The sequence below is a fragment of the Massilia sp. CFBP 13721 genome (assembly GCF_014842025.1).
Taxonomy (GTDB): Bacteria; Pseudomonadota; Gammaproteobacteria; order Burkholderiales; family Burkholderiaceae_D; genus Telluria.
Genome location: NZ_JACYUY010000020.1, coordinates 1 through 57,671 on the forward strand (window position 1 = coordinate 1; position 57,671 = coordinate 57,671).

At 65.9% G+C, this 57,671-nt stretch carries 47 protein-coding genes and 3 tRNA genes (1 of these 50 running past the window's edge); 30 read left to right on the forward strand and 20 right to left on the reverse strand.

The features are described from left to right. Positions 1-179: 179 nt before the first annotated feature. From cphA to IFT60_RS18085, 4 genes are all read right to left on the reverse strand, one after another. Complete coding sequence (gene cphA, locus IFT60_RS18070; RefSeq protein ID WP_192054111.1) at positions 180-2,771, reverse strand: cyanophycin synthetase; 2,592 nt, start codon at positions 2,769-2,771, stop codon at positions 180-182. Then, the gene (locus IFT60_RS18075) at positions 2,768-3,649 is read right to left on the reverse strand and encodes a cyanophycinase (RefSeq protein WP_192054113.1); all 882 of its coding nucleotides are present in this window, start codon (positions 3,647-3,649) and stop codon (positions 2,768-2,770) included. Before IFT60_RS18075 ends, cphA begins: the two co-directional genes overlap by 4 nt. A gap of 2 nt (positions 3,650-3,651) precedes the next feature. Next, complete coding sequence (locus IFT60_RS18080) at positions 3,652-4,560, reverse strand: isoaspartyl peptidase/L-asparaginase (protein WP_192054115.1); 909 nt, start codon at positions 4,558-4,560, stop codon at positions 3,652-3,654. Positions 4,561-4,898: 338 nt separating this feature from the next. Continuing rightward, positions 4,899-5,354: a DUF2244 domain-containing protein gene (locus tag IFT60_RS18085; protein WP_192054117.1), complete on the reverse strand. Its 456-nt coding sequence runs from the start codon at positions 5,352-5,354 to the stop codon at positions 4,899-4,901. Positions 5,355-5,546: 192 nt separating this feature from the next. On the opposite strand from IFT60_RS18085, the gene IFT60_RS18090 reads away from it, so the two are divergent. The 10 genes from IFT60_RS18090 to IFT60_RS18135 all read left to right on the forward strand — a co-directional run bounded on the left by IFT60_RS18090 (position 5,547) and on the right by IFT60_RS18135 (position 16,454). After that, a complete protein-coding gene (locus tag IFT60_RS18090; RefSeq protein ID WP_192054119.1) occupies positions 5,547-6,824 on the forward strand; it encodes an Hsp70 family protein in 1,278 nt (425 codons plus the stop codon). A 10-nt stretch (positions 6,825-6,834) separates the two neighbouring features. Beyond that, positions 6,835-7,473 (forward strand): 3'-5' exonuclease, encoded by a 639-nt coding sequence (locus IFT60_RS18095; protein WP_192054121.1) that lies wholly within the window; start codon positions 6,835-6,837, stop codon positions 7,471-7,473. A 30-nt stretch (positions 7,474-7,503) separates the two neighbouring features. Then, on the forward strand, positions 7,504-7,869 hold the full coding sequence (locus IFT60_RS18100; RefSeq protein ID WP_192054123.1) for a hypothetical protein: 366 nt from the start codon (positions 7,504-7,506) through the stop codon (positions 7,867-7,869). Positions 7,870-7,944: 75 nt separating this feature from the next. Then, on the forward strand, positions 7,945-9,357 hold the full coding sequence (locus IFT60_RS18105; protein WP_192054125.1) for a putative porin: 1,413 nt from the start codon (positions 7,945-7,947) through the stop codon (positions 9,355-9,357). 10 nt (positions 9,358-9,367) lie between these two features. Then, the gene (locus tag IFT60_RS18110) at positions 9,368-10,282 is read left to right on the forward strand and encodes a metal ABC transporter substrate-binding protein (protein WP_192054127.1); all 915 of its coding nucleotides are present in this window, start codon (positions 9,368-9,370) and stop codon (positions 10,280-10,282) included. After that, a complete protein-coding gene (locus IFT60_RS18115) occupies positions 10,279-11,046 on the forward strand; it encodes a metal ABC transporter permease (protein ID WP_192054129.1) in 768 nt (255 codons plus the stop codon). The genes IFT60_RS18110 and IFT60_RS18115 overlap by 4 nt, the downstream gene beginning before the upstream one ends. Positions 11,047-11,268: 222 nt before the next feature. Next, positions 11,269-12,660: a tetratricopeptide repeat protein gene (locus tag IFT60_RS26960; RefSeq protein ID WP_192054131.1), complete on the forward strand. Its 1,392-nt coding sequence runs from the start codon at positions 11,269-11,271 to the stop codon at positions 12,658-12,660. Positions 12,661-12,939: 279 nt separating this feature from the next. Further along, the gene (locus tag IFT60_RS18125; RefSeq protein WP_192054133.1) at positions 12,940-15,078 is read left to right on the forward strand and encodes a prolyl oligopeptidase family serine peptidase; all 2,139 of its coding nucleotides are present in this window, start codon (positions 12,940-12,942) and stop codon (positions 15,076-15,078) included. Between the two features lie 105 nt (positions 15,079-15,183). Continuing rightward, entirely contained in the window at positions 15,184-15,735 is a 552-nt protein-coding gene (locus IFT60_RS18130; protein WP_192054303.1) for a sigma-70 family RNA polymerase sigma factor, read from the forward strand. Then, positions 15,732-16,454, forward strand: a complete 723-nt coding sequence (locus IFT60_RS18135) for an anti-sigma factor (protein ID WP_192054135.1) — start codon at positions 15,732-15,734, stop codon at positions 16,452-16,454. Before IFT60_RS18130 ends, IFT60_RS18135 begins: the two co-directional genes overlap by 4 nt. A 329-nt stretch (positions 16,455-16,783) precedes the next feature. On the opposite strand, the gene IFT60_RS18140 is transcribed toward IFT60_RS18135, so the two are convergent. Further along, positions 16,784-18,430, reverse strand: a complete 1,647-nt coding sequence (locus IFT60_RS18140) for a DUF4394 domain-containing protein (RefSeq protein WP_192054136.1) — start codon at positions 18,428-18,430, stop codon at positions 16,784-16,786. A 246-nt stretch (positions 18,431-18,676) separates the two neighbouring features. Beyond that, positions 18,677-19,255 carry a helix-turn-helix domain-containing protein gene (locus IFT60_RS18145; protein ID WP_192054138.1) on the reverse strand — a complete coding sequence of 193 codons (579 nt, stop codon included), beginning with the start codon at positions 19,253-19,255 and terminating at the stop codon, positions 18,677-18,679. Positions 19,256-19,448: 193 nt separating this feature from the next. On the opposite strand from IFT60_RS18145, the gene kbl reads away from it, so the two are divergent. The 6 genes from kbl to moaD all read left to right on the forward strand — a co-directional run bounded on the left by kbl (position 19,449) and on the right by moaD (position 26,553). Continuing rightward, positions 19,449-20,657, forward strand: a complete 1,209-nt coding sequence (kbl, locus tag IFT60_RS18150) for a glycine C-acetyltransferase (RefSeq protein ID WP_192054140.1) — start codon at positions 19,449-19,451, stop codon at positions 20,655-20,657. A gap of 46 nt (positions 20,658-20,703) precedes the next feature. After that, positions 20,704-21,660 (forward strand): L-threonine 3-dehydrogenase, SDR-type, encoded by a 957-nt coding sequence (locus IFT60_RS18155; protein ID WP_192054142.1) that lies wholly within the window; start codon positions 20,704-20,706, stop codon positions 21,658-21,660. 38 nt (positions 21,661-21,698) lie between these two features. Then, positions 21,699-23,084, forward strand: coding sequence for an L-serine ammonia-lyase (locus IFT60_RS18160; RefSeq protein ID WP_192054144.1), 1,386 nt, complete (start codon positions 21,699-21,701; stop codon positions 23,082-23,084). A gap of 457 nt (positions 23,085-23,541) precedes the next feature. Next, on the forward strand, positions 23,542-25,017 hold the full coding sequence (gene thrC, locus IFT60_RS18165; RefSeq protein ID WP_192054146.1) for a threonine synthase: 1,476 nt from the start codon (positions 23,542-23,544) through the stop codon (positions 25,015-25,017). 2 nt (positions 25,018-25,019) lie between these two features. Further along, positions 25,020-26,291 (forward strand): molybdopterin molybdotransferase MoeA, encoded by a 1,272-nt coding sequence (locus IFT60_RS18170; RefSeq protein ID WP_192054148.1) that lies wholly within the window; start codon positions 25,020-25,022, stop codon positions 26,289-26,291. A 4-nt stretch (positions 26,292-26,295) separates the two neighbouring features. Next, positions 26,296-26,553, forward strand: a complete 258-nt coding sequence (gene moaD / locus IFT60_RS18175) for a molybdopterin converting factor subunit 1 (protein ID WP_192054150.1) — start codon at positions 26,296-26,298, stop codon at positions 26,551-26,553. A gap of 344 nt (positions 26,554-26,897) precedes the next feature. On the opposite strand, the gene dctP is transcribed toward moaD, so the two are convergent. The 5 genes from dctP to IFT60_RS18200 form a co-directional block, all read right to left on the reverse strand. Further along, a complete protein-coding gene (gene dctP, locus IFT60_RS18180) occupies positions 26,898-27,938 on the reverse strand; it encodes a TRAP transporter substrate-binding protein DctP (protein WP_192054152.1) in 1,041 nt (346 codons plus the stop codon). 237 nt (positions 27,939-28,175) lie between these two features. Next, positions 28,176-28,400, reverse strand: a complete 225-nt coding sequence (locus IFT60_RS18185; RefSeq protein ID WP_192054154.1) for a hypothetical protein — start codon at positions 28,398-28,400, stop codon at positions 28,176-28,178. A gap of 10 nt (positions 28,401-28,410) precedes the next feature. Continuing rightward, positions 28,411-29,352, reverse strand: a complete 942-nt coding sequence (locus IFT60_RS18190) for an alpha/beta fold hydrolase (RefSeq protein ID WP_192054156.1) — start codon at positions 29,350-29,352, stop codon at positions 28,411-28,413. Beyond that, the gene (locus IFT60_RS18195; protein ID WP_192054158.1) at positions 29,349-29,552 is read right to left on the reverse strand and encodes a helix-turn-helix transcriptional regulator; all 204 of its coding nucleotides are present in this window, start codon (positions 29,550-29,552) and stop codon (positions 29,349-29,351) included. The genes IFT60_RS18190 and IFT60_RS18195 overlap by 4 nt, the downstream gene beginning before the upstream one ends. After that, positions 29,549-29,935 carry a hypothetical protein gene (locus IFT60_RS18200; protein WP_192054160.1) on the reverse strand — a complete coding sequence of 129 codons (387 nt, stop codon included), beginning with the start codon at positions 29,933-29,935 and terminating at the stop codon, positions 29,549-29,551. The genes IFT60_RS18195 and IFT60_RS18200 overlap by 4 nt, the downstream gene beginning before the upstream one ends. Before the next feature lie 158 nt (positions 29,936-30,093). Here IFT60_RS18200 and IFT60_RS18205 point away from each other — a divergent pair, with 158 nt between their 5' ends. Then, positions 30,094-31,320, forward strand: coding sequence for a TIGR03862 family flavoprotein (locus IFT60_RS18205; protein WP_229510971.1), 1,227 nt, complete (start codon positions 30,094-30,096; stop codon positions 31,318-31,320). Positions 31,321-31,622: 302 nt separating this feature from the next. On the opposite strand, the gene IFT60_RS18210 is transcribed toward IFT60_RS18205, so the two are convergent. The 6 genes from IFT60_RS18210 to hpnC all read right to left on the reverse strand — a co-directional run bounded on the left by IFT60_RS18210 (position 31,623) and on the right by hpnC (position 36,556). Beyond that, positions 31,623-32,426, reverse strand: a complete 804-nt coding sequence (locus IFT60_RS18210) for a GIN domain-containing protein (protein WP_192054164.1) — start codon at positions 32,424-32,426, stop codon at positions 31,623-31,625. 12 nt (positions 32,427-32,438) lie between these two features. Next, positions 32,439-33,185, reverse strand: coding sequence for a DUF1700 domain-containing protein (locus IFT60_RS18215; protein WP_192054166.1), 747 nt, complete (start codon positions 33,183-33,185; stop codon positions 32,439-32,441). A 15-nt stretch (positions 33,186-33,200) separates the two neighbouring features. Beyond that, positions 33,201-33,350, reverse strand: a complete 150-nt coding sequence (locus IFT60_RS18220; RefSeq protein WP_192054168.1) for a hypothetical protein — start codon at positions 33,348-33,350, stop codon at positions 33,201-33,203. A 27-nt stretch (positions 33,351-33,377) separates the two neighbouring features. Then, the gene (gene hpnE / locus IFT60_RS18225) at positions 33,378-34,829 is read right to left on the reverse strand and encodes a hydroxysqualene dehydroxylase HpnE (RefSeq protein WP_192054170.1); all 1,452 of its coding nucleotides are present in this window, start codon (positions 34,827-34,829) and stop codon (positions 33,378-33,380) included. Next, positions 34,816-35,649, reverse strand: a complete 834-nt coding sequence (gene hpnD / locus IFT60_RS18230) for a presqualene diphosphate synthase HpnD (RefSeq protein WP_192054172.1) — start codon at positions 35,647-35,649, stop codon at positions 34,816-34,818. The genes hpnE and hpnD overlap by 14 nt, the downstream gene beginning before the upstream one ends. 97 nt (positions 35,650-35,746) lie before the next feature. After that, complete coding sequence (gene hpnC / locus IFT60_RS18235; RefSeq protein ID WP_192054174.1) at positions 35,747-36,556, reverse strand: squalene synthase HpnC; 810 nt, start codon at positions 36,554-36,556, stop codon at positions 35,747-35,749. A gap of 209 nt (positions 36,557-36,765) precedes the next feature. Between hpnC and IFT60_RS18240 the strand changes: the two genes are divergently transcribed. From IFT60_RS18240 to IFT60_RS18290, 11 genes are all read left to right on the forward strand, one after another. After that, entirely contained in the window at positions 36,766-37,860 is a 1,095-nt protein-coding gene (locus IFT60_RS18240; RefSeq protein WP_229510972.1) for an efflux RND transporter periplasmic adaptor subunit, read from the forward strand. Next, the gene (locus IFT60_RS18245; RefSeq protein WP_192054178.1) at positions 37,857-40,943 is read left to right on the forward strand and encodes an efflux RND transporter permease subunit; all 3,087 of its coding nucleotides are present in this window, start codon (positions 37,857-37,859) and stop codon (positions 40,941-40,943) included. The genes IFT60_RS18240 and IFT60_RS18245 overlap by 4 nt, the downstream gene beginning before the upstream one ends. A 353-nt stretch (positions 40,944-41,296) precedes the next feature. Next, positions 41,297-41,383 (forward strand) — tRNA-Leu (locus IFT60_RS18250). A gap of 31 nt (positions 41,384-41,414) precedes the next feature. Then, positions 41,415-42,755 carry a trigger factor gene (gene tig, locus IFT60_RS18255; protein WP_192054180.1) on the forward strand — a complete coding sequence of 447 codons (1,341 nt, stop codon included), beginning with the start codon at positions 41,415-41,417 and terminating at the stop codon, positions 42,753-42,755. Between the two features lie 76 nt (positions 42,756-42,831). Beyond that, positions 42,832-43,449, forward strand: coding sequence for an ATP-dependent Clp endopeptidase proteolytic subunit ClpP (clpP, locus tag IFT60_RS18260; RefSeq protein ID WP_192054182.1), 618 nt, complete (start codon positions 42,832-42,834; stop codon positions 43,447-43,449). 212 nt (positions 43,450-43,661) lie between these two features. After that, entirely contained in the window at positions 43,662-44,930 is a 1,269-nt protein-coding gene (gene clpX / locus IFT60_RS18265; RefSeq protein WP_056335789.1) for an ATP-dependent Clp protease ATP-binding subunit ClpX, read from the forward strand. 269 nt (positions 44,931-45,199) lie between these two features. Beyond that, complete coding sequence (lon, locus tag IFT60_RS18270; protein ID WP_192054184.1) at positions 45,200-47,608, forward strand: endopeptidase La; 2,409 nt, start codon at positions 45,200-45,202, stop codon at positions 47,606-47,608. 141 nt (positions 47,609-47,749) lie between these two features. Beyond that, a complete protein-coding gene (locus IFT60_RS18275; protein WP_267874634.1) occupies positions 47,750-48,115 on the forward strand; it encodes an HU family DNA-binding protein in 366 nt (121 codons plus the stop codon). Positions 48,116-48,219: 104 nt separating this feature from the next. Next, positions 48,220-48,296 (forward strand) — tRNA-Asp (locus IFT60_RS18280). Between the two features lie 14 nt (positions 48,297-48,310). Beyond that, positions 48,311-48,387 (forward strand) — tRNA-Asp (locus IFT60_RS18285). 245 nt (positions 48,388-48,632) lie between these two features. Next, positions 48,633-50,549, forward strand: a complete 1,917-nt coding sequence (locus tag IFT60_RS18290; protein WP_192054186.1) for a SurA N-terminal domain-containing protein — start codon at positions 48,633-48,635, stop codon at positions 50,547-50,549. 294 nt (positions 50,550-50,843) lie between these two features. Here the strand turns inward: IFT60_RS18290 and mnmH are convergent, their stop codons facing one another. After that, the gene (gene mnmH / locus IFT60_RS18295) at positions 50,844-51,899 is read right to left on the reverse strand and encodes a tRNA 2-selenouridine(34) synthase MnmH (protein WP_192054188.1); all 1,056 of its coding nucleotides are present in this window, start codon (positions 51,897-51,899) and stop codon (positions 50,844-50,846) included. After that, positions 51,896-52,534 (reverse strand): arylesterase, encoded by a 639-nt coding sequence (locus IFT60_RS18300; RefSeq protein WP_192054190.1) that lies wholly within the window; start codon positions 52,532-52,534, stop codon positions 51,896-51,898. The genes mnmH and IFT60_RS18300 overlap by 4 nt, the downstream gene beginning before the upstream one ends. Here IFT60_RS18300 and IFT60_RS18305 point away from each other — a divergent pair. After that, positions 52,533-53,243, forward strand: a complete 711-nt coding sequence (locus IFT60_RS18305; protein WP_192054192.1) for an ABC transporter ATP-binding protein — start codon at positions 52,533-52,535, stop codon at positions 53,241-53,243. The genes IFT60_RS18300 and IFT60_RS18305 overlap by 2 nt on opposite strands. A gap of 140 nt (positions 53,244-53,383) precedes the next feature. Here the strand turns inward: IFT60_RS18305 and IFT60_RS18310 are convergent, their stop codons facing one another. Beyond that, on the reverse strand, positions 53,384-54,889 hold the full coding sequence (locus IFT60_RS18310; protein WP_192054194.1) for an NAD(P)H-hydrate dehydratase: 1,506 nt from the start codon (positions 54,887-54,889) through the stop codon (positions 53,384-53,386). Between the two features lie 97 nt (positions 54,890-54,986). Between IFT60_RS18310 and IFT60_RS18315 the strand changes: the two genes are divergently transcribed. Next, on the forward strand, positions 54,987-57,671 hold the 5' portion of the coding sequence (locus IFT60_RS18315; protein ID WP_192054196.1) for a hydantoinase B/oxoprolinase family protein. The gene runs 912 nt beyond the window's last position; 2,685 of the gene's 3,597 nt are visible here — the first part of the coding sequence; its start codon is at positions 54,987-54,989; its stop codon lies off the right edge, out of view.

The following is a 57,671-nucleotide window of genomic DNA, read 5'->3' on the forward strand; positions in this document are numbered from 1 at the left end:
CGTTGCCTTCCACCTCTATTCTCTTTCATGCTCCGGGGTGGCGCCGCTCGCAATGACCGTTAGGGTGGACACTCGTGCCCACGCGGGATCACGGTCGATTGGCCGGCGACGTATCAGATGCCATCGACAAACGAAAAAACGGCCCCGAAGGGCCGTCTGTCACGGATGAATCACAGGTTTTAAACCGCCTCCGCCTCGATCCGCTGCGCGATCTCCGGCCTGGTCGGCCGCAGCGCTTCCGTCAATTCCGAAATCGACGACCCGCAGCCGAACACCAGCACGTCGCCGCTCTGGCACAGGGCCAGGCCGCGGCGGATCGCCTTGTGCACGTTCAGCTCGCACGCCAGCTTGTCGGCGGCGATGCGGCCCAGGCGCGCGCCTTGCACCAGCAGGGCGGCGACCTCGCCCTCGGCGCGGCCGCGGTTCTCGGTTTCGTAGACGATCAGTTCGTCGAAGCCGGCGGCGCACACGCGGCCGATGTCGACCAGGTCGGCGTCGCGGCGGTCGCCCGGTGCGGCTACCACGCCGACCACGCGCCCCGGCGTCATCGCGCGCGCCGTTTCCGACAGCGCGGCGTAGGCGGCGCAGTTGTGGGCGTAGTCGACGATCACGGTCACGCCGTCGACGTCGAACACGTTCGAGCGCAGCGGATTGTGCTTGCTGTCCGAGACGAAGCTGCACAGGCCCGTCTGGATTTCCAGGTTGCCGAAGCCGGTCGCGACCAGCGCGGCGGTGGCAGCCAGGGCGTTGGCGATGTTGTAGCGCGCGCAGCCGCCGAGCGACACCGGCATGTCGCGCACGTCGAGCAGCGCTTCGTGGCGGCTGCCCGTAGCCAGCACCACCGTGTTGTTTTCCAGGTAGACGCCGCGCCCGCCGCGTTCCAGGTGGCGCAGCAGGACCGGGTTGTCGGCGTCGAGCGCGAAATACAGCACTTCGACCGCTTCCTGCAGGTCTTTCGCCATCGCCACGCAGTAGTCGTCTTCGGCATTCAGCACGACCGCGCGCGAGGCGCGTCCGGCCACCACCGCTTTCACTTTCGCCAGTTCCTCGACGGTTTCGATGCCGTCCAGGCCGAGGTGGTCGCTCGAGACGTTCAGCACCACCGACACGTCGCAGCGGTCGTAGGCCAGGCCGCGTTTCAGGATGCCGCCGCGCGCCGTTTCCAGCACGGCGAAGTCGACGTCGGGCGAGGTGAGCAGGCTGCGCGCCGAATGGTAGCCGGTGCAGTCGCCTGCGCGCACGCGCTGGCCGTCGACGTAGACGCCTTCGGTAGTGGTGACGCCGGTGCGCAGCCCGGCCAGGCGCGCGGCGTGGGCGATCAGCAGCGAAGTCGTGGTCTTGCCGTTGGTGCCGGTGACGGCGATCAGCGGTATGCGGCCGTCGTCCTGGCCGAACAGCGCCTCGGCGATGGCGGCGCCGGCGTCGCGCGGGGTGCCGCGGCTGGGGTACTGGTGCATGCGGATGCCGGGCGCCGCATTGACTTCGATGATGCCGCCGCCCTGTTCGCGCAGGGGCTGGGCGATGTCCTGGCAGATGACGTCGATGCCGGCGACGTCCAGGCCGATGGTGCGCGCGGCGCGGATGCAGATGTCGCGGGTTTCTTCGGGCAGCAGGTCGGTCACGTCTTCGGCGGTGCCGCCGGTGGAGAGATTGGCGTTGCCGCGCAGGTCGACCGTCACGCCCGCCGGCAGGATCGAATCGAAGCCATAACCCTGTTTCGCCAGCGTGCTTTCCGCCAGCGCGTCCATCGGGATTTTGGTGAGGATGTTGGTATGGCCTTCACCGCGCGCCGGATTGCGGTTTTCGACCTCGACCAGTTCGCGCACGGTCGATTGTCCGTCGCCGGTGACGCAGGGTGGACGGCGCCACGAGGCGGCGGCGATCCTGGTGCCGGTGACCAGTACGCGGTAGTCGCGCCCGGCCAGGAATTCCTCGACGATCACGTGGCGGCCATACTTGCGCGCGTGCGCGAATGCCGCTTCGACTTCTTCCGGCGTGGTGCAGGTGGTGGTCACGCCCTTGCCCTGGTTGGCGTCGAGCGGCTTGATGGTGGCGGGGCCGTTCAGGCGCCGCGCCATGCGCTGCGCTTCGGCCAGCGTGGTGACGGTGGCGCCGCCCGGGACCGGTACGCCGGCCTGGTCGAGCAGGGTCTTGGTCAGCTGCTTGTCGCTGGCGATGCCGACCGCGATCGAATTGGTGGCGCCGGTGATGGTGGCCTGCAGGCGCTTCTGCTTCGAACCCCAGCCGAGCTGGAACAGGTTGGCTTCGTCGGTGATGCGCAGGGCCGGGATGCCGCGCCGCAGGGCGGCGTTCACCACCGCGCCGGTGCTGGTGCCGATGGCGTAGTCTTCGGCGGTTTCGCGGAGATCCACCAATGCGGCGTCGAGGCCATACGTTTCGCCGGCCGCGAGGGCGCGAAGCAGGTCCCGTGCCACGTCGAAGGCCCGGCGCGCGACCTGTTCGGTGCGGTAGCCGCAGACGGCGCGGCGTGCATTCGGCCTGCGCGCGACGGCGAGCGTCTGGCTGAACTCGGCCGCTGCGCCGGCCAGGCGCTGCAATTCCATGACGACCGGTTCGACGGCGTCGGCCACGCAGGCGAGGCCACCCACGCGCGCCGCCGCTTCAGGCGGCAAACCTGGCAGCAAGTCGAGCAGGCGCGCGCCGAAGCCGGGTGCGGGTGTGACGCCGGCGGCGTCGACGACGGCCATCAGGCAGGGCGTGGCGGCGAACAGGTTGGGGCCGCGCAGGAAGCGTTGTTCGATGATTCTCATGAGAGCGGATTCCGTTTGGTGACATTTTCCAGGAAGTCGCGCAGCGAAGGCGACATCGGCCGGGCTGGTTCGCCCTCGGCCGGCAGGTAATAGCGGCTGCCCGCCGGCAGCAGGTGCAGGCGCACGTCGATCAGTTCCGGCGTGTCGCGCTCGGCGATGTCGGCCATGTTGGTGTCCATCGTGCGGCCGTCCACCACCGTCACCGAGCCTTCGCCGACGACTTCGATGCCGCGCCCGCGTTCGATGATGAGCGCCGTGTTTTCGTCGATGCCGATGCCCTGCAAATACGGGTTCTGCGCCACCACCGACAGCAGGCGCGACAAGCGCTGCCGCTCCGAGAAATGCTGGTCGATGACGACGCGGTGCACAAAGCCCAGGCCCGCGCCCAGGCTGACCGCGCCTTTTGCCGGCAGCAGGTCGGTCTTGCCCTGGGCCAGCATGTGGCCCGACATGGCCGAGGCGCCGGCGCTGGTGCCGCCAATGCAGGCGCCGCGCACTTTCAGGGCGGTGTGCATTTCGGCGTCGAGCGCGGTGCCGCCGATGATCGCCAGCAGGCGTTTCTGGTCGCCGCCGGTCATGAAGATGCCGTCGGCCTCGGCCACCATGCGCAGCTTCGCTTCGTCGTTCGCGTCCTGGCGGTTTTCCAGGGTCAGGTGGGCGCGCTGGCGCACGCCGAGGTCGCCGAAGGCCTGGTCGTACATGTCCCACATTTCGTCGGCGATCTTGCTGGCGGCGGTGATGACGACGATGCGCGCATTTTCGCCGCCGGCCAGTTCGACGAAGCGGGCGAGGATTTCCTTGGCGTGCTGGCGGTCTTCATGGCCGCCGATGATGACGAGGTGGCCGTGCCTGGCGGTTTGGTGTGGTTGGGTTTTCATAATTATTTTTCGATGAGTCCAGTTGGCATATGGGTATTGCTGCAGGAGGCGGCTTCGGTCCTGGTGACCGCGATCAGCCCGGTGTCGACGTCCCTGTCGATCAGGTCGATGCCACGCCGCAGCGCCTGCTGCAGCGGCATGCCCTGTTCGACATAGCCGTAGACGGTGCGCGCCAGCATGTGGCGCACGATGTGTTCGCCGACACCGGTGGCGGCGATTGCACCGAGCGGGCCGGCATAGAAGCCGCAACCCATGATCGCGGTGTCGCCCACGCGCCCCAGCAGCGACGGCGCCGAGCCGCCGGTCGAGCCGGCGACGGCGAAGTGGCCATCGGGGCCGCGTACCACGGCGCCGACGGTGTCGTGGGCGGCGCTCGGGGGCAGCTGCAGCGGGGTCTTGTAGTTCCAGAAGCGCTCGAACAGGCGGTTGTCGATGCCGGGCATGACCGGAACCGAGCCGGCCAGCTGCTTCAATAGTTTTTCGTGCTTTTCGCGCTGGGCGGCGCTGATCGGTTTCGCCGGTTCCATTCCCAGCGCACGGGCCAGGCGGTCGGCGCCTTCGCCGGCCAGCAGCACGTGCGGGGTGTCGGCGACGGCGCGCGCCAGCAGGATCGGGTTGCGTACGTCGCGCACGCCGGCGATCGCGCCCAGGCGCCCGCGCGTGTCCATGATCGAGGCATCCATTTCGATGGTGGCGCCATCGAGGCACAGCACCGCGCCGGTGCCGGCATTGAAACGTTCGTCTTCCTCGAAGACCATCACCGCGGCGATCGCCGCTTCCAGCGCGTCGCCGGTGTCGATGATGATCTCGTATCCGCGTTGCGCCGCGCGCGCGCAGCCGTCGCTGTATTCCAGTGGTTCGCCCGCGCCGCCATGGGTGACGATGGCAAATCCGCGTTCCGTGTTGCTCACTCCGTCATCCTCTCTCTTGTTGCCTTCGCACTTTTGGCACTTGGCATATCTGGTAGAGGATTATGCAAAATGGGATAGCAAAAACCTATCGGTTGCACAGCCGCCTGGCTGTAAGAAGAAACTTACATGGAAGACAACATTCTGGCTGATCTGGCTACACTGGCTGAGTTTAGCTAATCGTAGGGTGGACTCCGTCCACGGCCGTTTCGTCGCACACCTCGACGCTGAGGAAAGCCTGTACGTGCGCGTTCCCAGGCTACATGGCGCATCTCGATATGCATGAAAAAGGCCGTGGACTCAGGAGTCCACCCTACCTATTGCGCCACTCGGCGTGTCTTTTACAGGAGCCTTGCCGGGTGGCTGCGCATGGCGCGCGCCAGTTCCTGTGCCACTTGCTGGCGGATCGGTTCCGAGACATAGCTGCCGACCTCGATGCACGTGCCGGGCGCTTCCAGCAGGATCAGTTTGCGCTTGCGCGGCAGCGGCGGAGCCACGCGCGTGCGGCCCGGGTCGAGGCGGAACTGGCTGCGCCGTCCGGCGTCGACCCGTTCGACCACCAGGCTGCGCTCGGTGAGGGCGATGCGTTCGACGTCGAGCGCATGGCGTGCGTAATGCAGCAGCGCCCAGCCCACTGCCGCCATCTCGAGCACGGAGAAGGCGAGCACGATCCAGAAGCCCTGCAGCAGGAAGAACAGGGCGCTGCCGAAAGAGCCCGTGCACAGCAGCAGGTAGGCGGCGGCCGACTGGCGCGGGGTCAGCGAGCAGTTGCGCTTCAGGATCCAGGTGTGGGCCATGGGGTCTCGCGCCGGCGGGCAGGGAGGGAAGTTCATTATAGGAGAGGGCGTCGGGACATGCCGCGCGCATCGTCCTTGTAGTTGGGAAAGTAGCGCGTGACCGCGGCACAACGGCCACAGAACGGTTGCAAAAGCGCTTCGCCAAGGAAGCTGATTTCTGTTAAGATCTCGCCCCTTCACAGAAAGGCAGACATGACGAACGCTTGCGGCGTCGACTTCGGTACGTCGAATTCCACGGTTGGCTGGATCAAGCCAGGCACCACGCCAGGACAGGCACTCGGGGGCGCACACGCCTTGCTGAGCCTCGAGGACGGCAAGGCTACCTTGCCATCGGTGGTGTTCTTCAACGCCGACGACGAAGAGGTGCGCTATGGCCGCGCCGCGCTGGCCGATTACCTGGCTGGTTACGAAGGGCGCCTGATGCGCTCGATGAAAAGCCTGCTCGGCACCAGCCTGATGGACGGCCAGACCGAGGTGGCCGGCCGCGCGCTGCCGTTCCGGGTGCTGCTGGCCCAGTTCATCGGCGAGGTCAAGCGCCGCGCCGAAGGCCAGGCCGGGCGCGGCTTCGAGCACGCCGTGTTCGGCCGCCCGGTATTCTTCATCGACGACAATCCAGCCGCCGACAAGCTGGCCGAGGACACGCTCCTGGCGGTCGCGCGCGGCGCCGGTTTCCGCGAAGTCGCCTTCCAGTACGAGCCGATCGCCGCCGCCTTCGACTACGAGTCGCAGATCGATCGCGAAGAACTGGTGCTGATCGCCGACATCGGCGGCGGTACCTCCGACTTTTCGCTGGTGCGCCTGGGTCCCGGCCGCGCCGGCAAGCCGGAGCGGCGCGACGACATCCTCGCCACCGGCGGCGTCCATATCGGCGGCACCGACTTCGACAAGTACCTGAGCCTGGCCTCGGTGATGCCGCTGCTCGGCTACAGGAGCGCGCTGCGCTCGGGCGCCGAGATCCCGTCGAGCTATTACTTCAATCTCGCCACCTGGCACACGATCAACCAGGCCTACACGCGCAAGAGCATCGTCCAGCTCGACGACCTGGTGCGCGATGCGCGCGAGCCGGCCAAGCTGGCGCGCCTGCAGCACCTGATCGAGGAGCGCGCCGGCCACTGGCTGGCGATGCAGGTCGAAGGCGCCAAGATCGGGCTGTCGGATGCGGCGTCGGTCCGGCTCGAACTCGATCGCCTGGCGCCGCCGGAAAGCTTGAGCGTCGAACGCGCGACCTTCGAGGCCGCCATCGGCCAGCTGCTCGACGCCATCGATACCACCGTGCTGCGCCTGCTGGCCGATGCCGGTGTGAAGCCTGGCGACGTCGACACGGTGTTCTTCACCGGCGGCTCGAGCGGCGTTGGCCTGCTGCGCCAGCGCATCGGCGCCCTGGTGCCGGATGCGCGCAAGGTCGAGGGCGACTTGTTCGGCAGCATCGGCGCGGGACTGGCGCTGGACGCGCAGCGCAAATTCGGCTAAAAGGTTTTCCATGTCTATATTTGATCGCCCCATCGTGATGCTCGACTTCGAGACCACGGGACTCTCGCCCGCGATGGGCGACCGCATCACCGAAGTAGCCGCCCTGCGCATCGTCGGCGGCCAGGTGACCGAGCGCTACGTGTCGCTGGTGAACTGCGGCGCGCGCATTCCGAGCTTCATCACCCAGCTGACCGGCATCACCCAGCAGATGGTCGACGGCGCGCCGCCCGCGCGTACCGTCGTGCCGGAGCTGCTCGACTTCATCGGCGGCGATACCCTGTCGGCCCACAACGCCAGCTTCGACGAGAAGTTCCTGGTGGCCGAGAGCGAACGCCTGGGACGCCTGTGCGGCCACGCCGGCCTGGTGTGCTCGCTCAAGCTGTCGCGACGCATGTTCCCGGGCATGCCGAGCTATAAACTCGGCACGCTGTCGCGCCAGCTCGGCATCGCCTTTCGCAGCGCCGCCCACCGCGCCGAGGCCGACGCCGAAGTGGCGGCCGAAGTGCTGATCCACATCGGGCGCCACATCGGCACCTCGTATGGCTTGCAGGGCGTGGCGCCGGACTTGCTGGTGTCGATCAACAAGCTGTCGGCGGCCAAGGTGCCGACCTGGCTTGGTAAATACGCGGCGGAAAAAAACGCCACCTGATTGTCGTGGCGGCATTACAATGCCGCCATCATGATGCGTCGTTCCATTGCTCACGTCCTGCTGTCGCTGCTTCTGCTGGTGTCCCAGCAGATGGCGTTCGCGCATGCGATGTCGCACTGGACCGGCAAGATCGCGCCGGCGCATGCGCTTGCAGCAAGTACCTCGGCCAGCATCGGGTTCGACGCCGAGCGCGACCTGTCCAGTTCGGTCGCGCAGGACGGCAGCTGCAGCCAGTGCCTCGCCTTTGCCCAGATGGCGTCCGCCATCGGCAGCACCCCGCGCCAGTTCGTGCCGCTCGACTTCCAGGCCGAGCGCGCCGGCGCTTTTGCCGCCATCGCGGCGCCACCGCGCACCGTCTGCGCCTTCCACTCGCGCGCACCGCCTTCCTTCGTCTAGAGACCTGTCTCACCAGTCGGCCTTCCTGCGCCTTGCCGGAAAGCCGTCCGTCCTCTATTCGATCGAAAGCACACGATGTTGAAACCCACGTTGGTGTCGGTGGCGCTTGCCGCCGCCTTTGCATTGCCCCTGTCCGCAGCAGCGGCCGAGAACCCGGAACTGGCCGCGATCCGCGCCCAGATCGCCGAGATGAAACAGTCCTACGAAGCGCGCCTGCAGGCGCTCGAACAGCGTTTACAAGAGGCGCAGGCGGCCGTGGCCGAAGCGCAGAACGCGGCGGTTAGTGCGCAGCAGACGGCGGCGCCGGCCGTGGCTGCGGCGGCACCCGTGGTCGCAGCGCCGGAAGTTCCGGCAGCGCGCCCGGCCCAGGGCGACAACAGCTTCAACCCGAGCATCTCACTGATCCTGGGCGGCACCTTCAGCAACCTGCAGCGCGATCCCGCCAGCTACCGCTTCGGCGGCTTCATGCCGCCCGACGGCGAAATCGGCCCGGGCAGCCGCAGCTTCAACCTGGGTGAATCCGAACTCACCATGGCGGCCAACATCGACCCGATGTTCGCCGGCCAGCTGACCTTTGCGCTCACCGGCGAGAACGAAGCGGAAGTCGAGGAAGCCTTCGTGCGTACCCGCGAACTGGGCGGCGGCATGAACCTGAAGGCCGGCCGATTCCTGTCGAGCGTCGGTTACCTGAACGGCCAGCACAGCCACACCTGGGACTTCGTCGATGCGCCGCTCGCGTACCAGGCCTTTTTCGGTGGCCAGTACAAGCCGGACGGCATCCAGGCGCGCTGGCTGGCGCCGCTGAACACCTTCTTTGAGGTCGGCGCCGAGTTGGGCAGTGGCCGCAGCTTCCCCGGCAACGACCGCAACAAGAACGGCTTCAACGCCACCAGCGTGTTCGCGCATGCGGGCGACGACATTGGCGATTCCGCCAGCTGGCGCGCCGGCGTGTCCTACCTGCGCACCGGGGCGGCGGGGCGGGAATACGACGATGGCGGCGTGCCCAATGTGTTCGATGGCCGCGCCAGGATGTGGGTGGCGGACGCGGTCTACAAATGGGCGCCGAACGGCAATCCGACCCAGACCAATTTCAAGCTGCAGGGCGAATACATGCGCAGGAAGGAAAGCGGCACGCTGGCATCTAGCGACCTGGCCGACGGCTATGCCGGCACCCAGTCCGGCTGGTACCTGCAAGGGGTTTATCAGTTCATGCCCAACTGGCGCGCCGGCTTGCGCCACGACCGCCTGTCGTCGGGCAGTTCCTACATCGGCCTGGTGGAGAATGGCGCGCTGGGCATCGACGCTTTCCCGGCGCTGGCCAGCTACAAGCCGAAGCGCTCGAGCGTGATGCTCGACTGGAGCCCGTCCGAATTCTCGCGCCTGCGCCTGCAGTATGCGCGCGACGAGGCGCGTCCCGGCGAGCCGGACAACCAGCTCTTCCTGCAATACATCATGAGCCTGGGCGCGCACGCCGGCCACACCTTCTGAGGACAACACGATGAACTCCCTGTCTACCAAACTGCTGGCCGGCTGCGCGCTGGCCATTGCCGCCATCGCCGCCCCGGCCCAGGCGGCGATCAACGTCCTCACCTGCGAACCCGAATGGGCCGCGCTGACCCAGGAACTGGCCGGCGACAAGGTCAGCGTCTCGAGCGCGACGAATGCCTTGCAGGACCCGCACCGCGTCGAAGCGCGCCCGGGCCTGATCGCGCGCACCCGCAATGCCGACCTGCTGGTGTGCACCGGCCTCGACCTGGAAGCGGGCTGGCTGCCGCTGCTGGTGCAGCAATCGGGCAACGCAAGAATCGCGCGCGGCCAGCCGGGCTTTTTCGAGGCCGGCAGTGTCGTGCCGCGCCTGGATATTCCGACGAAACTTGACCGCGCCGAGGGCGACGTCCACGCCTACGGTAACCCGCACGTGCACCTGAACCCGCACAACATCGCCCTGGTCAGCGCCCAACTGGCCAAGCGCCTGGCCGCGATCGACCCCGCCAACGCCGCCTTCTACGGCGCGCGCCAGGCCGACTTCGCCGGACGCTGGGCGCAGGCGATGCGCAAATGGGAAACGCAGGCGGCGCCGCTGCGCGGCGTGGCCGTGGTCGAACACCACCGCAACATGGAATACCTGCTCGGCTGGCTCGGCATGCGCCAGGTCGGCACGCTCGAACCGAAGCCCGGTGTCGAACCGAGCGCGGCCCAGCTGGGTCAGTTGCTGGCGCAGCTGCAGAAGCAGCCGGCCAGACTGGTGCTGCGCGCGGCCTACCAGAACGAGCGCGCATCGGGCTGGCTGTCGCAGCGGGCGGGCATTCCGGCGGTCGTGATTCCCTACACGGTAGGCGCGGACGCGCAGAGCCGCGATTTGTTCGCGCTGTTCGATACCACCGTTCAGCGTTTGACGGAAGCAGTGAAGTGAACTTCGACGACTTTAATTTTCTGATCGTGCTGCCGGCCTTTGTCGCCGGACTGCTGGTACTGGCAACCCACATCCCGCTCGGCGCCCAGGTGCTGCGGCGCGGGATCGTCTTCATCGACCTCGCCATCGCCCAGATCGCGGCGCTGGGCGTGATCGTCGCCAGCGCGCTCGACTTCGACCCGCACGGCTGGACCATCCAGGTCGCCGCCGGTGTCGCCGCCGTGCTCGGCGCCTTGCTGCTGACCTGGACCGAACGGCGCTGGCCCGATGTGCAGGAGGCGCAGATCGGCGTGCTGTTCGTGCTCGCCGCCACGGCCGGCCTGCTGCTGTTGGCGCACAATCCGCACGGCGGCGAGCACTTGCAGGACCTGCTTGCGGGACAGATCCTGTGGGTCAGTTACGACCAGCTGATCATGCCGGCGCTGGGCGCGGTGCTGATCCTGGCGCTGCTGGCGCTGTTCCGCAACCGCCTCGGGCGGCTCGGCTTCTATCTCGTGTTCGCGCTGGCCGTGACCGCTTCGGTACAGCTGGTCGGCGTCTACCTGGTGTTCGCCAGCCTGATCGTGCCGAGCCTGGCGGTGCGCCATTACCGCGACGCGCGCAAGCTGCCGGTGGCCTACCTGGTCGGGGTCGGCGGCTATGCGGCCGGCCTGGTGCTGTCGACCGTGCTCGACCTGCCGTCGGGCGCGCTGATCGTCTGGTGCCTGGCACTGCTGGCGATGCTGGTATACGCGCTCGGGCCGAACCGCTCGGCGCTGTCCTGAGCCCCGCTTCAGGCGTCCAGCCGAGCTCGCTTCAAGCCCGCCGCGCTTCGCGCCCGGCGGGTTTTTTCTTGGCCGCGCGCCGGCACGATTGTGCCCGGTCAAACCCGTAACGGGTGGCCCTCGTTAAAATTTTGTTAATACATATGAGGCCGCCTGCCTTTGCGTGCGCCTGCAGGCGCTAACCGAACGCGGCATTCGTCCAATCGGCACCGGGGATCCAGCATGAACCACCAGAAGCTCCAGAACGAGAGCCACCAGAACTATCTGTGGTTCCGCGAGGCGGCCGAGCGCGGCAATGCCTACGCCCAGTTCAACCTCGGCCTGATGTACAAGAAGGGCAACGGCGTCGAGCGCGACGACGCCGCCGCCGTGCGCTGGCTGCGCCTGGCGGCCGTGCAGGGGCTGGCCTTCGCCCAGAACCATCTCGGCGCCATGTATTACCACGGGCGCGGGGTCGACCGCTGCGACCACGAGGCCGCGCGCTGGTTCCGCCGCGCCGCCGAGCAGGGCGACGCCTCGGCCCAGCAAAACCTCGGCCACATGTGCCGCCAGGGCCGCGGCATGGCGATCGACCCGGAGCGCGCGCTGTCCTGGTATTACCGCGCGGCCGAGCAGGGCATGGCGGGCGCCCAGAACCAGCTCGGCGAATGCTATCTCGAGGGACTCGGCGCGGCCGTCAATTATCCGCTCGCCATGGCCTGGTTCCGCAAGGCGGCCCTGCAGGGCGAGGCGCCGGCCCAGCTGAACCTGGGGCTGATGTACCAGCAGGGGCAGGGCGTCGAAGCCAGCGCCAGCCAGGCGCTGTACTGGTTCCGCAAGGCTGCCGCCGCGGGAGATCGCGGCGCCCAGCGCGAGCTCGGCATCGCCTACGCCGAGGGCAGGGGCGTGCGCCTCGACCTGCGCCGCGCCGCCGCCTGGCTCCAGCGCGCCGCCGAGCACGGCGACCGCGAAGCCCAGTTCCGCTTCGCCACCCTGTGCGTCAACGGCGGCGGCGTCGAGCGCGACGAGGCGCGTGCGCTCGAGTGGTACACGCGCGCCGCCGGCGCCGGCCATATGGCGGCGCAATACAACCTGGCCAACATGTACGCGCACGGGCGCGGCACCGAGCGCGACCCGGCGCGCGCCTTCGACTGGTACCGCCGCGCCGCCGAACAGGGCGCGCCCAACGCCCAGTTCAACCTCGGCGTCATCTACGCCAACGGCCAGGGCGTCGAGAAGGACGAAGCGCGCGCCGCCTACTGGTACCGGCTGGCGGCCGACCAGGGCGACGCCAGCGCCCAGAACAACCTGGGCGTGATGTACGCCAGCGGCCAGGGCGTGGCCCAGGACGACGCGCGCGCCGTCTACTGGTACGAGCAGGCCGCCGAGCAGGGCCACGCGCTGGCCCAGTACAACCTGGGAGGCATGGTCGGCAGCGGCCTGGGTGTCGCGCGCGACCCGGTGCGCGCCTACATGTGGATGCTGCTGGCGGCCGAGGGCGGCGACAGCGCCGCCAACGTCAACAAGACCATCGTCGCCCGGCGCCTGAGCCCGGCGGAAATCGGCAGGGCGCTCGACTTGCAGCACAAGTGGCAGATGAGTCATCGCGACGTCGTCGCGCGGCGCCAGGGGTAGGGTGGTCGGCTCCACCCGGGTACTTGCATCGACGCGGCTGTAACGCCGCCCACGCGTACAACCGGCTTGGGAAACCTCGCGTCGTTTGATGTCGCGTCGTTTCATGCGTGCGTTGAACGCGTGGGCGGCGCACGCGGCGCGACCATGCATCGTTTCCGGTGGAGCCGACCACCCTACGGCCGACCTACACACGTACCCCACACCACGCGTTCCCTTCCTGCCGAGTTTCGCGCTATGATGCCCCTCGGCACATTTCGCCTTCTACCGTTCCGAGAACCTATGCACATGAGACATGCAACGCTCGCCGTCGCCCTGATGATGGCGTTTGGCGTATCCGCCGCGGCCGAACCGGCCGCCTGCGCAGCCGGATCCGCAGTGACCTACCCGGTCACCGCCAAGGGAGTCCAGACCGACAACTACCACGGCACCGCCATCGCCGACCCGTACCGCTGGCTGGAAGACGCGAACAGCGCCGAGACCAAACAATGGGTCGATGCCCAGAACGCCGTGACCCAGGCCTATCTCGCCGGGATCCCGCAGCGCGCAGCGATCCAGCAGCGCCTGACCAAGCTGTGGAACTACGAACGCTATTCAGTGCCGTCGAAAGAAGGCGGCCGCTATTTCTACAGCCGCAACGACGGTTTGCAGAACCAGTCGGTGCTGTACACGATGAAGAACCTGGGCGACACGCCGCGCATGCTGCTCGACCCCAACACGCTGGCGGCTGACGGCACCGTCGCCCTGGCCGGCGTCGAGGTCAGCCCCGACGGCAAGCTGATGGCCTATGGCACCGCCGCCTCGGGTTCGGACTGGAACGAGTGGAAGGTGCGCGATATCGAAACCGGCAAGGATCTCGAGGACCACATCAAGTGGGTCAAGTTCTCGCAGACCGCGTGGACGAAGGATGGCAAGGGCTTCTTCTATAGCCGCTATGACGAACCGGAAGAAGCGGCCAAGCTGGCCGGCATCAACTACTTCCAGAAGCTGTACTTCCACAAGATCGGCACCCCGCAAAGCGACGACGTGCTGGTCTACGACCGCCCGGACGAAAAGGAATGGGGCTTCCGCGCCCAGACCACCGACGACGGCAAGTACCTGCTGATCACGGCGACCAAGGGCACCGCCCACAAGTACCGCGTCTTCATCAAGGACCTGTCCAAACCCGACTCGAAAGTCGTGCCGCTGGTCGACAATTTCGAAGCCGCCTACGACTTCATCGACAACGTCGGCTCGACCTTCTATTTCAGCACCGACCGCAAGGCCCCGCGCCAGCGCATCGTCGCCATCGACGTCACCAAGCCGGCCGAGTCGAACTGGAAAGAGGTCGTCAAGGAATCGCAGGACACGCTGGCGAACGCCCACATCATCGGCAATCGCCTGGTGACGGAATACCTGAAGGATGCGCGCAGCGTCGTGCGCGTGTCGGACCTGAACGGCAAGCTGGTGCGCGAAATCGCCTTGCCAGGCATCGGTTCGGTCTCGGGCTTCACCGGCAAGCGCAGCGACAGCGAGACCTTCTTCTCGTTCACCGGCTTCACCACGCCGACCACGATCTACCGCATGGACATGAAGAGCGGCAAGACCAGCGTGTTCCGCCAGCCGAAGGTCGATTTCGACCCGAACGCCTACGAAACGCGCCAGCAATTCTTCACCAGCCGCGACGGTACCAAGGTGCCGATGTTCATCGTCTCGAAGAAGGGCATCAAACTGGATGGCAGTAACCCGACCTACCTGTACGGCTACGGCGGCTTCAACATCTCGATGACCCCGGGCTTCTCGCCGGCCAACCTGGCGTGGATGGAAATGGGCGGCGTCTATGTCGTGGCCAACCTGCGCGGCGGCGGCGAATACGGCGAATCCTGGCACCAGGCCGGCACCAAGCTGCAAAAGCAGAACGTGTTCGACGACTTCATCGGCGCGGCGCAGTGGCTGGTCGATAACAAGGTGACCTCGCCAAGCAAGCTGGCGATCGGCGGCGGCAGCAACGGCGGCCTGCTGGTCGGCGCGGCGATGACCCAGCGTCCGGACCTGTTCGGCGCGGCGATCCCGATGGTCGGCGTGCTCGACATGCTGCGCTTCCACAAGTTCACCATTGGCTGGGCCTGGACCTCGGACTACGGCTCGGCCGACAATCCGGACCAGTTCAAGGCGCTGGTGAAGTACTCGCCGCTGCATAACGTCAAGCCCGGCACTGCTTATCCGGCGACGATGATCACCACGGCCGACCACGACGACCGCGTGGTCCCGGCGCACAGCTTCAAGTTCGCCGCCACCGCCCAGGCCGCGCAAGCGGGCTGCAACCCGATCCTGATCCGCATCGACACCAAGGCCGGCCACGGCGCCGGCAAGCCGACCGCGAAGCAGATCGAGGAAGTGGCGGACCGTTGGGGCTTCCTGACCCGCGCGCTGAAGATGTAAGGAGTGTATGGCGACACTACGCCGGCCGCCTTCGGGCATGCCGGCATGGTCGCACCAGGGCCGCCGCAAGGTGGCCCTCGATGGTTCACCATGAAAGCGTCGCCCATGAATGCGCCGGTTGAATTCGATTACGAGGCCGCCCTGGCGGCCTGCGCACGCGGCGACCAGCGCGCCCTGCGCAACATCTACGACCGCGAAGGTGCGCGCCTGCTGGGCGTGGCGCTGCGCATCGTGCGCCGGCGCCAGGTGGCCGAAGACGTGCTGCACGACGCCTTTCTCGCCATCTGGACCCGCGCCCGCAGTTTCGATCCCCAGCGCGGCGCCGCCCGTGGCTGGATCTACAGCGTCGTGCGCCACCAGGCGCTCGACGTCGCCCGCGGCAGCGGGCGCGAAGTGCAGGCCGACGAGGAAGCGCTGGACGTCCTCGACGCCGCCGCTGACCACAGCCTGGCCGACGCCTTCGAGCGGCGCCAGGACCTGGGACGCCTGCACGATTGCCTGGTCGGGCTCGATGCGGCGAAACGCGACAGCATCCTGTATGCCTACGTCGACGGCTGCTCGCATGCCGAAATCGCCGCGCGCATGCAGTCGCCGCTGGGCACCATCAAGGCCTGGATCAAGCGCGGGCTGAGCGCGCTGAAGGAGTGCATGGGATGAGCCACGCCGACGACAATACCGATGACATGAATGACCTGGCCGGCGAATACGTGCTCGGCACGCTGGCGCTGGCCGAACGCCGCCGCGTCGAGCAGGCGCTGGCGATTGACGCCGCCTTGCGCGCGGCCGTGCAGGCCTGGGAAGCGCGCCTGCAGCCCCTGAGCAGCCTGGCCGAACCGGCCGAACCCTCGCCGCAACTGTGGGCGCGGGTGGAAGCCTCGCTCGCCGCCGTGCGCAAGCCTGCACCCGCGGCCTTACCTTCAGCGCAGCGCTGGTGGGACAGCCTGAATTTCTGGCGTTCGCTGGCCGCCGCCGGTTTCGCGGCCGCCGCGATGGTCGCGGTCGTGCCGCGCCTGCAGGCGCCAGGACCAGCGCCTGCGCCGCGCTACATGGTGGTGCTGGCCGCGCCAGGCAACATGGCGCCCGGCTGGATCGTGCAGGCCGATGCGCGCGGCGAACTCAAGCTGGTTCCGCTGGGCACGACGCAAGTGCCGGCGGACCGCTCGCTGCAATTCTGGACCAAGGCCGACGGCTGGAAGGGACCGGTCTCGCTGGGCCTGGTGCAGCCCGCCCAGACGGCTGCCGTCTCGCTGGCCAAGCTGCCGCCGCTGCAGCCGAACCAGCTGTTCGAGATCACGCTGGAACCGAAGAGCGGCTCGCCGATCGGCCGCCCGACCGGACCGATTCTCTACATCGGCCGCGCCGTGCAGATGCTGTAAAGGATTGCCGCAATGTTCAAGCCGGACTCACCGTGTACGCGGGAGCCCGGCTTTTTTTTGTGGCGCGATTAGTAACGTAGGGTGGACTCCCGAGTCCACGCGTTACGTACGCACGCTTTTAGCGGTAGGTGCGAATGCCCGCTCGTGAATCATCTGATGGCGCTATGGCAATCGTTTATAGCCCGACGATACCGTGCGAGCGAACAATTACCATCGCCGATACGTGAGACGCATGTAACGCGTGGACTCGGGAGTCCACCCTACATAGCAGCGAGCGCGCTGCGCAACCGAAGCCGGGCCCACCAAGCATGCGGCAAGCCCGGCTTTTCTCATGGTGCGATCAGGATGGCCATGTCGCGCAACCCCACCTGGCCGTTGCCGATTGCCGACGTCCCCGGCGAGCCGGTGCCGTTGACCAACGTGGCCGCACCCGTCGCCAGGTCGACCCGGTACAGCGACGATGGTCCGGTCGCACCCGTGCGCAGTGCGGCCAGCACCAGGCCGTTGGCGCCGCCGGCGATGTCCATGGCGCCGCTGCCGGCCACCGTCACGCCCAGCGGTCCCACAAGCGCCAGGGTGCCGTCGTTCGGCGGGTTCTGGATCGCCAGGCTGCTGGTCGTGCGGTCGACGTCGTACAGCGTGGTGGCCGTGGCGCCGGCGAAGCTGTTGGTGTAGGCGCCGGCGCTCACCACCGGTGCGAAGCCGGCGCGGTTGATGGCGCCGTCGGTGGTGGTGGCGCCGGTGTCGACGTTGATGCGCAGGTTCTGTCCGGTGTCGCCGATCACGCGCAGGCGGTCGGCGGCCGGGTTGAAGTCGACCACGAAGGACGTGCCGATGACCCCGGCGTAGGGCGCCGTGGTGTCGGTGGCGTCGGCCGACAATGTGGCCTTGACCGTGGCCGCGCCGCTGGCCGGATCGATGGTGACGATGCGCGCGTTCGAGGTGATCCCGTACAGCAGGCCGTCTTTCGGGCGGAAGTCGATCCCGAGCAGGGTCTCGCCGGCGGCCATGCCGGTCAGCGCCACCGTGGCGTCGATCGTGTTCGGCGTCGCCGGCTTGAAGCGCAGCAGGCGCGCGTCGTCGGTCAGGCCGTAGGCAACCGGCGCCTGCACCGCGCGCAGGGCGATGCCGCGGATATCTTCATTGATGCCGAGCGCGCCGACGCTGGTTGCGGGCGCACTGGTGGCCGCCAGGTTGATCGTGTACAGGTTGCGCGCGCCGCCGACGGTGAGCACCGCATACGCCATGTTGCTGCGGGCGTCGATGTCCATGCCGTTGACCGCACCCGCGTCCACGCCCAGCGCCACCGGCGTGCTCAGGGTGCCGTTGTTCGGTGGGTTCTGCACGTACAGGGTGTCGTTGGCGGTGTCGAGCGCATACAGGGTCGTCGTCGCGGTGCCGGCGAACGAATTGGTATATGCCGAGGCGGTGACGGCGGCATTCGCGGCGCCGCCGTTGATGGCGCCGTCGGTCGTCGTCGCGCCGGTATCGACGTTGATGCGCAGGCTCTGGCCGGTATTGCTGACCACGCGCAGGCGGTCGGCAGCCGGATTGAAGTCGACGCCGAAATCGGTCCCGCTCAGGGCGGTATACGGCAGCGTGGTGTCGGTGGCGTCGGCCGCCAGGGTCGACTTGACGCTGGCCGCGCCGGTGGTCGTATTGATGGTGTAGATGCGGCCGCTGCTGCCGAGCGCGTACAACAGGCCGTCGGCCGGGCGCATGTCGATGCCGTGCAGGTTTTCGCCGCTCTGCAGGCCGGTGACGGCGACGTTGGTGCGGATGGTGGCGGGCGCGTCGCGGTTGAACGAGATCAGTTTGTTGCTGACGGTGATGGCGAACACGTCGCCGGCGGTCATCGTTGGCGGGTTCGGCGCCGGGGCTGGTGCATCGTCGTCATGGTCGCTGCCGCCGCAGGCGGCGAGGGCGAGCGCGATGGAGGAGGCGAGGATCAGTCGAGGGAAACGGGTCGTGTTCATGGTCTGCATCCTTGAAAAGTTGGCACATGCTGTGCAGTCGGAAATCAAGCTCAGGCGCGGGGCGCGGTGGTGTTGATATCCTTACTACGATGGCGAACGGGATTTGGATGCAGTGTTATGAAAATATATCTTGAATTTGTCAGCGGGCTTTAGATGGGCGTCGATCAAACACGGTATGGCGGGCATNCATGCGCCCAAACATTTGTTTAATTCAAAAAAAACAAATGTTTGACCAGAGGCGCATTCTTACCGATGCACCACCACCAACAACGCCTTGGCCTCGGTCTTCCCTGTATTGCGCACCACATGGTCCTGGTCCGCCGGATAGCGCGCCGTCCCGCCGGCTTTCACTTTGCGCTTGGACGTGCCTACCTCCACCTCGAGCGTCCCGTTAATGACGGTCATGTGCTCCCTGGTTCCCGGATCATGCGCCTGCGACGCCAGTTCACCGCCCGGCGCCAGCGTCAGTTCATACCATTCGTACTGACCGGCCAGTTCCATCGGCCCCAGGATGCGCAGCGTATAGCCGGCGTGCGTGCCGGGCAGGGTCGGGGTCTCGTGGGCATCGAGCACCCGGATCGACTCGACGTCGCGCGTTTCCGAGGCCAGCAGTTCGCCGATCTGCACGCCCAGCGCGTTGGCGAGACGCCAGGTGATGGCGATGGTAGGATTCGCCTTTTCGCGCTCGATCTGCGACAGCATCGATTTCGACACGCCGGCGATGCGCGACAGGTCTTCCAGCGTGAGGCCGCGCGCCAGGCGCAGGCGCTGCAGGGTGGCGCCGACTTCGGGCGGGGCGTTGTTGGTCGTGACCAGGGTTTTCATCTTCAGGGACGTCTAAGTATTGGAGGAGCGCCGCACCTTGCCAAGTTCAACAGGTCGGCGTAATATCCATTATATTGAATTTCAGTTCGAGATACCGAAAAAACGACGCGCTGGCGAATACGTACAGCGACGAAGCCACGGTACAGCATAGTCCAATCGCCGGTCAAGCCGGCATCAACGACGAGGTCATCACATGAGCGAGCAAGCCAAAAACAGCTTTTACCGCGGTCTGCAGCAGAACCTGTCCACCCTGCGCGACCAGGGCCTGTTCAAGCCGGAGCGCGTGCTCGCCTCGCGCCAGGGCGCGGTGGTGCAGTCCGAAGACGGCCGCACCCTGATCAACATGTGCGCGAATAACTACCTCGGCCTGTCGGGCGACCTGGAAACGCAAAAGGCGGCGGAAGAAGCCCTGCAGAAGTACGGCTATGGCCTGTCCTCGGTGCGCTTCATTTGCGGCACCCAGACCGTACACAAGGAACTCGAACGCAAGCTGTCCGAATTCCTCGGTACCGAAGACACCATCCTGTACGCGGCCGCGTTCGACGCCAATGGCGGCGTGTTCGAACCGCTGTTCGACGAGAGCGACGCCATCATCTCGGACGCGCTCAACCACGCCTCGATCATCGACGGCATCCGCCTGTGCAAGGCCGCGCGCTACCGCTACGCCAACAACGACATGGCCGACCTGGAAGCGCAGCTGCAGGCCGCCACGGCCGCCGGCAAGCGCCACAAGGTGATCGTCACCGACGGCGCCTTTTCGATGGACGGCACCATCGCCCAGCTGGATAAAATCTGCGACCTGGCCGACAAGTACGGCGCGCTCACGCTGATCGACGAATCGCACGCCTCCGGCTTCATGGGCGCGACCGGGCGCGGCACGCACGAACACTGCGGCGTCATGGGCCGCATCGACATCATCACCGGCACACTCGGTAAAGCCCTGGGCGGCGCGATGGGCGGCTTTACTTCGGGCCGCAAGGAAGTCATCGAAACCCTGCGCCAGAAGTCGCGTCCATACCTGTTCTCGAACACCTTGGCGCCGATGATCGCCGGCGCTTCGCTGTCGGTGCTGGAGCGGATCTCGAAGTCGACCGAGCTGCGCGACCGCCTGCACGAAAACACCGCCTTCTTCCGCGCCGAGATCGAGCGCATCGGCTTTACCATCAAGCCGGGCACGCACCCGGTGGTGCCGGTGATGCTGTTCGACGCGCCGGTGGCGCAGAAATTCGCGGCGCGCATGTTCGAACTGGGCGTGCTGCTGTCGGGCTTCTTCTATCCGGTGGTGCCGATGGGGCAGGCGCGCGTGCGCGTCCAGCTGTCGGCGGCGCATACCCGCGAACAGCTCGAGACCGTGCTGAAAGCCTTCGAGCAGGCCGGCCGCGAACTCGGCATTATTAAGTAAATAATTAAGAATAATTAATCAATACGGTTTTAGTTTAGGAATACTTATGGAACGCATCCTCATCATCGGCGCCAATGGCCAGATTGGCAGCGAGCTGGTCTCGGCCTTGGCGGAGCAGCACGGCGCCGCCAACGTCCTCGCCACCGACATCGGCGCCCACAACGTGTACGGCGCGGCGCGCTATGCCCAGCTCGACGTGTTGGACAAGGACCGCCTGATGGCGCTGGTCGAGGAAGAGGGTGCGACCCAGGTCTACCAGCTGGCCGCGCTGCTGTCGGCCACCGGCGAACAGGCGCCGCTGAAAGCCTGGACGCTGAACATGGATGGCTTGCTGAACATCCTGGAAGTGGCGCGCGCGCGCGGCGAGGCGGGCAAACCCCTGAAGGTGTTCTGGCCATCCTCGATCGCCGCCTTCGGCCCCAACACCCCGGCGGAAAACACTGCGCAGTACACGGTGATGGACCCGACCACGATCTACGGCATCAGCAAACTGGCCGGCGAGCGCCTGTGCGAGTACTACCACACCAAGTACGGCGTGGACGTGCGCAGCATCCGCTACCCGGGCATTATCAGTTTTAAATCGCCTCCGGGCGGCGGCACCACCGACTACGCGATCGCGATCTTCCACGCGGCGCTCAAGGGCGAGACCTACGAGTGCTTCCTCGGTCCCGAGACCACGCTGCCGATGATCTACATGCCGGACGCGATCCGCGCCACGATCGAGCTGATGGACGCACCCGCCGGGAAGGTGGCGATCCGCTCCTCGTACAACGTCGCCGGCGTCTCGTTCAACCCGCGCGAACTGGCGGGCGCGATCCGCAAGGCCGTGCCGGCATTCGAGATCGCCTACAAGCCGGACAGCCGCCAGGCGATTGCCGATACCTGGCCGAAGAGCCTGGACGACAGCCGCGCGACCTCCGACTGGGGCTGGAAAGCCACGGTCGGTATCGAAGAGATGGTGGCCAGCATGCTCGAGAATATCGACGTCGGCGCCACTGCTTAACTAAATAAAATAATAATAATCACGGAGATAGTCCAGACATGGATATGAGCGTTTTCGATCTGTTCAAGATCGGTATCGGCCCTTCGAGTTCGCACACCGTCGGGCCGATGGTGGCGGCGCGCCGCTTCCTGCTCGAATGCGGGCCGCTGATTGATGCGGTCGGCGTCGAGGCCCATTTGTACGGGTCGCTGGCGCTGACCGGCGTCGGCCACGCCACCGACAAGGCGGTCATCCTTGGCCTGATGGGCGAGACCCCGCAAGACATCGATCCGGACACGGTCGAGGACAAGCTGGCCGAAGCGGAACTCGACGGCGTGCTGCGCCTGCTGGGGACGAAAGAAGTGCCGTTCTCGATGCGAACAGGTCTGGTCTGGCACAAGCAATCGACCCTGCCCGAGCACCCGAACGGCATGCGCTTCGTGCTGCAGCTGAAGGACGGCAGCGTCATCGAACGCATCTTTTATTCGGTCGGCGGCGGCTTCATCACCGCCGCCGGCGAAGCGCAGCGTCCGGTGGAGCCGAGCGGCGTACAGGTGCCATTCCCGTTCGGGACGATGGCCGAGTTGCTGGAACACGGCCGCGCGCACGGTCTGTCGATCCCGCACATGCTGCGTGCGAACGAATTGGTGCGCATGAGCGAAGCGGAACTCGACGCCGGCCTGGACCGCATCTGGACCACCATGCGCGACTGTATCGACCACGGCCTGGTCACGCACGGCCAGCTGCCGGGTGGCCTCAACGTCAAGCGCCGCGCCGCCACGCTGTGGAAGCAGGCGCACTGCGTCGAGGGCAAGCGCGTCAACGAACTGCCGCACGATGCGACCCACCAGGTGACGTTGTACGCGATGGCGGTCAACGAGGAAAACGCCGCCGGCGGGCGCGTGGTGACGGCGCCGACCAACGGCGCGGCCGGCATCATTCCGGCGGTGCTGCGCTACTACGCCGAGGACTGCCGTCCGACGGATGCGGTGAAGGGCATCCGCGACTTCCTGCTGACTTCCGCCGCAATCGGCATGCTGTGCAAGAAGAACGCCTCGATCTCGGGCGCCGAAGTCGGCTGCCAGGGCGAGGTCGGCGTCGCCTGCGCGATGGCGGCGGCGGGCCTGGTGGCGGCATTGGGCGGCTCCAACGAACGCATCGAGAACGCCGCCGAAATCGGCATCGAACACCACCTCGGCATGACCTGCGACCCGATCGGCGGCCTGGTGCAGATTCCCTGCATCGAGCGCAACGGCATGGGGGCGATCAAGGCGATCACCGCCGCTTCGCTGGCGTTGAAAGGCGACGGCACCCATTTCGTCAGTCTCGACAACGTGATCGAGACGATGCGCCAGACCGGGGCGGACATGCAGGTGAAGTACAAGGAGACCTCGCTCGGTGGCTTGGCGATTCATGTGGTGACGGTGAATCACGCGGCTTGTTGACCGGTTTTCCAGCGCTCCTGATGTAAATCGGCGTTGTGGTATTCGACCGCACGCACCGGCGGGCATGCCCGCCTTACGTGCGCGTCCACGTCGAAAAATGGCGCCCGGACGAGCCATGCCCGCCACGATGTTTGTCGAGACCGCGGTGCACCGAAAACTGGCCCCCGGACGCCGCCATGCTCGCCACGATGTTTGTCGAGACCGTCGTGCACCGTAGGGCGGGCATGCCCGCCTTACATGCGCGTCCACGTCGAAAAATGGCCCCCGGACGACGCCATGCCCGCCACGATGTTTGTCGAGACCGCGGTGCACCGTAGGGCGGGCATGCCCGCGTGACGGACCCGTGCAAATCGAACATTGGCGCCCGGCCGACGCCATCCAAACCCGTCCGCACACAGGATTCTCCGCCTCGCACTATAATAAAAGATCAACGCGAGCCAACCGGATCATCCAAAACATGCAATACGTGTCTACCCGCGCGACCAGCGCCTCCGCTTCCCGCAATCCCGAGACCTTCGCTTCCATCCTGCTCGGCGGCCTCGCCCCCGACGGCGGCCTGTTCCTGCCGGCCGAGTATCCGCAGGTGACGGGCGAGGAGCTCAATGCCTGGCGCACGCTCTCGTACGCCGAACTGGCCTACGAAGTCCTGCGCAAATTCGCGACCGACATCCCGGATGCCGACCTGAAGGCGCTCACCGCCAGGACCTATACGCCTGCGGTCTACCGCAATGCGCGCGCCGGCGAATCGGCGGCCGAGATCACGCCGCTGCGCACGCTGGAAGAGGAAGGTGGCCGCAAGCTCGTGCTGCAAGCCCTGTCGAACGGCCCCACGCTCGCTTTTAAAGACATGGCGATGCAATTGCTCGGCAACCTGTTCGAATACGCGCTGGCGAAGAACGACGATGAACTCAACATCTTCGGCGCCACCTCGGGCGACACCGGCAGCGCCGCCGAATACGCGATGCGCGGCAAGCGCGGCGTGCGCGTGTTCATGCTCTCCCCGAACGGCAAGATGAGCGCCTTCCAGACCGCGCAGATGTTCAGCCTGCAGGACCCGAACATCGTCAACATCGCCGTCGAAGGCGTGTTCGACGACTGCCAGGACATGGTCAAGGCGGTGTCGAACGACCTGTCGTTCAAGGCGCGCCACAAGATCGGCACCGTCAACTCGATCAACTGGGCGCGCGTGGTGGCGCAGGTGGTCTACTACTTCCGCGGCTACCTCGCGGCCACTACCAGCAACGAGCAGAAGGTGTCGTTCACCGTCCCGTCGGGGAACTTCGGCAACGTCTGCGCCGGCCATATCGCGCGCATGATGGGCCTGCCGATCGACAAGCTGGTGGTCGCCACCAACGAGAACGACGTGCTCGACGAATTCTTCCGCAGTGGCGTCTACCGCGTGCGCAAGTCCAGCGAGACCTTCCACACCAGCAGCCCGTCGATGGACATCTCCAAGGCCTCGAACTTCGAGCGCTTCGTCTACGACCTGGTCGGGCGCGACAGCGAGCGCACCCATGCGCTGTTCCGCAAGGTCGAGACCCACGGCGGCTTCGACCTGTCCGGCGGCCCGGGCGCCGACGGCGACGAATTCAAGCGCGTCGGCGAATACGGTTTCGTCTCCGGCAAGTCGACGCACGCCGACCGCCTGGCGACGATCCGCATGATGGCCGACGACTACGGCATCACCATCGACACCCACACCGCCGACGGCATCAAGGTCGCGCGCGAGCACATGACGCCGGGCGTGCCGATGATCGTGCTGGAGACCGCGCTGGCCGCGAAGTTCAACGAGACCATCCTCGAAGCGCTGGGTGCCGACGCCGAACGTCCGGCCGGCTTCGAGGACATCGAGTCGCTGCCGCAGAAGTTCGTCCTGATGCGCCCGAACGTCGACGAGATGAAGACCTTCATCGCCGCGCACACGGGACTGTGATCATGACGACTGCCAACGAGAAGCCGGCGCCGCGCCCGCTGCTGACGGTGCGCGAAGCGCTCGACACGCTGTTGCAGGCTGCGCGTCCGGTCCAGGAGATCGAACAGGTGGCGACGCTGGACGCCAACGGCCGCGTGCTGGCGCGCGACCAGGCGTCGACCATCGACGTGCCCTCGGCCGACAATACCTCGATGGATGGCTACGCCGTGCGCGCCGCCGATTGCGTAAACGGCGGCGCGGTGCTGCGCGTGGCCCAGCGCATTCCGGCCGGCCAGGTCGGCGCGGCGCTCGAACCCGGCACGGCGGCGCGCATCTTCACCGGCGCCATGATCCCGGCCGGCGCCGACGCGGTCGTGATGCAGGAGCAGTGCGAAGTCGGGAACAATGCGGCCGGCGAGATGGTCACCATCCGCCACACGCCAGTCAGCGGCGAATGGATCCGCCGCACCGGCGAGGACATCGCGGCCGGCGCCACCATCCTGGCAGCGGGCACGCGCCTGCGCAGCCAGGAACTCGGCCTGGCGGCCTCCGTCGGGCTGGCCAGCCTGCCGGTACGGCGGCGCCTGCGCGTGGCCGTGTTCTTTACCGGCGACGAGCTGACCATGCCGGGCGAAGCGCCGGGCGGGGTGCTGGCGCCGGGCGCGATCTACAACTCGAACCGGTTTACGCTGCGCGCGCTGCTGGAGAATTTCGGCTGCGTGGTCAACGATTTCGGCATCGTGCCCGATACGCTCGACGCCACGCGCGCCACCTTGCGCGAAGCGGCGCGCGAGAACGACCTGATCATCACTTCGGGCGGCGTCTCGGTGGGCGAGGAAGACCACATCAAGCCGGCGGTGGAGGCCGAAGGACGGCTGAACATGTGGCAGATCGCCGTTAAGCCGGGCAAGCCGCTGGCCTTTGGCGAGGTGCGCAAGGAAGGCACGGATACGGCGTTCTTCCTCGGGCTGCCGGGCAATCCCGTCTCGAGCTTCGTCACCTTCCTGCTGTTCGTGCGCCCCTTCATCCTGCGCCTGCAGGGCGTGACCGGTCCGGTCGAGCCGCGCGCCTGGATGCTGCGCGCCGACTTCAGGCTGCCCAAGGCCGACCGCCGCAATGAATTCCTGCGTGCGCGCGTGAACGCCGGCGGCGGCCTCGACCTGTTCCCGAACCAGGGTTCCGGCGTGCTCACCTCCACCGTCTGGGGCGACGGCCTGATCGACAACCCGCCGGGACGCATCATCAACGAAGGCGATATCGTGCGCTTCATCCCGTTCGCCGAACTCCAGCACTGACCCCATGCACATCGAACTGAAATTTTTTGCGTCCGTGCGCGAAGCCCTTGGGCTTGCGAGCGAACGGATCGAGCTCCCTTCGGAAGTAACGACCGTGGGCGGCGTACGTGCCTGCCTGGTCGCCCGCGGCGGCGCGTGGGAAGCGGCGCTCGGCCAGGACCGTGCGCTGCGCATGGCGTTCAATCACGTCATGTGTGGGCCTGAGACTGAGGTGAAAGAGGGTGGGGAAGTGGCGTTCTTCCCGCCGGTGACCGGTGGGTAGCAGCCCCGAACGAAAAGGGCGGCGCGCGCCGTGATGCCGTTCAGTTAAGCGGACGCGAATCGTCTCCCTGCTGCGCCTAGCCGCAGCGCTCGCGTTTCGATAATCGTAGGGTGGACTCCCGAGTCCACGGTCGTGCGCCGTTACACTCCTCCACGCTGGAAGAAGCGCGTATGTTCGCGCTCCCAGGCGATGTGGTGCATCTCGATTGGCATAAAAAAGGGCCGTGGACTCGGGAGTCCCCCTACATATCGCGCAACTCGCATTTCACGACAACGGGTGGTCCTAGCTGAAATGCGCCACAATCCGCTTAACTAAACAGCATTACGGCGCAAGCCGCGCTTTTTTTACAAGGCCGCGATCGACTTCTCGGCCAGCGCCAGCAGCCGTGCGCAATTCTCGTTGCGCGCGGCGAAGCTGGCCCAGGCCGTGGTGCGCGCCATGTCCTGCCACTTGCGCAGCGTCTCGCCATCCATGTCGACCACGCGCGCGCCGGCGCGTGAATACACATTGGCCACCGCCGCGTCGTCGTTCTGCGCCATGCGCAGCGCGAACTTTTCCAGGTCGGCGCCGACGGCCATGATCGCCGCCTGCTGGTCCTTGTGCAGGCGGTCGAACACCGTCTTCGACATCAGGAGCGGCTCGAGCATGAACCAGTAGCCGCCGCTGCGCGCGGTGGTGAGCGCGCGCGCCACGTCCTGCAGGCGGAAGCTGATCAGCGAGGTCGAGGAGGTAAAGGCGGCGTCCAGCGCGCCGCTCTTCATCGCGGCGTGGATGTCGTTCGAGGGCACGTTGACGATGGTGGCGCCGGCTTCCTGCAGGATCAGGTCCATCTCGCGCGAACCGCCGCGCACCTTCAGGCCGCGCGCGTCTTCGGGGGCGACAATCGGCGCGCCGCGCGACGCGACGCCGCCGGCCTGCCAGATCCAGCTGATGACGACCAGGCCCTGTTCGGCCAGGATGCGCGTGAGTTCCTTGCCGACTTCGGCGTTCTTCCAGCCATAGCCCTGGGCGTAGGACGTCACCAGGCCGGGCATCAGGCCGATGTTGGCTTCCGGTGATTCGCCGGCGGCATACGAGAGCGGCACCAGGGCCAGTTCGAGGCCGCCTTTTTTGAGCGCAGCGAACTGGGCGTTGGGCGCCATCAGGCTGGCGTTCGGGTAGATCGAGAATTTCAGGCTACCACGGGTACGCTTTTCGACGTCGGTGGCGAACATGCGGCACAGGCGGTCGCGGAAGTCGCCTTCCATGATGCTGCCGCCGGGGAACTGGTGCGAGATTTTCATCGACTGCGATGCGGCCCAGGCACTGCCGAGCCACAGGGGGCTGGACGCGAGCGCGCCCAGCAGGGTTCTACGAGCCAGAAGCGGCCCTGTCTTCAACGACATATTCATCCTCCAAGATGAGTAAAACTTCACTACCGGGCAAATCGTGCGGTTTTAGAACCACATCGTTCGCTTTTTGTACCGTTATGGTGTCTGTAAGAATATTCTTTCGATAAAGCTTGTCAAGCAGTATCTTGTTTTCTTAACAAACTCACCGTGAATAACGGAACGGTAAAGCGCGACAGTATCCAGCCGGGCATGGTTGCCCGGCTTGGGGTCCGTTAAGGAGGATGAAGCGGCTTATTTGCGGTCGAGCGCGTCGCAGACGCCGCAGGCCAGGCCGCGCTTCATGTTGCGGTAGCGTGCGCCGATGAAGAGCGCCGAGGCAACCGCCGCCCACCCCAGCGCCGACGGCCAGGCGCGCTCGAACGTTTCGCCGCCGAGCAGGTCGACCACCATCAGCAGGGCGAACATCGAAACGACAGCGAACAGGTATTGCAAGATCCAGTGACGCAGTGGGGGCATGGCTGTCTCCTTACAGGGTTTTCAGGAAGGTACGCAAGGCGTCGTTCACTGCCGCCGGCTGGTCGAGCATGGCGAAGTGGCGCGCGTTGTCGATTGTCGTGACGTCCAGTTTGGGCGTGCCTGTCATCAGTTCCCGATAATACGACACCTTGTCAGGTCCGGACACCCCCATCGCGGCATTGTCCGGGCCGTACGTCGGGACGATCATCAGCAGCGGCGCGCGGATGGCCGGCAGGCCGGGGCGCAGGTCGCGCGCCAGCACCGCGCCCATGTAGGCGGCCACGGCGGCCGGGTCGCTGCGCGCGGTAAGGCGCGCCAGGTCGTCGGCCTTGTCCATGTCGATGACGCCGATCGTGCGCATGTATTGCTGCTGCTGGCTCGCAAAGGCTTGCGGGCTCAGGCTGGCCATGCGCTGGCGCATGTTGTCGGCCATGGCGGCGCGCTGGTCCGGCGGCATGCCCTCGGTGCGTGGCATGACCGCCAGGCCGTCGATGGCGACCGCGCCGCCGATCCGCTCGCCCAGGTCCTCGGCCAGGGCGATCGCCAACGTGCCGCCCAGGCTGTGCCCGACGAGTACCGGCTTGACCAGCTTGCGCGCGACGACCAGTTCCTTCAACGCCGACCGGGCCGCGTCGAACGGATCGCCGGCCACCGCCGGGCGGCCGTCGAAGCCGGGCAGGGTGACGACGTAGACAGCGTGCTCCTTCGAGAATGCGCGCACCGTTTCCTGCCACACCCAGCCGCCGGTCGCCAGCCCCGGAATCAGGATCAGCGGCCGTCCACTGCTGCCGTGGCGCTCGACCAGCATGCCCTTGACGTCGAAGCGCTCGGCTGGAGCGATCGACGCGGCGAAGCGGTTGGGCTGCTGCGGGACTTCCTGGGCAAATGCCGGAACGGCGGCGGCGAGGACAAGTGCGAACAACAGGCTTACGCTTCTAAAGGCTAACTTCATGCTGGCTCCTGGTCAGGGTTGAAAATCGCTTCGATCGGTTGTTGAAATAGTCGGGAAATCGCAAAGGCGAGCGGCAGGCTGGGGTCGTAGCGGCCGGTCTCGATGGCGATCACGGTCTGGCGCGACACGTCCAGCAGCTCGGCCAGGTAAGCCTGGCTCCAGCCGTGTTCGGCGCGCAGTTCCCTGATGTGGTTGTTCATCGGTCCAGGACCTTGCGCACAATTTGCACCGCGCCGAACGACAGGCACAGCACGCACCAGACGACGAACATCGATTGCCTGGGGAAGCCGGCGGTCTCGAGGAAGCCGTAGCTGAAGGTCAGGCCGGCGGTGATGGCGGCGGCCAGGGACACGTTTTCCAGCAGGCGCATGCGCACGTACTCGTCGGCGCGCCCGATCAATCGTGCGATCGCCCAGACGGCGCCGGCGAAGCCGATCATCGGGCTGAGCAGGACAGCGGTGCGCAGGGCGCCGGGCGTCATCGGCCGGCCGTACCGGATTGCCGCTACCAAAATGAGCGTGTACAGCGCGAGCGCGCCGAACAGTTCGAGGTAATAGAGTCTGGCGATACGTTTTTCGTGCACGGCGGTCTCCTGGTGTAAAGTAAGCTTTACTGTAAAGTATGCTTTACATCGTAGGCGAGCGTTTTTCCCATGTCAAGCTCCCTTTACATTTTTCTGTCGCCGCCCATTCCGGCTACAATGCGCGTCCTTCACGTCCGGTCTCGAGCATGTCGAACTCAATGTCCTCTCCCCATCGCGTCGCCGTCATCGGCGGCGGTCCCGCCGGCCTGATGGCGGCCGAAGTGCTGGCCGCCGCCGGCGTCCAGGTGGACGTCTTCGACGCCATGCCCTCGGTCGCACGCAAGTTCCTGCTGGCCGGGAAGGGCGGCATGAACATCACCCATTCCGAGCCTTACGACGCGTTCGTGGCGCGCTATGGCGCGCGTAGCGCCGAGGTCGCGGCATGGCTCGCGGATTTCACGCCGGACGACGTGCGTGCCTGGATCCACGGGCTCGGTATCGACACCTTCGTCGGCACTTCGGGCCGCGTGTTCCCGACCGATATGAAGGCGGCGCCGCTGCTGCGCGCCTGGCTGCATCGCCTGCGCGACGCGGGCGTGCGCTTTCACATGCGTCACCGCTGGCTGGGTTGGGAGGGTGACGCATTGCGTTTCTCCGCGCCAGAAGGCGAAACGATCGCCCGCTTCGATGCCGTCGTGCTGGCGCTGGGCGGCGCGAGCTGGGCGCGCCTCGGCTCCGACGGCGCCTGGGTGCCGCTGCTGGAACAGCGCCGGGTCGCGGTCGCGCCGCTGGTCCCTGCCAACTGCGGCTTCGACGTCGACTGGTCGCCGCACTTCAGCGACAAGCACGCCGGCGCGCCGCTCACCACCGTGGCCATTGGCTACAAGGAACGCGACGGCAGCCGCGCGCGCCGCCAGGGCCAGTTCGTGGTCACCAGCACCGGCATCGAGGGCAGCCTGGTGTATGCGTTTTCAAACGTGCTGCGCGACCAGATTGCCGCACGTGGGGAGACCACCATCTGGCTCGACCTGGCGCCCGACCACGATGCCGCACGCGTACGCGCCGAGGTGACGCGGCCGCGCGGCGCGCGCTCGATGTCGAGCCACCTGCAAAGCCGGCTCGGCATCAAGGGCGTCAAGGCCGGCCTGCTGCGCGAATGCCTGGCGCAGGCGGAGTACATGGACGAGGAGGCGCTGGCCGGCGCGATCAAGGCGCTGCCGCTGGTGCTCAAGCGCCCGCGCCCGATCGACGAGGCCATCAGCAGCGCCGGCGGCGTGCGCTTCGAATCGATCGACGAACACGGCCAACTGCGCGCCGTGCCGGGGGTGTTCGTGGCCGGGGAAATGATCGATTGGGAAGCGCCGACTGGTGGGTATTTGCTGACGGCTTGCTTTGCCAGCGGGCGGGCAGCGGCTCGTGGGGTGCTGGCAGTGCTGGACGCTTGATGCCGGCCGAGAAAGATGCACGGACCGGTACGGGGTTATCAAGGCCAATGGCCTTGATGACGGATTCACAGGGCGGCTATACCCTGATCGCTGCATACCTGCTGCCTTGACGCCGCCCACGCGTTCGACCAGCCGTTGATTATCCGCGAATGATCGACCGTGCGTTGAACGCGTGGGCGGCATTCAGGCAGCGGGCAGGCACGCACCCGAGTACAGCCGCCCACCCTACATGTCTGTGCATCGCTCTCGAAATGAAGCGTGGCCAATGGACCGTATCGGACCAATGACGAATCAACCCAGGTTCAATGATCGAAATGCACGTCCCCGCTCCCCGTCCGGCTGACGCTGCGCTGGGCCGGATCGCCATACACGTCGACGTCGCCGCTGCCGCTGACCGCCACCGCCACCGTCGCGCTGGCGGTCACGCTGGCGTTGCCGGAGCCGGTCTGGCGCACGTTGACGGTGTCGGCGCGCAGGCGCTGGGCGTCGAGGGTGCCGGAGCCGTTGGAGGCGGCCTCGAAGCTGCGCGCGGCGCCGGCAAGCGAGATGGTGCCCGAGCCGGTCAGCTCGGCCGCGACGCTGTCGCCGTTGCCGGCGTCGAGCGTCAGTTCGCCGCTGCCGTGCACGACGGCCCTGGCCTGGCGGTAGCGGCCATTGAAGTCGACGCTGCCCGAGCCGTTCAGTTCGACCTCGATCGCTTCCCCCGAAAAGCCGTTGACGCGGGTGTCACCGCTGCCGTCGACGCCGACCCGGTCCAGCGCCGGCAGCGTGAGTTCGACCTCGATCGGCTGGCGGTGGCGCAGCACGATGCCGCGCGTGCCGATGTGCAGCACGCGTCCGGTCTGGGCGGTGTCGATGTTGGCTAGCAGGCGCTGTTCGCCGCGCACGACGAGCCGGGGCTGGGCGCCGTAGCGCAGGCTCAGGTCGATCGGGCCGGACAGCTCCACCGCGCGCACCTCGCGCGTGACGGGACGGGTCTCTTCGCCGACGATGCGCGCGTCCAGGCGCGCGCTGCCGCCGTGGGCGCGCAATGCGCCGTAGGACAGCCCGATCAGGACAAAGGCGAGGACCAGCAGGCCGAACGCCACCTTGAGTAAAGAACGCATCCGAATCCCGATTCAGCTGCCACGCAGCAGCGACATGTTCATTTGCGCGTAGCGCTTCGCGCCCAGCGCCGCATAGCGGGTGACCACGATCGAGACCAGGAACAGCACGATCCCGCCCAGCACCGCGGACAGTCCCAGCGCCGTCTGGGTGGTGCGCGCGTCGCCGTCCATCTCGGTCGCGATGCGGATGCCGTCGACGGCCACGCCTTCAGGATCGGACCCAGCGGCTGACCCGCCGGCGGCCCCGGTTTCCCGGTCGCTGGTAACCTCGACGCCGTTCTCGTCGATCTTGACGCTGGTACGCACCTGGTCGTTGCCGATGTCGTTGATGATCTCGCGCAGCGGACCGTCCAGCACCAGCTCGTTGGCGCCGGCCAGGCCGCTGGCGGTAATCGCAATGCCGCCGACGTACAGGGCAAACGCGCAGGCGTAGAGCGTCGCCAGCAGGGCGCCGAAGACGGCCGCCGGGATCACCATGAACAGGTTGAAGATCAACAGGCCGACTACCGAGACCAACACGCGCACCAGGTTGGCCGGGTTCTTTTGCGCGGCAAAGGCGTCCATATGGGTATTTGCGCGCAGGGTCAATGCGACCTTCTTCGGGTCGTCCAGTTCGCGCGCGATGTCGGCTTCCTGCCGCCCGGCGGCGGCGCCGTCGACGAAGCGCTGCTCGTACCAGGCCAGGGTCCTGGCCTGCAGTTCCGGCGGCAGGCCGAGCAGGGCGCGTTTCAGCGCCTCGAGGTAGTCGAGTTTGCCCATGGCGGTGCTATCCGGTCAGGCGTGGCCGAGCGCGAGCATCGACAGCAGCGCCTGGCGCGTTGCGTTGCCGCGCGCGCCGAAGAGTTCGGGCGCGACCAGCACCAGGGTGCTGGCGGCGACGAGGGCCAGCAGGAGCAGGGTGCGCAAACCGAGTTGGGGTGTCATGTGGCAGCTTCCAGTTATCCGATGCTGCTACTGTACGGATTCGGAGGGCAAGCCGCCAGCGGCGTGCGACGGGCTGCTGTTTGCGGCGCTTGAACTGCGGGAGCGGAGGATGACCGACGCCGCCGCCTGGCCGCTGCGCACGGCTGACTCGAGCGTGGCCGGGTAGTCGCCGCTCTTTTCGTCGCCTGCCGTGTAGTCGCCAGCCAGCACCAGGCCGGGCAGGGCGGTGGCGTTGGCGGGGCGCGCCAGGCCCGGGGTGCACGCAAAGGTGGCACGCTTTTCGGTGATCACGCGGCTCCAGACAGGCGCTTCCAGCCCCATGCCGGGAAAGGCGGCGCCCAATTGAATGGCGCAGGCGCGCGCCAGCGCCTCCTGGTCGAGCGCGGCGGCGGCGCCGGCGGCGCTGATCACCACCGCCAGCAGGCCGGCCTGGCCGCCATCGATCTGGCCGCGGTCGAACACGAACTGGCCGTAGCGTCCCTGGCCGGGCGCGTCGAGCAGGGCGCAGAAGGGCAGCGGCAGGCGCAGCGACGCATCGTATTGCAGGTAGCAGGTGGCGATCGGTTCGTATTCGAAGCCGTCCAGTTGCGCCGCCAGCCCGGTCGTTTCGGCGAACGGTGCGAGCAGCGTGGCGGCCGCCGCCGCCGGCGCCGCCAGCACGACGGCATCGAACACGCCGCGCCAGGCGCCACCGAGGGCCTGGCCGGCCGCGGCCAGTTCCCAGCCGTTCGCCGTGCGCGTCAGCCCGGACACCTTGGCGCCGGTATGCACGGCGCCGCCCTGCGCTGCGATGAAGTGTCCGGCCGCCTGCGGGAACAGCGCGCCCAGGTCGAGGCGGGGAATCAGCATGTCGGACGCCGCGCGCTTCGCGCCCAGGCTGTCGCGCAGCACGGCGAGGAAGACGTTGGCCGAGGCGCGCTCGGGGGCGGTGTTCAGGGCCGCCAGGCACAGCGGATGCCACATCAGGCGCGCCAGGCGCTCGGTCTGGCCGAAGCGTTCCAGCAGCACGGTGACGGGGACGTCGGTATCGAGCCGCCAGCCCATCCATTTGGCCGCGCTCGAGAACTGCGCCAGCGCCAGCTTGTCCTCACGCTGCAAGCCCTTGGCGCGCAGCAGCGCGACCAGCACGTGCAGGGGTGCGGGCAGGTGCGGCGCCACGAAATCCATGCCGTCATTGGACAGCACGGCGCCCGGCGGATAACGCATCTGCAGCGGCAGGCGCAGGAACGCCGCGCCAGGATCGATGCCGACCCGCCGCATCAGCGCCAGGGTTTGCGTGTAGGCGCCGAGCAGGATGTGCTGGCCGTTGTCCAGCCGGCGCCCGTCGACCTCGACGGCACGGGCGCGTCCGCCGAGGGTGCGCGCCGCCTCGAACAGGGTGACCCGGGCGCCGCGCCGCGCCAGCTCGACCGCCGCCGCGCAACCGGCCCAGCCGCCGCCGACGACGGCGACCGTGGGCTGGCTTTTAGTTGCGGACATAGGTCTTCCACGCCAGCCACAGCTTGCGCAGCGGCGTCAGCGAGATGCGCTGGTTCAGCACGTGGAAGTTGTCGCGCGCGATTTCGTCTAACAGGGTGCGGTAGATCGCCGCCATCATCAGGCCGGGACGCTGGGCACGCCGGTCTTCTTTCGGCAGCAGCGCCAGGGCTTCGTCGTACATGGCTTGCGCGCGCTCGACCTGGAAGCGCATCAGCGCCTCGAACTTGTCGCTGTGGCGCGCATTGAGCAGGTCGGCCGCGGTGACGCCGAACTGCTGCAGCTCGTTGACCGGCAGGTAGATGCGGCCCTTGCGCGCATCTTCGCCGACGTCGCGGATGATGTTCGTCAGCTGGAACGCCAGGCCCAGCTTCTCGGCGTACTGCAAGGTTTGCGGATTCGAGAAACCAAAGATGCTGGCCGAGAGGATGCCGACCACGCCCGCCACGTGCCAGCAATACTTGCGCAAACCCGGATAGTCGAGGTAGCGGCTCTGGTCGAGGTCCATCTCCATGCCGTCGATGATCGCCTGCAGGTGCTGCTCTTCCAGGTGGTAGACGTCGAGGTGGGGCTTCAAGGCCTGCGTCACCGGGTGCGTCGGCGTCCCTTTGTACATGGTCGACACTTCGGTGCGCCACCAGGCCAGCTTGATGCGCGCCAGCGAGGCGTCGGTGGCGTCGTCGACGGTATCGTCCACCTCGCGGCAGAAGGCGTACAGGGCCGTGGTCGCACGGCGGCGCTCGGGCGGCAGGAACAGGAAGCTGTAATAGAAGCTGGAACCGCTCTGGACAGTCTTTTGCTGGCAGTATTCGTCAGGAGACATGTAAAAATGGCAAGATCAGGGAGGCGAAGCCGCTATCTTAGCCGATGCGCGCCACGGCCGGGCTGGAAGCGCCGGGTTTTTTGCCCACCTTGACGGCTTACATGCGCAGCGCGCGCCATCCCATCACGAGGTAGTCGCGCTTGCCCAGCTTCGGACGGCGGCGGTAGACGTCGTAGCCGGCGGCCTCGATCCGTTCCAGGATGCGCAGGCCACCCTGGATCACCAGCCGCAATTCCCAGCCGATGCGCCCCGGCAGGCGCGTCGCCAGCGGGGCGCCGGACAGCATCAGGGCGCGCGCCCGTTCGACCTCGAAGGCCATCAGGGCGCGCCAGGCCGGGGTGTCGGCATGGGCGGCGATATCCGCTTCGCCCACGCCGAAGCGCACCAGGTCGTCCTGCGGCAGGTAGATCCGGCCCTTGGCGATATCGATGCCGACGTCTTGCCAGAAATTGATCAGTTGCAGGGCGCTGCAGATGGCGTCGGCATCGCGCAGGTTGGCATCGCCGTCGACTTGGTAGAGCGCCAGCATCAGGCGTCCGACCGGGTCGGCCGAGCGCCGGCAATAGTCGAGCAGCATGGAATAATCCGCATAGCGCGTGGTCACCACGTCCTGGCGGAAGGCCGAGAGCAAGTTGCGCAGCGGCTGCAGCGACAACCCATGTTGCGCCACGACCGCGGCCAGGCGCGCGAACATGGGCCGGACAGGAGTGCGGCCGGCGCCGATGTCGTCGAGCGCGGCTTCGTATTCGGCCAGGCCGCGCAGGCGCTCGTCGGCGCCGGCGTCGCCCTCGTCGGCGACGTCGTCGGCGCCGCGCGCGAAGGCGTAGATGGCTTCGACGGCCGGCACCAGGCGGCGCGGCAGCAGGATGGAAGCGACAGGAAAATTTTCGTAGTGATCGACGGCCATGGGGTGCAATGACCGGCTAGTCATTTGCTAAACGTATTTGCAACATTATAATTGCCGCCGGCTGAGTGGCGAGGATTCAACGCCGATTTGGTCCGATAATAATGATGGCGTGTGCTGAGACGACTGGAAGCATGCCTGCTTTGAACGATAAAAGGAAAAACACCGTGCCCACTCCGACCCGACCGCGCCGCACGCCCACCGCGTGCGCCATGCTTCTGTGCGCAATCTTGCTGACGGCTTGCTCGAAAGAAGAACCAAAGCCCGAACCCATCCGCCCGGTGCGCGCCGCCGTGCTGGCAGCCGGCGCCGCCGGGGTCAGCGCCGACTTTTCGGGCGAGGTACGTCCGCGCTTCGAATCGCGCCTGGGCTTTCGCGTGGCCGGCAAGATCACGGCGCGCGAGGTCGACGTCGGCACGGTCGTGAAACAGGGCCAGACCCTGATGCAGCTCGACCCGCAAGACCTGAAACTGGCCGCCAGCGGCGCCCAGGCCAGCCTGCGCGCCGCCGAAACCAGCCGCGACCTGGCCGACGCCGATTACAAGCGTTACCAGGAATTGCGCAGCAAGAATTTCGTCAGCCAGTCGGTACTGGACGGCAAGCGCGCGGCCCTGCGCGCGGCCCAGGCCGAAGCGGATGCGGCCCGCGCCGCCTTCCGCGGCCAGTCGAACCAGGCCGGCTATGCCAGCCTGGTGTCGGACGTGGATGGCGTGGTGACCGGCATCGACGCCGAGGTCGGCCAGGTGGTCACGGCCGGCACCCCGGTGGTGCGGGTGGCGCGCACGGACGAGCTCGACGTCGTGATCGGCATCCCGGAAGACCGCGTTGGCGACCTGCGCAAGGCCAGTTCCGTGACCGTGCGCATGTGGGCCCGGCCGGATGCGGCGATCGCGGGACGGGTGCGCGAAGTGTCGCCGGTGGCCGATGCGGCGACCCGCACCTACACCGCCAAGATCGCGATCCCGCCGAGCGCGGGCGTGCGCCTGGGCATGACGGCCTCGGTGCAGGTGGCCTCGAAAAGCGGCGGCGCCGGCCTGCGGGCGCCCTTGACGGCGCTGCACCACGAAAAAGGGGTGACCGGGGTCTGGCTGGTGGAAAATGGCGCCGTGCGCCGCGTGCCCGTCAAGATCGTCGGCCAGGCCGGCAACGACGTCTTGCTGGGTGAGGGTGTGCAGGCCGGCCAGACCGTGGTCACGGCCGGCGTCAACCTGCTGCGCCCTGGCCAGAAGGTGCGCATCCTGACCGCCGACGTGGCGCGCCGCGACGATACCGAGGCTGCGGCCGCCGGCGCCGGGACCACCAAATGAGGGGATTCAATCTCTCGCGCTGGGCGCTCGAACACATTCCGCTGACCCGCTACCTGATCGCCGCCCTGCTGATCGGCGGCATCCTCGGCTACAACGTCCTCGGCCAGGACGAAGACCCGCCGTTCACCTTCCGCGTGATGGTGGTGCGCGCCATCTGGCCCGGCGCCACCGCGGTGCAGATGGCCGAGCAGGTGACCGACAAGCTCGAACGCAAGCTGCAGGAAACGCCGTATATCGAAAAGATCCGCAGTTTCTCCAAGCCCGGCGAAACTACCATCCTGGTCGAACTTCGCGAATCGGCGCCGCCGAAAGAGGTGCCCGGCGCCTGGTACCAGGTGCGCAAGAAGATCGGCGACATGGCCGGCACCCTGCCGCAGGGCGTGATCGGCCCCTTCTTCAACGACGAATTCGGCGACACCTACGGCTCCATCTTCGCGCTCTCGGGCGACGGTTTCAGCTATGCCGAGATGAAGGATTACGCCGACTTCGTGCGCCAGCAATTGCTCGGCGTGCCGCTGGTGGCGAAGGTCGAGCAGTTCGGCGTGCAGAACGAGAAGGTCAACATCCTCTTCTCGAGTAAAAAATTCGCCCAGCTGGGCGTGCCCTTCGAGCAGATCGTCAACCAGCTGGCCACGCAGAACAACATCGAGGCCTCGGGCGTGCTGGTGACCCCGACCGACAACCTGCAGGTGCGCGTCACAGGCGCCATCAAGAGCGCCAAGGAACTGGAAGACCTGCAACTGCGCGCCGGCAGCACCACCTTCCGCCTGGGCGACTTCGCCACCGTGCAGCGCGCCTACCAGGACCCGCCGACCGACAAGATGCGCTTCAACGGCAAGGAAGTGATCGGCCTGGGCGTGTCGATGGAGAAGGGCGGCAACATCATCAAGCTGGGCGAATCGCTGGCGACGACGGTCGAGCGCATCCGTGCCCAGCTGCCGGTCGGCATCGAGCTGGAACGCGTGTCGGACCAGCCGCGCGCGGTGACCAGCTCGGTGAACGAATTCATCCATACGCTGATCGAGGCGGTCATCATCGTGCTGGCCGTCAGTTTCCTGGCGCTGGGGCTGCATACGAAACCGAAGCTGTCGCTCGACGTGCGCCCGGGCCTGGTGGTGGCGCTGACGATCCCGCTGGTGCTGGCGATCACGTTCCTGTTCATGCGGATCTTCGACATTTCGCTGCACAAGGTCTCGCTCGGCGCCCTGATCATCGCGCTGGGGCTGCTGGTGGACGACGCCATCATTGCCGTCGAGATGATGGTGCGCAAAATGGAAGAGGGCATGTCGCGCCTGGAAGCGGCGACCTTCGCCTACACCTCGACCGCGATGCCGATGCTGACCGGTACCCTGATCACGGCCGCCGGCTTCCTGCCGATCGGGCTGGCCAAGTCGGCCGCCGGCGAATACACCTTCTCGATGTTCTCGGTGAATGCGATCGCGTTGCTGGTGTCGTGGGTGGTGGCGGTTACGTTTACGCCCTATATCGGCTTCATCTTGCTGAAGGTAAAACCACACGCGCAGGGACATTCCGAACACGAGGTCTTCGATACGCCGGGATTCCGTCGCTTTCGCAAGGTCGTCACCTGGTGCGTCGAGTTCCGCAAGACCACGATCGTGGTCAGTCTTGTGGTGTTCGCGCTGGGCGTGCTCGGTTTTAAATTTATCGAAAAGCAGTTTTTCCCGGATTCGAGCCGGCCGGAACTGATGGTCGAGATGTGGCTGCCCGAAGGCACCAGCTTTGCCGCCAATGAAGCGCTGGCGAAGAAATTCGAGGCCTTTGTGCGCAAGCAGGAAGGCGTGGAAAGCATCACCAGCTATGTCGGCACCGGCAGCCCGCGCTTCTATTTGCCGCTGGATCAGATCTTCCCGCAATCGAACGTCTCGCAATTCGTGGTGCTGCCCGTCGATGCGGCGCACCGCGAAACCCTGAAGGCGAAGATCGAGGACGTGTTCAGGAGCGATTTTCCGGAAGCGCGCGGCCGCGTCAAGCTGCTGCCGAACGGGCCGCCGGTGCCGTATCCGGTGCAGTTCCAGGTGGCCGGACCCGACATCGGCGTCGTGCGCGGCGTGGCCGACCAGGTCAAGGACGTGCTGCGCGCCAATCCGAATGCGGTCGGCGTCAATGACAACTGGAACGAGCCGGTGAAAGTACTGCGCCTGGAGCTCGACCAGGACAAATTGCGCGCGCTGGGCGTGACCTCGCAATCGGTGCGCCGCGCCGTCAATACCCTGTTGTCGGGCACCACCATCGGCCAGTTCCGCGAAACCAACGAGCTGATCGACATCGCCGTGCGCCAGCCGATCGAAGAGCGCTCGACGATTACGGTGCTGAAAGACATGAACATCCCGACCGCGTCCGGGCGTTCGGTGACGCTGGGGCAGGTCGCGCGCGTCGATTTCGTCTGGGAGCCGGGCGTCATCTGGCGCGAGGGCCGCGAGTGGGCGATCATGGTGCAGTCCGACGTCGTGCCCGGCATCCAGGGGCCGACCGTCTCCGGCCAGGTCGCCGCGCAACTGGCCACTATCCGCGCGCAACTGCCGGCCGGCTACCGCGTGACGCTGGAAGGCGCCGCGGCCGACAGTTCGGAGGCGGAAGCCTCGATCACGGCGAACGTGCCGCTGGTGCTGTTCATCGTGTTCACGCTCTTGATGCTGCAGCTGCACAGCTTCTCGCGCGCGCTGCTGGTGTTCCTGACCGGGCCGCTGGGCGTGGCGGGGGCGGCGATGGCGCTGCTGGTGCTGGACCGGCCATTCGGTTTCGTCGCCAACCTGGGCGTGATCGCGCTGTTCGGCATGATCATTCGTAACTCGGTGATCCTGGTCGACCAGATCGAGCAAGACATCAAGGCCGGCGCCGAGCCGTGGGACGCCATCGTCGAAGCGGCGGTGCGGCGCTGCCGGCCGATCCTGCTGACGGCGGCCGCGGCGGCGCTGGCCATGATTCCCCTGTCGCGCTCGGTGTTCTGGGGGCCGATGGCGGTGGCGATCATGGGCGGCTTGCTGGTGGCGACGGCCTTGACGCTGCTGTTCCTGCCGGCCTTGTATGCGGCGTGGTTCAGGGTCAAGAAGCCGCGCGGATGACGTCGGGCCGCCATTCGGGCACGCGATGCACGGCGGGCATGCCCGCCCTACGTTACGCCACGGTTCCATGAACTTGCTCCGGATGGTGGTGCACGTAGGGCGGGCATGCCCGCCGTCACCGCATGAATAAGGACTGCGTCCGACAATAATCGCGCCATTCGATCCATGCATCGAAACCCACGCCCGTGATCAAGCCCTCCGGGCTCGATCGCCGAATGAAAATTCACTCCTATAGTGTCAGAAAATCCAGTAAAATACCGGGTTGAAGTTGTAGCCCCTAAACAATGGAGTGCGAGGGCGGCCGGATTCTACTGTCGGGCGCCCTTTGTTTATGTGGCAATATGCAATCCTGCGCGAGGATGGCGAAATTGGTAGACGCACCAGGTTTAGGTCCTGACGCCAGCAATGGTGTGGGGGTTCGAGTCCCCCTCCTCGCACCACGAATAATTATTTTTTTGGACGATTTTTACGATGGCAACTGCAGTCGAAACCCTGGATAAACTCGAGCGTCGCTTGACGATCACTTTTCCGCTGAGCGACGTCCGTTCGGAAGTTGAAAAACGCCTCAAGAAGCAGGCCAAGACCGCCAAGGCTCCTGGTTTCCGTCCTGGCAAGGTGCCTCTGAAAATGGTCGCAGCCCAGTACGGCTACCAGATCGAGTCCGACGTCCTGAACGACCGCGTCGGCCGCGCCTTCAACGAGGCAGCCAACGAAAACGGCCTGCGCGTTGCCGGTTTCCCGAAGATCGAAGCGAAGGAAGAAGCGGCCGAAGGCATGCTGGCATTCGACGCGACCTTCGAGGTGTTCCCTGACGTCGTCATCGGCGACCTGTCGAACGTCGACATCGAAACCGTCGCTGCCGACGTGTCGGACGCCGAAATCGACAAGACCATCGACATCCTGCGCAAGCAGCGCGTGCACTATCACACCAAGGGTGAGGCAGGCGAGCACGGCGACGGCGGCGAGCCGGTCGCAGCCAATGGCGACCGCGTGACCGTCGACTTCGTCGGGGTGATCGACGGCGTCGAATTCGACGGCGGCAAGGCCGAAGACTACGGCTTCGTGCTCGGCGAAGGCCGCATGCTGCCGGAATTCGAAGCGGCCACCGTCGGCCTGAAAGTCGGCGAAAGCAAGACCTTCCCGCTGGCCTTCCCGGAGGATTACCACGGCAAGGATGTTGCCGGCAAGACCGCCGACTTCACCATCACCCTGAAGAACCTGGAATGGGCGCACCTGCCGGCCGTGGACGAAGAGTTCGCCAAGTCGCTGGGCATCGAAGACGGCTCGATCGAGAAGATGCGTGCCGACATCAAGATGAACCTGGAGCGTGAAGTCAACGCCCGCGTCAAGGCCCGAAACAAGGAAGCCGTGATGGACGCCCTGGTCAAAGTGACCGAGATGGACGTGCCGACCGTCATGATCCAGCAGGATTCCGAGCGCCTGGCCGAGCAGACCCGCCAGGACATGGCCCAGCGCGGCATGGACGTCAAGAACATGCCGTTCCCGACCGAACTGTTCGCCGAAAAGGCCGAGCGCCGCGTGCGCCTGGGTCTGATCCTGTCGCAACTGGTCGCTGACAACAACCTGCAAGCAACGCAAGAGCAGGTGAAGGCCCAGATCGAAGATTTCGCGCAGAGCTACGAAGACCCGAAAGAAGTCCTCAAGTACTACTACGCCGACCGTCGTCGCCTGGGTGAAGTCGAAGCCCTTGTATTGGAAGAAAACGTCGTCAACTATGTACTTGGCAAGGCGAAGGTCAGCTCCAAGGCCGTCGCTTTCGACGAATTGATGGGAAGCAACCCACAGGCTTGAGCGAACGCGTAGGCTTCCCGTTCAGGTTGGCGTGGGAGCCTCCGTTTTGAAGCCTCTTTACAAGGAACGAACAGGTATGAACCGTAATCCGGCATTGGACACCCAAGCACTCGGCCTCGTGCCGATGGTAGTTGAGCAAAGCGGCCGCGGCGAACGCGCGTACGACATTTACTCGCGTCTGCTCAAGGAGCGCGTGATTTTCCTGGTCGGTCCTGTCAATGACCAGATGGCGAACCTGATCGTCGCCCAGATGCTGTTCCTGGAAAGCGAAAATCCGGACAAGGATATTTCGCTCTACATCAACTCGCCTGGCGGTTCGGTTTCGGCTGGCCTGGCCATCTTCGACACGATGAACTTCATCAAGCCCGACGTGTCGACGCTGTGCACCGGCCTGGCTGCCTCGATGGGCGCGTTCCTGCTCGCCGCCGGCGCCAAGGGCAAGCGTTTCTCGCTGCCGAACTCGCGCGTCATGATCCACCAGCCGTCCGGTGGTTCGCAGGGCATGGCATCGGACATCGAAATCCAGGCCAAGGAAATCCTGTACCTGCGCGAGCGCCTGGCGCGCATCATGGCCGACAATACCGGCCAGACCATCGAGCAGATCCACAAGGATACCGACCGCGACCGTTTCATGTCTGCCGAAGAATCGGTGGACTATGGTCTGATCGATAAGGTGCTGACCAATCGCTCCTGAAATGCGCTTGAGCTAACACAAGGTGTTGCTTAAATAACGCCCGGGCGCAAACACGTTCGGGCGTTTGTTTTTTATTTCGGGTAGCATGATGGTGTACGCGTGGTTTGCCGCGTGCCTGCAGTTGCGCGATATTTGCGTTATATTCCTGCACTGCATTCTTGCGCTGTACTCTTGAGTTATATTCTTAGTTCTTCATACGAGACAAGCCCCCCATGTCTGACAAAAAATCCTCCAGCGGCGAAAAGCTTCTGTACTGCTCGTTCTGCGGCAAGAGTCAGCACGAGGTCAAGAAACTCATCGCGGGACCATCGGTCTTCATCTGCGACGAGTGCATCGACTTGTGCAACGACATCATCCGCGACGAGACATCGAACGTCGAGTCGGTGGCGGGCGCCAAGTCCGACCTGCCGACCCCGCACGAGATCGCCGAACTGCTCGATCAGTACGTGATCGGCCAACAGACAGCGAAGCGCATCCTGTCGGTCGCTGTTTACAATCACTACAAGCGCCTGAAGCACCTCGGCAAGAAGGATGACGTCGAGCTGGCCAAGAGCAACATCCTGCTCGTCGGCCCGACCGGTTCCGGCAAGACCCTGCTGGCCCAGACGCTGGCGCGCATGCTGAACGTGCCGTTCGTGATCGCCGACGCCACCACGCTGACCGAAGCCGGCTACGTGGGCGAAGACGTCGAGAACATCATCCAGAAGCTGCTTCAAAGCTGCAACTACGAAGTCGAAAAGGCCCAGCGCGGCATCGTCTACATCGACGAGATCGACAAGATTTCGCGCAAGTCCGACAATCCGTCGATCACCCGCGACGTCTCGGGCGAGGGCGTGCAGCAGGCGCTGCTGAAACTGATCGAAGGCACGATGGCTTCGGTGCCGCCGCAGGGCGGGCGCAAGCATCCGAACCAGGACTTCGTCCAGATCGACACGACCAACATCATGTTCATCTGCGGCGGCGCCTTCGACGGCCTGGCCAAGATCGTCCAGAACCGTTCGGAAAAGGGCGGCATCGGTTTCGCAGCCAGCGTCAAGAGCGCCACCCAGCGTTCGAACAGCGAAATCATGATGGAAGCCGAGCCGGAAGACCTGATCAAGTTCGGCCTGATTCCGGAACTCGTCGGCCGTCTGCCTGTCGTCGCCACGCTGAATGAATTGACCGAGGAAGCGCTGATCCAGATCCTGATCGAGCCAAAGAATGCGCTGATCAAGCAGTATTCGAAACTGCTCGAAATGGAAGGCGCGGAATTGGAAATTCGTCCAGCCGCTCTGCACGCCATTGCTAGAAAAGCATTGGCACGCAAGACGGGTGCACGCGGCCTGCGTTCGATCCTGGAACACGCACTGCTCGACGTGATGTACGAATTGCCGAATCAGCAAAACGTGGTGAAAGTCGTGGTTGATGAAAATACGATCACGAATGGCGCCAAACCTTTGCTTATTTACAGTGAAACCGCAAAAGCTTCTGGGGAAAATTAAAAAATATCCACGCGGAAAGCACAAAAGCACTTGTGCGCTGGGAGCTTGGCGGTACAATTTACCTCAATAAAAGCATCCGGCTTCAATCGAAAAGCCACTCGCGACCCCGGTCGCGTGGTGGCTTTTTTATTTCAAATCGGGATTTTTATTGGAACGTCCAGATTGCGTTTCGTGAATAAGAATTTTTATTCGCCGAAATTATTGGGGACGGTCTTGAGATTTAACCGTGTGCGCCCAACATCCGTTACACGCTTTTTATAAGGTATGCCATGACAACTTCGAAATTAACCGAGCAAACGACGCTGCCCCTGCTGCCGTTGCGCGACGTGGTCGTATTTCCCCATATGGTAATACCCCTGTTCGTTGGCCGTCCGAAATCGATCAAGGCGCTGGAAGCCGCGATGGAACAGGGCAAGAGCATCATGCTCGCCGCCCAGAAGGCGGCCGCCAAGGACGAACCTTCCGCCGCCGACATCTACGAGATCGGCTGCGTTGCCAACATCTTGCAAATGCTGAAGCTGCCTGACGGTACCGTGAAGGTGCTGGTCGAAGGCGCGCAGCGCGCCCGCATCGATCACATCAGCGATGCGCCGACGCACTTCGTCGCGGAACTGACCCCGCTGCTCTCGGAAATCGGCGACGATTCCGAAGTGGAAGCGATGCGCCGCGCGATCGTCCAGCAGTTCGACCAGTACGTCAAACTGAACAAGAAAATCCCGCCCGAAATCCTGGCCTCGCTGGCCGGTATCGATGACGCCGGCCGCCTGGCCGACACTGTCGCCGCGCACCTGCCGCTCAAGCTCGAGCAGAAGCAGGTCATCCTCGAGATCTTCAACGTCGCCAAGCGCCTCGAGCACCTGCTCGGCCAGCTGGAAGGCGAGCTGGACATCCTGCAGGTCGAGAAGCGCATCCGTGGCCGCGTCAAGCGCCAGATGGAAAAGTCGCAGCGCGAGTACTACCTGAATGAACAGGTCAAGGCCATCCAGAAGGAACTGGGCGAAGGCGAAGACGGCGCCGACATCGACGAGCTCGAGAAGAAAGTCATCGCCGCCAAGATGCCGAAGGAAGCCCTCGACAAGGCGACCGCCGAGATCAAGAAGCTGAAACTGATGTCGCCGATGTCGGCTGAAGCCACCGTCGTGCGCAACTACATCGATACCCTGGTGTCGCTGCCGTGGAAGAAGAAGTCGAAGGTGACCAACGACCTGTCGAACGCCGAAAAAGTGCTGGAAGCCGAGCACTATGGCCTCGACAAGATCAAGGAACGCATCCTCGAGTATCTCGCGGTCCAGCAACGCGTCGACAAGCTGAAAGCCCCGATCCTGTGCTTCGTGGGCCCTCCTGGCGTCGGTAAGACCTCGCTCGGACAGTCGATCGCCCGTGCCACGAACCGCAAGTTCGTGCGCATGGCCCTGGGCGGCGTGCGCGACGAAGCCGAGATCCGCGGCCACCGCCGTACCTATATCGGTTCGATGCCGGGCAAGGTGCTGCAATCGCTGGCGAAAGTCGGCGTGCGCAACCCGCTGTTCCTGCTCGATGAGATCGACAAGATGGGTGCGGACTTCCGCGGCGACCCGTCGTCGGCCCTGCTCGAGGTGCTGGACCCGGAACAGAACCACACGTTCTCGGACCACTACCTGGAAGTCGACTTCGACCTGTCGGACGTGATGTTCGTGGCGACCTCGAATTCGTTCAACATCCCGCCGGCACTGCTGGACCGGATGGAAGTCATCCGCCTGTCGGGTTACACCGAAGACGAGAAGACCAGCATCGCGCAGCGTTACCTGCTGCCGAAGCAGGTCAAGGCCAACGGGCTGCAAGAGGGCGAGATCAAGGTGGAAGAGTCGGCGATCCGCGACATCATCCGCTACTACACCCGCGAAGCCGGCGTGCGTTCGCTCGAGCGTGAAATCTCGAAGATCTGCCGCAAGGTGGTCAAGATGCTGCTGCTGAAGAAGTCGGACCGGGCAGTCATCGTTAACGGCAAGAACCTGGACAAGTTCCTGGGCGTGCGCCGTTACGATTTCGGCGTGGCCGAGAAGGACAACCAGGTGGGACAGGTTGTTGGACTCGCCTGGACCGAAGTCGGCGGCGACCTGCTGACGATCGAAGCCGTCAACGTGCCGGGCAAGGGCGGCATCATCCGCACCGGTACCCTGGGCGACGTGATGAAGGAATCGATCGAAGCGGCCCGCACCGTGGTGCGTAGCCGTGCGCAGCGTTTCGGCATTAAGGCCGAAGCGTTCGAAAAGAACGACATCCACATCCACGTGCCGGAAGGCGCGACGCCGAAGGACGGTCCGTCCGCAGGTATCGGCATGACGACGGCGCTGGTGTCGGCCTTTACCGGGATTCCGGTGCGCGCCGACGTGGCGATGACGGGCGAGATCACGCTGCGCGGCGAAGTGCTGCCGATCGGCGGCTTGAAGGAAAAGCTGCTGGCGGCCCATCGCGGCGGCATCAAGACGGTGTTGATCCCCGAGCAGAACGTGAAGGACCTGGCCGAGATTCCGGACAACGTCAAGAACAAGCTCGAGATCGTACCGGTGCGCTGGATCGAAAAGGTGCTGGAAGTCGCACTCGAACGCCAGCCCGAGCCGATCGTCGAGGTGCCGGCCGTCACCGCGGTCGCGCCGACGGCGTCTGCCGAAGGGCAGGGCGGGGTGGTGAAGCACTGATCGCTGGTTGATCGCATCGAAGAGGCGCCCTGCGGGGCGCCTTTTTATTTGGGACGAATTGGCGGGCATGCCCGCCTTACGGTGCACAACGGCCAGTGACGTTGATTCCTCAAAACCGAAGCATTCATCGGTGAATGTTGCTTGACAGAAGCAATTCCCCCTTGTTTAATACGCGCTTGCACTTTTTGCAGGAAGGCGCAGCGCCGCCGCGTCAGAACGACTAGAGGATTACGAGTGAACAAGACTGAACTGATCGAAGAAATCGCGAAATCCGCGGACATCACCAAGGCCTCGGCCACGCGTGCCCTGGATGCGATGATCGAAGCGGTGACGAACACCCTGAAGAAGAACGACAGCGTGACCCTGGTCGGCTTCGGCACCTTCACCGTCGGCGATCGCGCCGCCCGTACCGGCCGCGATCCGCGCACCAAGGAGCCGATCAAGATTAAAGCTGCAAAGGTTCCGAAATTTAAGGCTGGTAAAGCGCTAAAAGATGCTGTAAACTAATGCCTTCTCTGCAGCGACATGCAGAGAAATCATCCTCAGGCAGGTGAAGAGCTTAGGCTTCTTGGCCTTCACCGCAGGGGTGGTGTAGTACCGGGTTATTTTGTGGAGCGGTAGTTCAGTTGGTTAGAATACCGGCCTGTCACGCCGGGGGTCGCGGGTTCGAGCCCCGTCCGCTCCGCCACAAAATGCTCATCTGGAGCGGTAGTTCAGTTGGTTAGAATACCGGCCTGTCACGCCGGGGGTCGCGGGTTCGAGCCCCGTCCGCTCCGCCAGAATAATAGTGATAAGAGTGTCGTCCCTGCGGACGACACGTACGGGGCGAGAAGGGATTCCCTTGCAAGGGAATCCGCGGCCGGCGGAACGTCGGCGAGCCCATCTTATCGCTTCCGAAGTAGTATTTGGAGTGCTTGAGAAAGAGCGCTCCAACGAGAAGAGGCGAACGCGAGTTCGCCTTTTTTTTTAACTGTGCTTAGAAGTTATTTCTACTGCGAGCCATTTCTACAGCGATTGGTGGACCATGTTTGATTTCGTACGTAACAACAAGCGCTTGCTGCAGGGCGTCCTGCTGCTGCTGATCATCCCTTCGTTCGTGCTGGTCGGCGTCGACAGCTACCAGGACCGCGGTGACAGCGGTGCCGGCGTGGCCAGCGTCGACGGCCGCAAGATCACCCAGCAGGAGTGGGACGATGCGCAGCGCCGCCAGATCGACCAGGCGCGCCAGCAGATGGGTCCGCAGTTCGACCAGAAGATGTTCGACACGCCGCAGGCCAAGCGCGAAGTGCTGGAAAACCTGGTCGCCGAACGTGCCGTCAACGCCGCCATCGCCAAGAATCACCTGACCGTCAGCGACCAGGCCGTGTTCAAGGCCATCAACGGGATCGAAACCTTCCGCAAACCCGACGGCAGCTTCGACATGGACGGCTACCGCGCCGCGCTGGCCGCCCAGGGCATGACGCCCGAAGCCTTCGATGCGCGCATGCGCCGCGACATGGCGATCCAGCAACTGGCCGGTTCGATCCAGGGCACGGCCTTCGTGCCGCGTTCGATCGCCGCGCGCATTTCGGGCATCAACGACCAGGAACGCGAAGTGCAGGAACTGCTGTTCCCGCTCGCCCAGTACCTGCCGCAAGTCAAAGTTACCGACGACATGGTCAAGGCCTTCTACGACAAGAACGCCAACCTGTTCCAGATCCCGGAAACCGTCAAGGCCGAGTACATCGTGCTCGACAGCGCCGCCGTGGAAAACCAGGTTAGCGTCAGCGACGCCGAAGTGAGCCAGTTCTACAACGCCAACCAGAAGCGTTTCACGACGCCTGAGCAGCGCACCGCCAGCCACATCCTGATCACCAAGGCACAAGGCGCCAAGCCGGCCGAGGAAGCCGCCGCCAAGGCGAAAGCCGAAGCCGTGCTGGCCGAAGTGCGCAAGAACCCGGCCGACTTCGCCGCGATCGCCAAGGCCCAGTCGCAAGACCCGGGCTCGGCGCAAGCGGGCGGCGACCTCGGTGTCGTCGAGCGCGGCAGCCTGGTCAAGTCGGTCGAAGACGCGATCTATGGCCTCAAGGAAGGCGAAGTCAGCGGCATCGTGCCGTCCGAGTTCGGCTACCACATCATCAAGCTGACCGGGCTCAAGCCACAGACCCAGCGCTCGCTCGAAGAAGCCAAAGCCGACATTGCAGCCGAAGTAAAGAAGTCGAAGCTGTCGAAAAAGTATTCGGAACTGGCCGAACAGTTCAACGACAGCGTCTATGAACAGTCGGACAGCCTCAAACCCACTGCCGACAAGCTGGGCTTGACGATCCAGACCGCCGACAACCTGGCGCGTAAGCCAAACCCGGCCCTGGGCGCCGCACCGTTCAACAACGAAAAGTTCCTGACCGCCCTGTATTCGACCGATGCGATCAAGAACAAGCGCAACACCGAAGCCGTTGAAGTCGCGCCGGCCGTGCTGATTGCCGGCCGCGTGGTCGAATTCAAGCCGGCGACCAAGCGTCCGCTGGCCGAAGTCGAGGCCGCCATCCGCCAGCGCGTGACCCAGGAAGAAGCGCTGCGCCTGGCACGCCAGGCCGGCGAAGCCAGGCTGACCGCCGCCAAGGCATCCGGCGACGCCGCCGGTTTTGGCGACGTGAAAGTGCTGTCGCGCACCAAGGAGCCCGCAATCAACCCGGCCGGTGCGCTGGCCGTGTTCAAGGCCGACGTCACCAAGCTGCCGGCCTACGTCGGCGTCGACCTGCCGGGCCAGGGCTATGCCGTGTACCGCATCGGCAAGGTGTCGCAGCCGGCCCAGGTGGACACCGCCCGCCGCGCCCAGGAAGCCGAGCAGATCGGCGGCCTGATCGGACAGGCCGAGCTGTACAACTTCGTCGAAGCCATCAAGGTCAAGGCCAAGGCGAAGATCAACGCGGCAGCGGGCGCTGCGCCTGCGGCGGCCGAGTAATACGGCGGGGCCTGCGGGCCCGTGCAATGAAAAAAACCCGGATGCGCGCGCATCCGGGTTTTTTTAGGTCCAAACCATTGTCGCCGACGTCGCACGCAGGGGCGTAGGGTGGTCGGCTCCACACGGGTGCTCGCATCCACGCTGCGTATGCGCCGCCCACGCGTTCAACCGGCTCTGGAACAGCCGCGCGGGAATTGGAACCGTGCGTTGAACGCGTGGGCGGCTTTCAGGGCGCGGCTATTCAAAGGCTGCAGGTATAGCCGCCCACCCTACGTCCCTCCGGCTTGCTTCGCGTTACGCCGCGTGCAGTGCCTGCGCCGCGCGCACGAAATCCTGCTCGGCGATATCGCCCAGCTCCAGCACCCGCGCCTGCCCGTACTGCACGAAATTGCGGTCGATCGAGCGCAAATACGCCGGATCGTAGTGCTCGACCAGCAGCTGGTCAACCAGCTCCGGCATCGCGCCGCTGTTGGCGAGCGCGTGCCAGGCGTCGATCCTGGCGCGGCCGTGCAGCTGCACCAGGTGGTCGAGCTGGGCGTTGAGGGCGCCAGGATCGCGCGCAAAATGTTCGTAGTCTTCCATCAGCAAACGCACCCGGTTCGGGCGCGACAGCTGCACGGCGATGCAGGGCGCGGCGCGCATGCGGTCCATGACGGCGCCGGGCACGCGCAGGTTGCCGACCTTCTTGCTTTCGGACTCGACGAACACGGGGCGGCTGGGGTCGAAGCAGCGCAAGGTGTCCCAGATCCGCGTCTCGAACATCTTTTGCGTCGGCTGCGGTTCGTGCGGCAGGTGGCCCAGCACCGAGCCGCGGTGGGCGGCGAGGCGTTCCAGGTCGAGCACCTGGGCGCCGATCGCGTCCAGCGTCTCCAGCAGCCGGCTCTTGCCGCTGCCGGTGGTGCCGCAGATCACGCGCCAGTCGAGTTCGGGCGGCGCCTCCAGTGCGGCGCTGACGTGGGTGCGGTAGGCCTTGTAGCCGCCGTCGAGCTGGACCACCGGCCAGCCGATCTTGGCCAGGATGTGGGCCAGCGAGCCGCTGCGGTTGCCGCCGCGCCAGCAGTACACCAGCGGTTTCCAGTCTTTCGGCTTGTCGGCGAACTGTTCGTCGATGTGCCGTGCGATGTTGCGCGCTACCAGTGCGGCGCCCAGCTTTTTCGCCTCGAACGAGCCGACCTGCTTGTAGAGCGTGCCGACCCGCACCCGCTCCTCGTTGTTCAGCACCGGGCAATTGATCGCGCCGGGCAGGTGGTCGAGCGCGAACTCGCCCTCGCTGCGGGCGTCGATGATCGTGTCGAACCCGTCGAGGTCGGGGAGGATGTCGGCAAAGCCGAGGACGGCTGGGTATTTCATGGGGCTTTGATCAGGGAAGAAAAGGTCGGCCAGATGTTGTTGAGGATGATCGGATGGGCCTGCGCGCTCGGGTGCAGGCGGTCGGACTGGAACAGGGCCGGCTTGTCGGCCACGCCTTCGAGCATGAAGGGCACCAGCGGCGCCTTGAATTCTTTCGACAGCGTACCGAACATGCCGAAGAAGCGTTCCGTGTAGGCGCGGCCATAGTTCGGGGGCATGCGCATGCCGATCAGCATCACCTTGGCGCGCTGCTGCTGCGACAGCGTGATCATCTGGCGCAGGTTCGCTGCCGCCGCGTCCACCGGCAACCCGCGCAAGCCGTCGTTGGCGCCGAGTTCGATCACCACGACGTCCGGCTTGTGCGCCGTGAGCAGGGCCGGCAGGCGCGCGCGGCCGCCGCTGGTGGTCTCGCCGCTGATGCTGGCGTTGACGATGGTTGCGTCGATTTTCTGCGCCTTGAGCTTCTGTTCCAGCAAGGCGACCCAGCCGGCGCCGCGCGCCAAGCCATATTCGGCCGACAGGCTGTCACCCACCACGAGTACGGTTTTTGGTGCAGAATAGGCGCTCGCCGCCGCGAGCCCCAGGCTTGCAGCGACAGTTAATTTAAGAAATTCGTTCTTTAGAAAAGCCAGCATGCGCGATAACCCCGAAGCTTTCAAAAATACATTGTCCGTTACAGCGGCTGCTGCCATACGGGTGGAAGCCTTGTCCAAGCGGGTGGCGGACGCCAGCGGCGAACTCACCATCCTGCACAGCATTGATTTTACCGTGCAACCGGCCGAGACGCTCGCGATCGTCGGCGCCTCGGGTTCCGGCAAGTCGACCCTGCTCGGGTTGCTGGCCGGCCTTGACACCCCCAGCGGTGGCAAGGTGCTGCTGGACGGCACCGATATCTTCGCGCTCGACGAGGATGGCCGCGCCGCTTTCCGCAAGGCCAAACTCGGCTTCGTGTTCCAGTCCTTCCAACTGCTGGCGCACCTGGACGCGGTGGAAAACGTGATGCTGCCGCTCGAATTGCGCGGCGACGGCCAGGCGCGCGCCAAGGCCGAGGCCATGCTGGGGCAGGTGGGGCTGTCGAGCCGGCTGCGCCATTATCCGAAATACCTGTCCGGTGGCGAGCAGCAGCGCGTGGCCCTGGCGCGCGCCTTTGTCACCGAACCGCCACTGCTGTTCGCCGACGAGCCGACCGGCAGCCTGGATGCGGCGACGGGCGAGGCGGTGATCCAGCTGATGTTCGAACTCAATCGCGAGCGTGGGTCGACGCTGGTGCTGGTGACGCATGATCCGGCGATGGCGGCACGCTGTGGGAGAACGATCACGATTGCGGCGGGGAAACTGGTCTAATACCCTGGCGTTTCGACGGGCGTACGTGCGTTGAACGCGTGGGCGGCAAAGCCGCCCACCTTACGTCGCTTAGATCCGTGTTAGCGTACAAGCACATACCCGTAAGGTGGGCGGGTCTCCCGCCCACGCGTCCAGCCAGCTTACGCGCGGCCCGGACGCTTTTTCGCCACCAGTTCATTGAACACCGAACGAACCGCCGCCGGCAATTCCCCCGCCGTCATCCCCACCGGCCCGACCCCGTGTTCGACCAGCCGGTCCGCCGCCGCCCCATGCATCCAGACCGCGCCGACGGCCGCTTCCCAGCCCGGCCAGCCCTGTGCCAGCAAGGCGCCGCACACGCCCGCCAGCACGTCGCCGCTGCCGCCCGACGCCAGCCCCGGGTTGCCGGTCGGGTTGATCGCCACCTCGCCATCCGGCCGCGCCACCACCGTGCCGCAACCCTTGAGCACCACCGTCGCCTGCAGCCGTTTGGCAAGGCTGCGCGCCGCCCCTAGGCGGTCGGCCTGCACCTCGGGCGCCGACTTGCCGAGCAGGCGGCCGGCTTCCAGCGGATGGGGTGTCACGATCGTGTCCGCATGGCGGTGCGCGATGCGGTCCTGCAGTTCGAGGCTGGCCGCCACCAGGTTCAAGCCGTCGGCGTCGATCACGACCGGCGCCGCGCTGTCGAGGCCGGCGCCGAGCGCGCGCATGGCTTCCATCGCGCCGCCCATACCGGGACCGAGCACCAGCACGCGGCCGGCAATCTCGAAGTCATGCGCGGAGCGGAACATCAGCTCGGGCTGCAGCGGGTCGAGCGGCAGTGCCGGGCCGATCATGGCGGCGAATACGCGGCCGGCGCCAGCGTACAGTGCGCCGCGCGCGGCCAGCACCGCGGCGCCGGCCATGCCGTGGGCGCCGCCGATGACGGCCACGTCGCCATAGTGTCCCTTGTGCGAATTGGCGCGCCGCGGCGCCAGGCAGGCACTGAAGAGGGCGGGCGATGCCACCCCCGCCCGCGCCGGCTCGAACAGCGCCGCTTCCAGGCCAAGATCAGCCACCTGCACTTGGCCCGCATGATCGCAGCCTTCGGAAGTGTGCAGGCCCGGCTTGTCGCCGATGAAGGTGATGGTATGGGTCGCGCGCACCGCGACACCATGCGGGCCGATCACGGCGCCGCTGTCGGCATCGAGCCCGCTCGGCACGTCGAGCGCCAGCACCGGGCAGGCGACCTTGTCGATCCCGAGCACCAGTTCGCGGTAGCGTCCTTCGATCGGACGCGCCAGGCCGATGCCGAACAGGCCGTCGACCACCAGCGCCCAGTCGCGCACGTCGAGGGCGACGTCGGCGAAATTCACACGGCTGCCGCGCGCACGGGCCAGCGCCTGCGCCGCTTCGGGCGACACCTTGCCGCTGCCGGCCAGGTGCAGCACCACCACGTCGACGCCGGCCTCGCCCAGGTGGGCCGCCAGCTCCAGCGCGTCGCCGCCATTGTTGCCGGGACCGGCCAGCACCAGCACCGGCCGGGCGCGCTCGCTGCCGAGCAGCGCCAGCGCCGCATCGGCGGCGGCGCGCCCGGCCAGGCGCATCAGCGCGCCCCCGCCCAGGCTCTCCGCCGCGGCCGCTTCGGTGGCCCGGATCTGCGCCACGCTGTAAAGTCGATTGTCCATCCATACTCCCAAATTCTTCAGTAGCTGCATTTTCGCCAATTTTCAGGCATTCGGCGCATACAATACGCGATTAGGGCTTACTACATGGAGCGTTTGCATGGATTGGCAGTTCTGGATCGACCGCGGCGGCACCTTCACCGACATCGTGGCGCGCCGGCCCGACGGGCGTCTCGTCACCCACAAGCTGCTGTCGGAGAATCCGGAGCAGTACCGCGATGCGGCGGTGGCCGGCATCCGCCACCTGCTCGGCGTGGCGCCCGGCGCAGCGCTGCCGACGCACCAGGTCGACGCCGTCAAGATGGGCACCACGGTCGCCACCAACGCACTGCTCGAACGCAAGGGCGCGCCCACGGCGCTGGCCATCACGCGCGGCTTTCGCGACGCCCTGCGCATCGCCTACCAGAACCGTCCCAAGCTGTTCGAGCGCCACATCGTCCTGCCCGAGCTGCTGTATGGCCACGTGGTCGAGGTCGACGAGCGCATCGGCGCCCACGGCGAGGTCGTGCAGCCGCTCGACGCGGATCGCGCCCGCGCCGATCTGCAGGCCGTGTTCGACAGCGGCACCCGTGCGCTCGCCATCGTCTTCATGCACGGCTACCGCCACACGCAACACGAGGTCGAAGTCGCCCGCATCGCGCGCGACATCGGCTTCACCCAAGTCTCGGTGTCGCATGAAGTGAGCCCGATGATGAAGCTGGTCGCGCGCGGCGACACCACCGTGGTCGACGCCTACCTGTCGCCGATCCTGCGCCGCTACGTCGACCAGGTCGCCGCCGAACTGCCCGGCGTGCACCTGCAATTCATGCAGTCCAACGGCGGCCTCACCGACGCGCGCGCCTTCCAGGGCAAGGACAGCATCTTGTCCGGCCCTGCCGGCGGCATTGTCGGCATGGTCCGCGCCAGCCGCCTGGCCGGCTTCGAGCGCGTCATCGGCTTCGACATGGGCGGCACCTCGACCGACGTCTCGCACTATGCCGGCGAATTTGAACGGGTGTTCGAGACCCAGGTCGCCGGCGTACGCATGCGCGCGCCGATGATGAGCATCCATACGGTGGCGGCCGGCGGCGGCTCGATCCTGCACTTCGACGGCAGCCGCTACCGCGTCGGCCCGGACAGCGCCGGCGCCAATCCGGGACCGGCCAGCTACCGCCGCGGCGGGCCGCTGACCGTCACCGACGCCAACCTGATGCTCGGTAAAATCCAGCCGGATCACTTTCCGCGCCTGTTCGGGCCGAACGGTGACGAAGCGCTCGACCTGGATGTGGTGCGCACCAGGTTCGCCGCACTCGCGCGCGAGATCGAGGCGGCCAGCGGGGACGTGCGCACCCCTGAACAGGTGGCCGAAGGCTTCATCCAGATCGCGGTCGGCAACATGGCGAATGCGATCAAGCAGATCTCGGTGCAGCGCGGGCACGACGTGACGGAATACGCGCTGACCAGTTTCGGCGGCGCCGGCGGCCAGCACGCTTGCCTGGTGGCCGATGCGCTCGGCATGAAGACGGTGTTCATCCACAGCCTGGCGGGCGTGCTCTCGGCCTACGGCATGGGCCTGGCCGACCAGAGCGCGATGCGCGAACAGGCGGTCGAGGAGCGCCTCGATGCCGCCAACTCGCTGGCGGACCGGCTCGATGCGCTGGCCGCCGCGGCGAGCGCCGACCTGCAGGCGCAGGGAGTCGAGGTCGAACGCATCGAGGTCGTGCGGCGCGTGCACCTGCGCTACGAAGGCACCGACGCGGCACTGGTCGTGCACTTCGGCGACGTTGGCGCGATGCAGGCCGAGTTCGAGGCCGCGTATAAACGCCGATTTTCCTTCCTGATGCCCTCGCGCGCGCTGATCGTCGAAGCGGTGTCGGTGGAAGCGCTGGGCCGTTCCGAGGCGCCGCCCGAGACGCCGGCTGTGTGTGGACAACGCGACGGCCCGGCGCCAGCCTTTGCCACGGTGCCGATGTTCGGTGGCGGCGCATGGCGCGCGACGAACATCTACCGCCGCGCCGACATCGCGCCGGGCGACGTCATCAAGGGTCCGGCGATCGTCGCCGAAGACAATGCCACCACCGTGGTCGAGGCGGGCTGGCAGGCCGAGGTCACGCCCTACAACCACCTGGTGCTGCGGCGGGTGGAAGCGCTGCCCGAACGGCGCGCGATCGGCACCACGGCCGACCCGGTCATGCTCGAGATCTTCAACAACCTGTTCATGTCGATCGCCGAGCAGATGGGCCTGCGCCTGCAGAACACGGCCTATTCGGTCAACATCAAGGAGCGCCTCGACTTCAGCTGCGCCATCTTCGATGCCGCCGGCAACCTGGTCGCCAACGCGCCGCACATGCCGGTGCACCTGGGCTCGATGGGCGAGAGCATCAAGACCGTCATGCGGGAGAATGCCGGACGGATGGCGGCAGGCGACGTGTATGTGCTGAACGATCCCTACAACGGCGGCACCCACCTGCCCGACGTCACCGTGATCTCGCCGGTGTTCGACGCGGCCGGCGCGGAGATCCTGTTCTACGTCGGCTCGCGCGGCCACCACGCCGACATCGGCGGCACCACGCCGGGTTCGATGCCGCCGGATTCCAGCCACATCGAACACGAGGGCGTCCTGATCGACAACTTCAAGCTGGTCGACGGCCACGACGGCGTGCTGCGCGAGCCCGAGGCACGCGCGCTGCTGACGGGCGCACGCTACCCGGCGCGCAACCCAGACCAGAACATGGCCGACCTGCGCGCCCAGGTGGCGGCCAACCAGAAGGGCGTCGAAGAACTGCACCGCATGGTCGCGCATTTC

Bases quoted from the DNA above. Each gene is read 5' to 3' on its own strand.
- IFT60_RS18185 (WP_192054154.1), bottom strand. From the start codon at position 28,400: ATGCCCCCACTGCGTCACTGGATCTTGCAATACCTGTTCGCTGTCGTT.
- IFT60_RS18240 (WP_229510972.1), top strand. From the start codon at position 36,766: ATGCTTCTGTGCGCAATCTTGCTGACGGCTTGCTCGAAAGAAGAACCA.
- IFT60_RS18300 (WP_192054190.1), bottom strand. From the start codon at position 52,534: ATGCTGGCTTTTCTAAAGAACGAATTTCTTAAATTAACTGTCGCTGCA.
- IFT60_RS18170 (WP_192054148.1), top strand. From the start codon at position 25,020: ATGACGACTGCCAACGAGAAGCCGGCGCCGCGCCCGCTGCTGACGGTG.
- clpP (WP_192054182.1), top strand. From the start codon at position 42,832: ATGAACCGTAATCCGGCATTGGACACCCAAGCACTCGGCCTCGTGCCG.
- IFT60_RS18210 (WP_192054164.1), bottom strand. From the start codon at position 32,426: ATGCGTTCTTTACTCAAGGTGGCGTTCGGCCTGCTGGTCCTCGCCTTT.
- thrC (WP_192054146.1), top strand. From the start codon at position 23,542: ATGCAATACGTGTCTACCCGCGCGACCAGCGCCTCCGCTTCCCGCAAT.
- IFT60_RS18095 (WP_192054121.1), top strand. From the start codon at position 6,835: ATGTCTATATTTGATCGCCCCATCGTGATGCTCGACTTCGAGACCACG.
- lon (WP_192054184.1), top strand. From the start codon at position 45,200: ATGACAACTTCGAAATTAACCGAGCAAACGACGCTGCCCCTGCTGCCG.
- IFT60_RS18145 (WP_192054138.1), bottom strand. From the start codon at position 19,255: ATGAAAACCCTGGTCACGACCAACAACGCCCCGCCCGAAGTCGGCGCC.
- clpX (WP_056335789.1), top strand. From the start codon at position 43,662: ATGTCTGACAAAAAATCCTCCAGCGGCGAAAAGCTTCTGTACTGCTCG.
- IFT60_RS18140 (WP_192054136.1), bottom strand. From the start codon at position 18,430: ATGAACACGACCCGTTTCCCTCGACTGATCCTCGCCTCCTCCATCGCG.
- hpnC (WP_192054174.1), bottom strand. From the start codon at position 36,556: ATGGCCGTCGATCACTACGAAAATTTTCCTGTCGCTTCCATCCTGCTG.
- IFT60_RS18190 (WP_192054156.1), bottom strand. From the start codon at position 29,352: ATGAAGTTAGCCTTTAGAAGCGTAAGCCTGTTGTTCGCACTTGTCCTC.
- IFT60_RS18310 (WP_192054194.1), bottom strand. From the start codon at position 54,889: ATGGACAATCGACTTTACAGCGTGGCGCAGATCCGGGCCACCGAAGCG.
- IFT60_RS18205 (WP_229510971.1), top strand. From the start codon at position 30,094: ATGTCCTCTCCCCATCGCGTCGCCGTCATCGGCGGCGGTCCCGCCGGC.
- tig (WP_192054180.1), top strand. From the start codon at position 41,415: ATGGCAACTGCAGTCGAAACCCTGGATAAACTCGAGCGTCGCTTGACG.
- IFT60_RS18220 (WP_192054168.1), bottom strand. From the start codon at position 33,350: ATGACACCCCAACTCGGTTTGCGCACCCTGCTCCTGCTGGCCCTCGTC.
- IFT60_RS26960 (WP_192054131.1), top strand. From the start codon at position 11,269: ATGAACCACCAGAAGCTCCAGAACGAGAGCCACCAGAACTATCTGTGG.
- IFT60_RS18130 (WP_192054303.1), top strand. From the start codon at position 15,184: ATGAATGCGCCGGTTGAATTCGATTACGAGGCCGCCCTGGCGGCCTGC.
- IFT60_RS18195 (WP_192054158.1), bottom strand. From the start codon at position 29,552: ATGAACAACCACATCAGGGAACTGCGCGCCGAACACGGCTGGAGCCAG.
- IFT60_RS18075 (WP_192054113.1), bottom strand. From the start codon at position 3,649: ATGAAAACCCAACCACACCAAACCGCCAGGCACGGCCACCTCGTCATC.
- hpnD (WP_192054172.1), bottom strand. From the start codon at position 35,649: ATGTCTCCTGACGAATACTGCCAGCAAAAGACTGTCCAGAGCGGTTCC.
- hpnE (WP_192054170.1), bottom strand. From the start codon at position 34,829: ATGTCCGCAACTAAAAGCCAGCCCACGGTCGCCGTCGTCGGCGGCGGC.
- kbl (WP_192054140.1), top strand. From the start codon at position 19,449: ATGAGCGAGCAAGCCAAAAACAGCTTTTACCGCGGTCTGCAGCAGAAC.
- moaD (WP_192054150.1), top strand. From the start codon at position 26,296: ATGCACATCGAACTGAAATTTTTTGCGTCCGTGCGCGAAGCCCTTGGG.
- mnmH (WP_192054188.1), bottom strand. From the start codon at position 51,899: ATGAAATACCCAGCCGTCCTCGGCTTTGCCGACATCCTCCCCGACCTC.
- cphA (WP_192054111.1), bottom strand. From the start codon at position 2,771: ATGAGAATCATCGAACAACGCTTCCTGCGCGGCCCCAACCTGTTCGCC.
- IFT60_RS18290 (WP_192054186.1), top strand. From the start codon at position 48,633: ATGTTTGATTTCGTACGTAACAACAAGCGCTTGCTGCAGGGCGTCCTG.
- IFT60_RS18245 (WP_192054178.1), top strand. From the start codon at position 37,857: ATGAGGGGATTCAATCTCTCGCGCTGGGCGCTCGAACACATTCCGCTG.
- IFT60_RS18100 (WP_192054123.1), top strand. From the start codon at position 7,504: ATGATGCGTCGTTCCATTGCTCACGTCCTGCTGTCGCTGCTTCTGCTG.
- IFT60_RS18160 (WP_192054144.1), top strand. From the start codon at position 21,699: ATGGATATGAGCGTTTTCGATCTGTTCAAGATCGGTATCGGCCCTTCG.
- dctP (WP_192054152.1), bottom strand. From the start codon at position 27,938: ATGTCGTTGAAGACAGGGCCGCTTCTGGCTCGTAGAACCCTGCTGGGC.
- IFT60_RS18155 (WP_192054142.1), top strand. From the start codon at position 20,704: ATGGAACGCATCCTCATCATCGGCGCCAATGGCCAGATTGGCAGCGAG.
- IFT60_RS18110 (WP_192054127.1), top strand. From the start codon at position 9,368: ATGAACTCCCTGTCTACCAAACTGCTGGCCGGCTGCGCGCTGGCCATT.
- IFT60_RS18090 (WP_192054119.1), top strand. From the start codon at position 5,547: ATGACGAACGCTTGCGGCGTCGACTTCGGTACGTCGAATTCCACGGTT.
- IFT60_RS18215 (WP_192054166.1), bottom strand. From the start codon at position 33,185: ATGGGCAAACTCGACTACCTCGAGGCGCTGAAACGCGCCCTGCTCGGC.
- IFT60_RS18125 (WP_192054133.1), top strand. From the start codon at position 12,940: ATGCACATGAGACATGCAACGCTCGCCGTCGCCCTGATGATGGCGTTT.
- IFT60_RS18135 (WP_192054135.1), top strand. From the start codon at position 15,732: ATGAGCCACGCCGACGACAATACCGATGACATGAATGACCTGGCCGGC.
- IFT60_RS18105 (WP_192054125.1), top strand. From the start codon at position 7,945: ATGTTGAAACCCACGTTGGTGTCGGTGGCGCTTGCCGCCGCCTTTGCA.
- IFT60_RS18305 (WP_192054192.1), top strand. From the start codon at position 52,533: ATGCGCGATAACCCCGAAGCTTTCAAAAATACATTGTCCGTTACAGCG.
- IFT60_RS18085 (WP_192054117.1), bottom strand. From the start codon at position 5,354: ATGGCCCACACCTGGATCCTGAAGCGCAACTGCTCGCTGACCCCGCGC.